This window comes from Isoptericola sediminis (assembly GCF_013085345.1).
In the GTDB taxonomy this organism is placed as follows: domain Bacteria; phylum Actinomycetota; class Actinomycetes; order Actinomycetales; family Cellulomonadaceae; genus Isoptericola; species Isoptericola sediminis.
Map to the genome: position 1 here is coordinate 1 of NZ_JABFAJ010000017.1, position 56,308 is coordinate 56,308.

56 protein-coding genes (1 of these 56 cut by a window edge) are annotated in these 56,308 nt (G+C 74.1%); 19 read left to right on the top strand and 37 right to left on the bottom strand.

From position 1 onward, the window contains the following. Nucleotides 1-227 precede the first annotated feature (227 nt). The 7 genes from nadD to rplU all read right to left on the bottom strand — a co-directional run bounded on the left by nadD (nt 228) and on the right by rplU (nt 5,870). Complete coding sequence (nadD, locus tag HLI28_RS08985; protein ID WP_304604354.1) at nt 228-833, bottom strand: nicotinate-nucleotide adenylyltransferase; 606 nt, start codon at nt 831-833, stop codon at nt 228-230. Between the two features lie 17 nt (nt 834-850). Continuing rightward, nucleotides 851-1,003, bottom strand: a complete 153-nt coding sequence (locus tag HLI28_RS08990) for a hypothetical protein (RefSeq protein ID WP_171247185.1) — start codon at nt 1,001-1,003, stop codon at nt 851-853. A 57-nt stretch (nt 1,004-1,060) separates the two neighbouring features. Next, nucleotides 1,061-2,392, bottom strand: a complete 1,332-nt coding sequence (locus HLI28_RS08995; RefSeq protein WP_171247186.1) for a glutamate-5-semialdehyde dehydrogenase — start codon at nt 2,390-2,392, stop codon at nt 1,061-1,063. A gap of 10 nt (nt 2,393-2,402) precedes the next feature. Then, nucleotides 2,403-3,557 (bottom strand): glutamate 5-kinase, encoded by a 1,155-nt coding sequence (gene proB, locus HLI28_RS09000; protein ID WP_171247187.1) that lies wholly within the window; start codon nt 3,555-3,557, stop codon nt 2,403-2,405. A gap of 25 nt (nt 3,558-3,582) precedes the next feature. Then, nucleotides 3,583-5,106 carry a GTPase ObgE gene (obgE, locus tag HLI28_RS09005; protein WP_171247188.1) on the bottom strand — a complete coding sequence of 508 codons (1,524 nt, stop codon included), beginning with the start codon at nt 5,104-5,106 and terminating at the stop codon, nt 3,583-3,585. Nucleotides 5,107-5,237: 131 nt separating this feature from the next. Continuing rightward, on the bottom strand, nt 5,238-5,495 hold the full coding sequence (gene rpmA / locus HLI28_RS09010; protein WP_171247189.1) for a 50S ribosomal protein L27: 258 nt from the start codon (nt 5,493-5,495) through the stop codon (nt 5,238-5,240). Nucleotides 5,496-5,561: 66 nt separating this feature from the next. Further along, nucleotides 5,562-5,870 (bottom strand): 50S ribosomal protein L21, encoded by a 309-nt coding sequence (gene rplU / locus HLI28_RS09015; protein WP_171247281.1) that lies wholly within the window; start codon nt 5,868-5,870, stop codon nt 5,562-5,564. A gap of 255 nt (nt 5,871-6,125) precedes the next feature. On the opposite strand from rplU, the gene HLI28_RS09020 reads away from it, so the two are divergent. Then, the gene (locus HLI28_RS09020; RefSeq protein WP_171247190.1) at nt 6,126-6,731 is read left to right on the top strand and encodes a protein-L-isoaspartate O-methyltransferase family protein; all 606 of its coding nucleotides are present in this window, start codon (nt 6,126-6,128) and stop codon (nt 6,729-6,731) included. Between the two features lie 15 nt (nt 6,732-6,746). Here the strand turns inward: HLI28_RS09020 and HLI28_RS09025 are convergent, their stop codons facing one another. The 3 genes from HLI28_RS09025 to HLI28_RS09035 form a co-directional block, all read right to left on the bottom strand. Then, nucleotides 6,747-7,310, bottom strand: a complete 564-nt coding sequence (locus HLI28_RS09025; protein WP_171247191.1) for a GNAT family N-acetyltransferase — start codon at nt 7,308-7,310, stop codon at nt 6,747-6,749. Nucleotides 7,311-7,388: 78 nt separating this feature from the next. Further along, a complete protein-coding gene (locus tag HLI28_RS09030; RefSeq protein WP_171247192.1) occupies nt 7,389-7,991 on the bottom strand; it encodes a thymidine kinase in 603 nt (200 codons plus the stop codon). A 34-nt stretch (nt 7,992-8,025) separates the two neighbouring features. Continuing rightward, complete coding sequence (locus tag HLI28_RS09035) at nt 8,026-11,478, bottom strand: Rne/Rng family ribonuclease (protein ID WP_171247193.1); 3,453 nt, start codon at nt 11,476-11,478, stop codon at nt 8,026-8,028. Nucleotides 11,479-11,950: 472 nt separating this feature from the next. On the opposite strand from HLI28_RS09035, the gene HLI28_RS09040 reads away from it, so the two are divergent. From HLI28_RS09040 to HLI28_RS09065, 6 genes are all read left to right on the top strand, one after another. Continuing rightward, nucleotides 11,951-13,450, top strand: a complete 1,500-nt coding sequence (locus HLI28_RS09040) for a cytochrome ubiquinol oxidase subunit I (RefSeq protein ID WP_171247194.1) — start codon at nt 11,951-11,953, stop codon at nt 13,448-13,450. Between the two features lie 32 nt (nt 13,451-13,482). After that, nucleotides 13,483-14,532, top strand: coding sequence for a cytochrome d ubiquinol oxidase subunit II (gene cydB, locus HLI28_RS09045; RefSeq protein WP_171247195.1), 1,050 nt, complete (start codon nt 13,483-13,485; stop codon nt 14,530-14,532). Nucleotide 14,533: 1 nt separating this feature from the next. Then, nucleotides 14,534-16,273 carry a thiol reductant ABC exporter subunit CydD gene (gene cydD, locus HLI28_RS09050; protein WP_171247196.1) on the top strand — a complete coding sequence of 580 codons (1,740 nt, stop codon included), beginning with the start codon at nt 14,534-14,536 and terminating at the stop codon, nt 16,271-16,273. Further along, nucleotides 16,266-18,008, top strand: a complete 1,743-nt coding sequence (gene cydC / locus HLI28_RS09055) for a thiol reductant ABC exporter subunit CydC (protein ID WP_343035751.1) — start codon at nt 16,266-16,268, stop codon at nt 18,006-18,008. The genes cydD and cydC overlap by 8 nt, the downstream gene beginning before the upstream one ends. Nucleotides 18,009-18,087: 79 nt before the next feature. Then, nucleotides 18,088-19,020, top strand: coding sequence for an ABC transporter ATP-binding protein (locus HLI28_RS09060; RefSeq protein ID WP_171247197.1), 933 nt, complete (start codon nt 18,088-18,090; stop codon nt 19,018-19,020). After that, nucleotides 19,017-19,817, top strand: coding sequence for a hypothetical protein (locus HLI28_RS09065; RefSeq protein WP_171247198.1), 801 nt, complete (start codon nt 19,017-19,019; stop codon nt 19,815-19,817). Before HLI28_RS09060 ends, HLI28_RS09065 begins: the two co-directional genes overlap by 4 nt. A gap of 21 nt (nt 19,818-19,838) precedes the next feature. Here the strand turns inward: HLI28_RS09065 and HLI28_RS09070 are convergent, their stop codons facing one another. Genes HLI28_RS09070 through HLI28_RS09080 form a run of 3 tightly spaced genes read right to left on the bottom strand, consistent with a single transcriptional unit; the run spans nt 19,839 to nt 22,651 of the window. Next, a complete protein-coding gene (locus tag HLI28_RS09070; protein ID WP_171247199.1) occupies nt 19,839-21,029 on the bottom strand; it encodes a hypothetical protein in 1,191 nt (396 codons plus the stop codon). After that, the gene (locus tag HLI28_RS09075; protein ID WP_171247200.1) at nt 21,026-21,889 is read right to left on the bottom strand and encodes a cytochrome c biogenesis CcdA family protein; all 864 of its coding nucleotides are present in this window, start codon (nt 21,887-21,889) and stop codon (nt 21,026-21,028) included. The genes HLI28_RS09070 and HLI28_RS09075 overlap by 4 nt, the downstream gene beginning before the upstream one ends. Before the next feature lie 3 nt (nt 21,890-21,892). After that, nucleotides 21,893-22,651 carry a DsbA family protein gene (locus HLI28_RS09080; protein WP_171247201.1) on the bottom strand — a complete coding sequence of 253 codons (759 nt, stop codon included), beginning with the start codon at nt 22,649-22,651 and terminating at the stop codon, nt 21,893-21,895. Between the two features lie 78 nt (nt 22,652-22,729). Between HLI28_RS09080 and HLI28_RS09085 the strand changes: the two genes are divergently transcribed. The 3 genes from HLI28_RS09085 to HLI28_RS09095 are packed head-to-tail and all read left to right on the top strand — an operon-like array spanning nt 22,730 to nt 24,614. Further along, nucleotides 22,730-23,269 (top strand): hypothetical protein, encoded by a 540-nt coding sequence (locus HLI28_RS09085; protein ID WP_343035752.1) that lies wholly within the window; start codon nt 22,730-22,732, stop codon nt 23,267-23,269. Further along, complete coding sequence (locus tag HLI28_RS09090; protein WP_171247202.1) at nt 23,266-23,649, top strand: BlaI/MecI/CopY family transcriptional regulator; 384 nt, start codon at nt 23,266-23,268, stop codon at nt 23,647-23,649. Before HLI28_RS09085 ends, HLI28_RS09090 begins: the two co-directional genes overlap by 4 nt. After that, nucleotides 23,646-24,614 carry a M56 family metallopeptidase gene (locus tag HLI28_RS09095; RefSeq protein ID WP_171247203.1) on the top strand — a complete coding sequence of 323 codons (969 nt, stop codon included), beginning with the start codon at nt 23,646-23,648 and terminating at the stop codon, nt 24,612-24,614. The genes HLI28_RS09090 and HLI28_RS09095 overlap by 4 nt, the downstream gene beginning before the upstream one ends. 7 nt (nt 24,615-24,621) lie before the next feature. Here HLI28_RS09095 and HLI28_RS09100 read toward each other — a convergent pair whose 3' ends face one another. Then, nucleotides 24,622-26,229, bottom strand: a complete 1,608-nt coding sequence (locus HLI28_RS09100; protein ID WP_171247204.1) for a phytoene desaturase family protein — start codon at nt 26,227-26,229, stop codon at nt 24,622-24,624. 36 nt (nt 26,230-26,265) lie between these two features. Between HLI28_RS09100 and HLI28_RS09105 the strand changes: the two genes are divergently transcribed. Beyond that, nucleotides 26,266-27,210, top strand: a complete 945-nt coding sequence (locus tag HLI28_RS09105) for an NAD(P)-dependent oxidoreductase (protein ID WP_171247205.1) — start codon at nt 26,266-26,268, stop codon at nt 27,208-27,210. A 22-nt stretch (nt 27,211-27,232) separates the two neighbouring features. Here the strand turns inward: HLI28_RS09105 and HLI28_RS09110 are convergent, their stop codons facing one another. The 13 genes from HLI28_RS09110 to HLI28_RS09170 form a co-directional block, all read right to left on the bottom strand. Further along, on the bottom strand, nt 27,233-27,565 hold the full coding sequence (locus HLI28_RS09110; RefSeq protein ID WP_171247206.1) for a hypothetical protein: 333 nt from the start codon (nt 27,563-27,565) through the stop codon (nt 27,233-27,235). A 67-nt stretch (nt 27,566-27,632) separates the two neighbouring features. Then, nucleotides 27,633-28,370, bottom strand: a complete 738-nt coding sequence (locus HLI28_RS09115) for a dienelactone hydrolase family protein (protein WP_171247207.1) — start codon at nt 28,368-28,370, stop codon at nt 27,633-27,635. Between the two features lie 67 nt (nt 28,371-28,437). Continuing rightward, nucleotides 28,438-28,803: a DUF488 domain-containing protein gene (locus HLI28_RS09120; protein ID WP_171247208.1), complete on the bottom strand. Its 366-nt coding sequence runs from the start codon at nt 28,801-28,803 to the stop codon at nt 28,438-28,440. A 9-nt stretch (nt 28,804-28,812) separates the two neighbouring features. Then, nucleotides 28,813-29,208, bottom strand: a complete 396-nt coding sequence (locus HLI28_RS09125) for a VOC family protein (protein WP_171247209.1) — start codon at nt 29,206-29,208, stop codon at nt 28,813-28,815. 51 nt (nt 29,209-29,259) lie between these two features. Then, a complete protein-coding gene (gene mutM, locus HLI28_RS09130) occupies nt 29,260-30,195 on the bottom strand; it encodes a bifunctional DNA-formamidopyrimidine glycosylase/DNA-(apurinic or apyrimidinic site) lyase (RefSeq protein ID WP_171247210.1) in 936 nt (311 codons plus the stop codon). Next, nucleotides 30,188-30,949, bottom strand: a complete 762-nt coding sequence (gene rnc, locus HLI28_RS09135; RefSeq protein WP_171247211.1) for a ribonuclease III — start codon at nt 30,947-30,949, stop codon at nt 30,188-30,190. The genes mutM and rnc overlap by 8 nt, the downstream gene beginning before the upstream one ends. A gap of 1 nt (nt 30,950) precedes the next feature. Then, nucleotides 30,951-31,145, bottom strand: a complete 195-nt coding sequence (gene rpmF / locus HLI28_RS09140) for a 50S ribosomal protein L32 (RefSeq protein WP_171247212.1) — start codon at nt 31,143-31,145, stop codon at nt 30,951-30,953. A 2-nt stretch (nt 31,146-31,147) separates the two neighbouring features. Next, nucleotides 31,148-31,699, bottom strand: a complete 552-nt coding sequence (locus HLI28_RS09145; RefSeq protein ID WP_343035759.1) for a YceD family protein — start codon at nt 31,697-31,699, stop codon at nt 31,148-31,150. Nucleotides 31,700-31,880: 181 nt separating this feature from the next. Then, nucleotides 31,881-32,438 (bottom strand): ATP synthase subunit B family protein, encoded by a 558-nt coding sequence (locus HLI28_RS09150; RefSeq protein ID WP_171247213.1) that lies wholly within the window; start codon nt 32,436-32,438, stop codon nt 31,881-31,883. 10 nt (nt 32,439-32,448) lie between these two features. Continuing rightward, entirely contained in the window at nt 32,449-32,940 is a 492-nt protein-coding gene (coaD, locus tag HLI28_RS09155; RefSeq protein WP_171247214.1) for a pantetheine-phosphate adenylyltransferase, read from the bottom strand. A gap of 23 nt (nt 32,941-32,963) precedes the next feature. Further along, nucleotides 32,964-33,563, bottom strand: coding sequence for a 16S rRNA (guanine(966)-N(2))-methyltransferase RsmD (gene rsmD, locus HLI28_RS09160; protein ID WP_171247215.1), 600 nt, complete (start codon nt 33,561-33,563; stop codon nt 32,964-32,966). Between the two features lie 51 nt (nt 33,564-33,614). Then, a complete protein-coding gene (locus tag HLI28_RS09165) occupies nt 33,615-35,876 on the bottom strand; it encodes an ATP-dependent DNA helicase RecG (protein WP_171247216.1) in 2,262 nt (753 codons plus the stop codon). Beyond that, complete coding sequence (locus tag HLI28_RS09170; RefSeq protein WP_343035753.1) at nt 35,873-37,579, bottom strand: DAK2 domain-containing protein; 1,707 nt, start codon at nt 37,577-37,579, stop codon at nt 35,873-35,875. The genes HLI28_RS09165 and HLI28_RS09170 overlap by 4 nt, the downstream gene beginning before the upstream one ends. A gap of 172 nt (nt 37,580-37,751) precedes the next feature. Between HLI28_RS09170 and rpmB the strand changes: the two genes are divergently transcribed. After that, the gene (rpmB, locus tag HLI28_RS09175; RefSeq protein ID WP_171247217.1) at nt 37,752-37,943 is read left to right on the top strand and encodes a 50S ribosomal protein L28; all 192 of its coding nucleotides are present in this window, start codon (nt 37,752-37,754) and stop codon (nt 37,941-37,943) included. Nucleotides 37,944-38,111: 168 nt separating this feature from the next. Further along, nucleotides 38,112-38,639, top strand: coding sequence for a GNAT family N-acetyltransferase (locus HLI28_RS09180; protein WP_246246596.1), 528 nt, complete (start codon nt 38,112-38,114; stop codon nt 38,637-38,639). 31 nt (nt 38,640-38,670) lie between these two features. On the opposite strand, the gene HLI28_RS09185 is transcribed toward HLI28_RS09180, so the two are convergent. Next, nucleotides 38,671-39,705 (bottom strand): thiamine-phosphate kinase, encoded by a 1,035-nt coding sequence (locus tag HLI28_RS09185; RefSeq protein ID WP_343035754.1) that lies wholly within the window; start codon nt 39,703-39,705, stop codon nt 38,671-38,673. 53 nt (nt 39,706-39,758) lie between these two features. Here HLI28_RS09185 and HLI28_RS09190 point away from each other — a divergent pair, with 53 nt between their 5' ends. Next, entirely contained in the window at nt 39,759-40,226 is a 468-nt protein-coding gene (locus HLI28_RS09190) for a DUF3515 family protein (protein ID WP_171247218.1), read from the top strand. A 70-nt stretch (nt 40,227-40,296) separates the two neighbouring features. Here HLI28_RS09190 and HLI28_RS09195 read toward each other — a convergent pair whose 3' ends face one another. Continuing rightward, nucleotides 40,297-41,433, bottom strand: coding sequence for a D-alanine--D-alanine ligase family protein (locus HLI28_RS09195; protein ID WP_171247219.1), 1,137 nt, complete (start codon nt 41,431-41,433; stop codon nt 40,297-40,299). A 48-nt stretch (nt 41,434-41,481) separates the two neighbouring features. Then, complete coding sequence (locus HLI28_RS09200; protein ID WP_171247220.1) at nt 41,482-43,062, bottom strand: AMP-binding protein; 1,581 nt, start codon at nt 43,060-43,062, stop codon at nt 41,482-41,484. Nucleotides 43,063-43,160: 98 nt separating this feature from the next. On the opposite strand from HLI28_RS09200, the gene HLI28_RS09205 reads away from it, so the two are divergent. After that, nucleotides 43,161-44,315, top strand: a complete 1,155-nt coding sequence (locus HLI28_RS09205; RefSeq protein WP_171247221.1) for an acyl-CoA dehydrogenase family protein — start codon at nt 43,161-43,163, stop codon at nt 44,313-44,315. A 28-nt stretch (nt 44,316-44,343) separates the two neighbouring features. Here the strand turns inward: HLI28_RS09205 and HLI28_RS09210 are convergent, their stop codons facing one another. Next, entirely contained in the window at nt 44,344-45,018 is a 675-nt protein-coding gene (locus tag HLI28_RS09210; RefSeq protein WP_171247222.1) for a TetR/AcrR family transcriptional regulator, read from the bottom strand. A 92-nt stretch (nt 45,019-45,110) separates the two neighbouring features. Between HLI28_RS09210 and HLI28_RS09215 the strand changes: the two genes are divergently transcribed. The 3 genes from HLI28_RS09215 to HLI28_RS09225 all read left to right on the top strand — a co-directional run bounded on the left by HLI28_RS09215 (nt 45,111) and on the right by HLI28_RS09225 (nt 47,762). After that, a complete protein-coding gene (locus HLI28_RS09215; protein WP_171247223.1) occupies nt 45,111-45,803 on the top strand; it encodes a DUF4386 domain-containing protein in 693 nt (230 codons plus the stop codon). A 23-nt stretch (nt 45,804-45,826) separates the two neighbouring features. Next, nucleotides 45,827-46,981: a trans-sulfuration enzyme family protein gene (locus tag HLI28_RS09220; protein ID WP_171247224.1), complete on the top strand. Its 1,155-nt coding sequence runs from the start codon at nt 45,827-45,829 to the stop codon at nt 46,979-46,981. Between the two features lie 88 nt (nt 46,982-47,069). Then, the gene (locus tag HLI28_RS09225; protein ID WP_171247225.1) at nt 47,070-47,762 is read left to right on the top strand and encodes an AMIN-like domain-containing (lipo)protein; all 693 of its coding nucleotides are present in this window, start codon (nt 47,070-47,072) and stop codon (nt 47,760-47,762) included. A 30-nt stretch (nt 47,763-47,792) separates the two neighbouring features. Here the strand turns inward: HLI28_RS09225 and HLI28_RS09230 are convergent, their stop codons facing one another. Genes HLI28_RS09230 through murA form a run of 3 tightly spaced genes read right to left on the bottom strand, consistent with a single transcriptional unit; the run spans nt 47,793 to nt 50,902 of the window. After that, a complete protein-coding gene (locus HLI28_RS09230; protein WP_343035755.1) occupies nt 47,793-48,803 on the bottom strand; it encodes an NAD(P)H-dependent glycerol-3-phosphate dehydrogenase in 1,011 nt (336 codons plus the stop codon). Then, a complete protein-coding gene (locus HLI28_RS09235) occupies nt 48,800-49,555 on the bottom strand; it encodes a lysophospholipid acyltransferase family protein (RefSeq protein WP_304604391.1) in 756 nt (251 codons plus the stop codon). Before HLI28_RS09235 ends, HLI28_RS09230 begins: the two co-directional genes overlap by 4 nt. 30 nt (nt 49,556-49,585) lie before the next feature. Then, entirely contained in the window at nt 49,586-50,902 is a 1,317-nt protein-coding gene (gene murA, locus HLI28_RS09240) for a UDP-N-acetylglucosamine 1-carboxyvinyltransferase (protein WP_171247226.1), read from the bottom strand. A 358-nt stretch (nt 50,903-51,260) separates the two neighbouring features. On the opposite strand from murA, the gene HLI28_RS09245 reads away from it, so the two are divergent. Then, a complete protein-coding gene (locus tag HLI28_RS09245) occupies nt 51,261-52,457 on the top strand; it encodes an NAD(P)/FAD-dependent oxidoreductase (protein ID WP_171247227.1) in 1,197 nt (398 codons plus the stop codon). 57 nt (nt 52,458-52,514) lie between these two features. Here the strand turns inward: HLI28_RS09245 and HLI28_RS09250 are convergent, their stop codons facing one another. The 3 genes from HLI28_RS09250 to HLI28_RS09260 all read right to left on the bottom strand — a co-directional run. Beyond that, a complete protein-coding gene (locus HLI28_RS09250) occupies nt 52,515-54,746 on the bottom strand; it encodes a TIM-barrel domain-containing protein (protein WP_171247228.1) in 2,232 nt (743 codons plus the stop codon). Continuing rightward, nucleotides 54,743-55,870, bottom strand: coding sequence for a glycoside hydrolase family 15 protein (locus tag HLI28_RS09255; RefSeq protein ID WP_171247229.1), 1,128 nt, complete (start codon nt 55,868-55,870; stop codon nt 54,743-54,745). The genes HLI28_RS09250 and HLI28_RS09255 overlap by 4 nt, the downstream gene beginning before the upstream one ends. A 79-nt stretch (nt 55,871-55,949) precedes the next feature. Further along, nucleotides 55,950-56,308, bottom strand: partial view of an ABC transporter substrate-binding protein gene (locus tag HLI28_RS09260; protein WP_216077559.1) — the 3' portion only. It continues 904 nt past the right edge of the window; the window shows 359 of its 1,263 coding nt (coding positions 905-1,263); the start codon falls outside the window, past its right edge; the stop codon is at nt 55,950-55,952.

The window sequence follows — 56,308 nt, forward strand, 5'->3', positions numbered from 1 at the left end:
TCGGCGCGTCGCCCGTGGCGGGGGCAGGCGCCGGCCCCGGCGACGGGGCGGGGGCCGGAGCGGGCGACGGGGCCGGCGTCGGGGCCGGGGACGCACCGCTGCCGAACGCGGCGGGACCCGCACCGGGGACCGGCGCCGAACCCGCGGACTGCGCGCTCTCCCGTGCGGCCGCGGCCGCACGCTCACGCTCTCTGATCTCCCGACGCGTCATCGGCCGGGACGTGTTGTCACTCATCGAGACCTCGATACAGACCGTGCTTGGCGATGTACTGGACGACGCCGTCCGGGACCAGGTACCAGACCGGCAGGCCCGCGGCGGCGCGGCGGCGGCAGTCGGTCGACGAGATCGCGAGGGCGGGGACCTCGAGCGTCGTCACGCCGTGGGTCGGCAGCTCGTCGACCGTGAGCGAGTGGCCCGGCCGCGTCACCGCGACGAAGTGCGCCATCTCCCACAGGTCCCCGGCGTCCTTCCACGTGAGGATCTGCTCGATGGCGTCCGCGCCGGTGATGAAGTGGAGATCGGCGTCGGGACGCGCCGCCTGCAGGTCGCGCAACGTGTCGACCGTGTAGGTCAGACCCGGCCGGTCGATGTCGGCCCGGCTGACGGTGAACCGGGGGTTGGACGCCGTCGCGATGACGGTCATCAGGTACCGGTGCTCGGCCGGTGAGACCTGGGCGTCCTGCTTGAAGCTGGGCTTGCCGGTGGGGACGAACACGACCTCGTCGAGGTCGAGCAGCGCCGCCGCCTCGCTCGCCGCGACGAGGTGGCCGTGATGGATCGGGTCGAACGTCCCGCCCATCACCCCGATCCGGGGTCTCGCCTGCTCGCTCACGTGCTGTCGCGGCGTCGTCAGTGCTTGTTGTGCGCGTTGCGGAAGGCGTACGTCGCCAGCAGCGCGACGACGAAACCACCGAACGCGAGCACACCGAACAGGACCGGCGGGATCTCGAACCCGGAGTGCTCAACGGCCTCTTCAGCGGCAAGGACGGCGATGTGCAGCACGAGTGCTCCTCAGTGATGGTCCGGACGGTTCGCAGCACAGTCTCTCACGACGCGGGGTCAGGGCCGCACGTGGCCGTCGCCGTGCACGACCCACTTGGTGGTGGTGAGCTCGGCGAGACCCATCGGGCCACGGGCGTGCAGCTTCTGCGTCGAGATCCCGAGCTCCGCACCCATGCCGAACTGGGCGCCGTCGGTGAACCGTGTCGACGCGTTCACCAGGACGGCCGCGGCGTCGACCTCCGCGACGAACCGTTCGGACGCCGCGAGGTCGTTCGTGACGATGGCCTCGGAGTGCCCCGAGCTCCACGTGCGGATGTGCTCGATCGCCTCGTCGAGCGAGTCGACGACGCGCACGGCGAGCTCCGCCGCGAGGTACTCCGTGGCCCAGTCCTCCTCGGTGGCCGCCAGCACCTCGACGCTCTCGGGCGCCTGGCCCGCGGTCCGGTCGTCGACGTGCAGCACGACCCCGGCACCGCCCAGCGCCGCGAGCGCGGCCGGCAGGAACCGGTCGGCGACGTCGGCGTGCACGAGCAGCGTCTCGGCCGCGTTGCACACACCGACGCGCTGGGTCTTGGCGTTCATGACGATCTCGACGGCCGAGGCGACGTCGGCGGCGGCGTCCACGTAGACGTGGACGTTGCCGGTGCCGGTCTCGATGACGGGCACGGTGGACTGCTCGACGACCGTCCGGATCAGGTCGGCGCCCCCGCGGGGGACGAGGAGGTCGACGAGACCGCGGGCCTGCATGAGCGCGACGCCGCCGGGTCGGCCGTGCGCGTCGATGGACTGCACGAGGTCGGCGGGCAGGCCCTGCGCCGTCAGACCCCGTCGCATCACGTCGACGATGACCGTGTTCGAGGACGCGGCGGCGCTGCCCCCGCGCAGGATGACCGCGTTGCCGGACTTCAGCGCGAGCCCGGCGGCGTCGACCGTGACGTTCGGCCGCGCCTCGTAGATCATGCCGACCACGCCCAGCGGCACGCGCAGCCGGCGCAGCCGCAGGCCGTTGGGGAGCGTCCGGCCCGTCACGACCTCGCCGACCGGGTCCGGGAGCCCGGCGACCTCACGCAGGGCCTCCGCGATGGCGGCGACCCGCTCGTCGGTCAGCGCCAGCCGGTCCAGGAGGCCGTCGCTCATGCCGTGCTCGCGACCGCGGCGCAGGTCCTCGGCGTTGGCGGCCACGATCTCGCCGGAGGCCGCGACGAGGGAGTCGGCCAGCGCGTGCAGCGCGGCGTCCTTGGTGGCACGGGTCGCGGTCGCCAGGGACCGGGCGGCGACCTGGGACCGCCGGGCGACGTCCTGCACCGCGGCGAGCACCTCGGCGTCCGGCTGCGGTCGCTGCGCGGGTCCGGGCGTCGTGCCGGCGGAGGGTTCGAACGTCGTGGTCATGCGTTCGAGACTACGACGACGACGGCGGTGAGGACAGGCCGTTCCGCCCTTCGAGCACGAGGTCGTCGCGATGGACCACCTCGCGGTCGTACCCCTCCCCCAGCTCCTCGCGCAGGGCGTAGGTGGACCGTCCCAGCAGGTCGGGAAGGTCGCCGGCGTCGTAGGCGACCAGGCCCCGGGCCACGACCGTCCCGTCGGGCCCGACCAGCTCCACCGGGTCGCCGGTCTCGAAGTGTCCCTCCACCCGGGTGATCCCGGCCGGCAGGAGGGAGGCCCGTCCGCCGAGCACCGCGCGGGTGGCGCCGTCGTCGAGGTGCAGCCGGCCCTCGGTGCGCGCGGCGTGCGCGATCCACAGCCGACGGGCCGTCGACCGTTTGCCGCCGGCGGCGAAGAAGGTGCCGACGTCCTCGCCCGCGAGGGCCCGCGCGACGTTGTCCGCGCAGGTCAGCACCACCGGCACCCCGTCCTGGGTGGCGATGCGGACCGACTCGAGCTTGGTGACCATCCCGCCGGTGCCGACCGCGCTCCCCCGGCCCGTGACCTCGACGCCGGCCACCTGCGCCAGGTCGGCGACGTGGCTGATCCGGCGGGCGCCGGGCCGGCTGGGCGGGGCGTCGTGCAGGCCGTCGACGTCGGTGAGCAGCACCATCGCGTCGGCACGCACCAGGTGCGAGACGAGGGCGGCGAGCCGGTCGTTGTCCCCGAAGCGCAGCTCGTCGACGGTGACCGCGTCGTTCTCGTTGACCACGGGCACGACGCGCAGGGCGAGCAGCTTCTCCAGGGACCGCTGGGCGTTGCGGTACCGGGCCCGACGCACCGTGTCCTCGGCCGTCAGCAGCGCCTGGCCGACCCGGATGTCGTGCGTGGCGAACGCCTCGCTGTACCGGGCCACGAGCTGCCCCTGGCCCAGCATGGCGCACGCCTGCATGGTGGCCAGGTCACGGGGGCGAGCGCTCAGTCCCGCCGGCCCGATCCCGGCGGCGATGGCCCCGGAGGTCACGAGGACGACCTCCTGACCCTCCCGGTGCCGTGCCGCGAGCACGTCGACCAGCGACCGCAGCGCACCGAGGTCGAGGTGGCCGTCGGCGCGCGTGAGCGACGACGAACCGATCTTGACGACGATCCGGCGGGCGGCCGGCAGAGCGGAGCGGGACTGGGCGTTCACGCCTCCATCATCCCCGACCCGGCGCTCAGTCGTCGGAGGGGTCCGCCCAGTGGCCGGCCTCGCGCTCGGTCCACAGCTCCTCGCGGGCGGCCGTCTTGGCGTCCATCCGCTCGACGAAGTCACGACGCTTCTCGGAGCGCGTCGGGCGGCGGCTCTCCTCGAGGCGGCGGTCCTGCCCGCGGGCGCCGAGCAGCTCCGCACCCGTGGACAGCGTCGGCTCCCAGTCGAAGACCACGGCGTCCTGGTCGGTGCCGATGCGGACCTCGTCGCCGGCCACGGCGCCGGCCTCGAGGAGCTTGTCCTCGACCCCGAGCTTGGCGAGGCGGTCGGCGAGGAACCCGACGGCCTCGTCGTTGTTGAAGTCGGTCTGCCGCACCCAGCGCTGCGGCTTGCTGCCCTGGACGAGGTAGTAGACGTCCCCGGTGGACCCGTCCGTGCGGCGCACGACGGTGAACCCGGAGTCGTCGACGGCCCGGGGCCGCAGCACGACGCGTGCGGGCTCCGGCGCCGGGGCGGCGGCCCGGGCCTGCTCCACGAGCTCGGCGAGGGCGAAGGTGAGGGCCTTCAGCCCCTCGTGCGAGGCCGTCGAGATCTCGAAGACGCGCAGCCCGCGGGCCTCGAGGTCGGGCCGGACGAACTCGGCCAGCTCCCGCGCCTCGGGCACGTCGATCTTGTTGAGCACGACGAGCTGGGGGCGCTCGGTGAGCGGCACGCGGCCGCCCTGGATGTCGAGGTCGCCGGCGTAGGCCGCCAGCTCCGCCTCGAGGACCTCCAGGTCGGTGATCGGGTCGCGGCCGGGTTCCAGCGTGGCGCAGTCCAGCACGTGCACGATCACGGCGGTGCGCTCGATGTGCCGCAGGAACTCCAGGCCGAGGCCCTTGCCCTCGCTCGCACCGGGCAGCAGCCCGGGCACGTCGGCGATGGTGTAGCGGGTCGACCCCGCCTGCACGACGCCGAGGTTCGGCACGAGGGTGGTGAACGGGTAGTCGGCGATCTTGGGCCGGGCCGCCGAGACCGCGGCGATCAGCGAGGACTTGCCGGCGCTGGGGAAGCCCACGAGGGCGACGTCCGCGATGGTCTTGACCTCGAGCGTGACGTCACGCTCCTCGCCGGGCTCGCCCAGCAGGGCGAAACCGGGGGCCTTGCGCTTCGGCGAGGCGAGCGCCCGGTTGCCCAGGCCGCCGCGCCCGCCCGCGGCCACGACGTACTCGGCACCGATCCCGACGAGGTCGGCCAGCACGGTGCCGTCGCGGTCCTTGACGACGGTGCCGTCGGGGACGCTGAGCACCAGGTCGTCGCCCTGGGCCCCGTGCCGGTCGCCGCCCATGCCCTGTCCGCCGTTGGCCGCCTTGCGGTGCGGCGAGTGGTGGTAGTCGAGCAGCGTCGTCGTCTGCCCGTCGACGACCAGCCGGACGCTGCCGCCGTCACCCCCGTTGCCGCCGTCGGGGCCGCCGAGCGGCTTGAACTTCTCGCGGTGCACGGAGGCGACCCCGTGCCCGCCGGACCCCCCGGCCGCGTGGAGCACGACTCGATCGACGAAGCTGGCCATGGGTAGATCCTCTCAGGTGAGCGTGCGCCACCACGACGGACGGGTGGCCGGACGCGCACGAGGGGCGCACCCCACTCGGTGGTGCGCCCCTCGTGACGGACGGTGCAGCGTGGCTGCGGTGCCGGGTCGGCTCAGACCTGGGCCGCGACGATGTCGACGACCTTGCGGCCGCGACGGGTGCCGAAGGCGACCTCGCCGGCCGACAGGGCGAACAGGGTGTCGTCGCCGCCACGGCCGACGTTCTCGCCGGGGTGGAAGTGGGTGCCGCGCTGGCGGACGATGATCTCGCCGGCGTTGACGACCTGGCCCGCGTAGCGCTTCACGCCGAGGGACTTGGCGTTCGAGTCACGACCGTTGCGCGAGGAGCTCGCGCCCTTCTTGTGTGCCATCTCAATCCTGCTTTCTCGTCAGTACGAAGAGTGTGGGGAACCGTGCGGGCCGGGGCCCGCCGGACATCACTTGATACCGGTGACCTTCAGGCGGGTCAGCTGCTGGCGGTGACCCTGGCGCTTCCGGTAGCCGGTCTTGTTCTTGTACTTGTGGATCGTGATCTTCGGACCCTTGGCGTCCTTCACGACCTCGGCGGTGACCTTGACCTTCGCCAGCTTCTCGGCGTCGGTGGTCACGGTGTCGCCGTCCACGAGCAGGATCGCGGTCAGCTCGACGGTGTCACCGGCCGAGCCCTGGACCCGGTCCGTGACGACGATGTCCCCGACGGACACCTTCTCCTGCCGGCCACCGGCCTTGACGATCGCGTACACCATGTTGATGCTCATCTCTCCTGGTCTTGGCGTGCTCACCCGACGTCGGTCACCGGCTTGGTCTGGAACTCGCACCGCCGCGGCGGTGGAGTGCGGTGCGCCGAGGGCACACGGGACAGGCGCGCTCACAACGCGCCGACGCAATACCTTACGCGACCGGCCCTCGGCGGATCAACCTGGCCCGACGGACCGGACCGTGAGGTGGGCCACGTCACGGGCAGGTCTGCGAGCGGGGCACGGCCGTCGGACCATGGTCGCATGAGCCCCGTCCGCGACGACGCCGTCCCCGTGGACGGGCACGACGCCGTGGCAGCCGCGATGCGCGCGGTGGACCGGCGCGGGTTCCTGCCGCGGGCGCAGCGGGCGTCGGCCGCCTTCGACCAGCCCCTGCCCATCGGCCACGGCCAGACGTGCTCCCAGCCGTCGACCGTGGCGGCGATGCTGCGGATGCTGCGGGTCCCGCGCGGCGCCGCCGTGCTGGACGTCGGCGCCGGGTCGGGGTGGACGACGGCGCTGCTCGCCCACCTCGTCGGCCCGGAGGGCGAGGTGCTGGGCGTGGAGCGGATCGCCGACATCGCGGCGTGGGGCGCGGCGAACGTCGCGCGCGCAGGGATGCCGTGGGCCCGGCTGGTGCCGGCGGCGCCCGGCGTCCTCGGCTCGCCCCGGCCCGGCGGGTGGTCCCGCGTCCTGGTCTCGGCGTCGGCCCGGTCCCTGCCGCAGGAGCTGGTCGACCAGGTCGCACCCCGCGGACGGATGGTCATCCCGGTGGGCCACCTGATGATCGTCCTCGACCGCGACGCCGACGGCACCGTCCGCACGACGCAGGAGGGCACCTACAGCTTCGTCCCGCTCGTGGAGGACTGAGAGCTCATCAGCGATTCAGAGCCGGGCCGCGCCGGCCTGCAGCACGTACCGACGTCCGGTGAGTCCGACGTGGGCCAGGTCGCCGTCGGCGGCAGCGCGCTCCACGGGCCCACTGTCCTCGAAGCCAAGCTTCTCCAGCACACGCACCGACGGCTGGTTCTCGACGGTGACGTCCGCGCGCACCGCAGTCACCTCGGGAAGCCCGAACAGGTAGTCCAGCAGCAGCCGGACGGCGCGGGTCGCCACACCGCGACCCTGCTCACCCGCGACGACCGTGTAGTAGATCTCGACGACCCCGTCGGTCTCCGTGACCGAACCCCCGGTCGAGCCCAGGTAGGAGTCGTCCGCCGCGTCGGCGATCGTCAGTGACAGCACCTCGTGCTCGGTTCCGTACGCGGAGATCACATAGTCGAGCATGTCCCGGGCGCCCTGCGCCGTGCGCTGGTCCTCCGTGAAGGCCATGTGGCGGGTGGCGTCCGGGTCGGTGAGGAAGGCCGCGAACGCCGCGTGGTCGGACGGACGGTGCCGCCGGAGGACGATTCCTTCGTCAGCAAGTCCTTCGGGGCAGGGCAGCAGCAAAGTGTCTCCAGGACGTGAGAGCGGCGGACGATGGGCAGTCGAGGTTACAGGGGCGCACCCACGTGGTCCAGCAAGGCCTCAACCGCGGTCCGGGGGGTGCACCGCCCGGTGCGCACGGCACCGCGCCTGGTAGCTCTCCGCTCCCCCGACGTACCCGGCCACGGTGGTCAGGGCGTCGGACGCGGCCTCGCGACCCGGCGCCCCGTGGAGCCGGACGTGGTAGGCGGCGTCGCGTCCGCACACCGTGCACACCGCGGTCAGCCGCGTGACCGACTCCGCCAGGGCCATGAGGGACGGCAGCGGCTCGAAGGGGCGGCCGTCGAACGTCACGGTCAGACCGGCCACGACGACGTCGACCCCGCCATCGGCGAGGTCCGTGACGACGTCCACGAGATCGAGGCCGAGGAACTGCGCCTCGTCGACCGCGACCAGGACCGTCCCGGGCCGCAGGTGCCCGGGGATCTCGGACGCGCGGGACACCGCCCGCGACGCCACCGCCAGCCCCGTGTGCGAGGCGATCCGCCCCGGACCGTGCCGCTCGTCCAGGGCGTGCGAGACCACCAGCACCTCGCGGCCGGCGATGCGTGCCCGGTCGACCCGGCGCACGAGCTCGGTGGTCTTGCCCGCGAACATGGGCCCACCGATGACCTCGAGACGGCCGGGGGCTCGACGGTCGTCCATGACGTCCAGTCAAGCACCCCGGCCGTACGGTCGCTCAGGGGGTGTCGGTCAGCGACGCAGCCGGCGTCGCAGCCTGCTCAGGAGCCTCTGCGGCTCCGGCTCCTTTGGGCGGCGCGTCGCCACCGGCCGGGTTGTCCTCCGAGGCCTCCTCGGCACCCGTGGCGGGCGACGGGTCACCTGCGGCGTCGGGGTCCGGGGCGGTCTCGGCCGGGGTCCCGGCACCCTGCTCGACGGCGGGCGCTCCGGCCACGTCGTCCGTGACGGTCGTGCCGGCACTCGTCGGCGCGGCCTCGTGCCCCTCCTCGTCCTCGTGCTCGTGGGCGTGCGCGGCCGCCGCAGCGATCGTCGCCAGGGTGGCCTTGACGGCCTGGCGCTTCTCGGACTCGTCGTCGGGAAGCTTCGGCACGTCGGCGTGCGCCGGCGCCTCCTCCTTCTTGGCACCGGAGCGCTTGCGGCGCGAACGCTTGGCCCCGCCGCCGTCGCCGTCGCCCGAGGACGCCGCGCTCTTCTCGACCGGGTGCTCGTGGACGATGAAGCCGCGGCCCTTGCAGTGCTCGCACGTCGAGCTGAAGGCCTCGACGAGACCCTGCCCGACGCGCTTGCGCGTCATCTGGACCAGTCCGAGCGAGGTCACCTCGGCGACCTGGTGCTTGGTGCGGTCCCGGCCCAGGCACTCCACGAGCCGGCGCAGGACCAGGTCGCGGTTGGACTCGAGGACCATGTCCACGAAGTCGATGACGATGATGCCGCCGATGTCGCGCAGCCGGAGCTGTCGCACGATCTCCTCGGCCGCCTCGAGGTTGTTGCGCGTCACCGTCTCCTCGAGCGTGCCGCCGCTGCCGGTGAACTTGCCCGTGTTGACGTCGATGACCGTCATGGCCTCGGTGCGGTCGATCACCAGCGAACCGCCGGAGGGCAGCCAGACCTTGCGGTCCATGCCCTTGGCGAGCTGCTCGTCGACGCGGTGCTGGGCGAAGACGTCCCCGGACCCGGTCCACCGGGTGACCCGCTCGCGCAGGTCGGGCGCCAGCTCGGCGACGTAGGAGGAGATCTCCGTCCACGCGTCCTCGCCCTGGACCACCAGCGAGGCGAAGTCGTCGTTGAAGATGTCGCGGACCACGCGGATGGCCATGTCCGCCTCGCCCTGCAGCAGGGCGGGCGCGTTCGTCGAGGACTTCTCCGCCTTGGCGGTGATGGCGTGCCACTGCGACTGCAGCCGCTCGACGTCCGCGCGCAGCTCCTCCTCCGAGGCACCCTCGGCGGCCGTGCGCACGATGACGCCGGCGCCGTCCGGGACGACGTCGCGCAGGATCTTCTTGAGGCGGTTGCGCTCGGTGTCGGGCAGCTTGCGGCTGATACCCGTCATGCCGCCACCGGGGACGAAGACCAGGTACCGGCCGGCCAGCGTGACCTGCGAGGTCAGCCGCGCACCCTTGTGCCCGATCGGGTCCTTGGTCACCTGCACCAGCACCGAGTCGCCGGACTTCAGCGCCTCCTCGATGCGCCGCGGCTGCCCCTCGATCCCGGCGGCGTCCCAGTTGACCTCACCGGCGTACAGCACGGCGTTGCGTCCCTTGCCGACGTCGACGAAGGCCGCCTCCATCGACGGCAGCACGTTCTGCACGCGGCCCAGGTAGACGTTGCCGACCATGGAGGCCTGCGCCTGCTGGGAGACGTAGTGCTCCACGAGCACGCCGTCCTCCAGCACCGCGATCTGCGTGCGGCCGTCGTGCTCGCGCACGATCATCGAGCGCTCCACCGACTCGCGCCGTGCCAGGAACTCCGCCTCGGTGATGACCTGGCGGCGGCGACCCGCGTCGCGGCCCTCGCGGCGACGCTGACGCTTCGCCTCCAGCCGGGTCGAACCCTTCAGCGCGGTGACCTCGTCCTCGGCCTTGCCCGAGCGGCCGGCCTCACGGTCGCCGCCCCGTCCCCGGCGGCGCCGGCGGCGGCGCCGGCTGCTGCCGGACGTCTGCTCCGAGTCGTCGGTGCCCTCGGACCGCTCCGCCTCGGTGGCGGAGTCGCCGGACGTCTCCGCGCCCTGCTCCTCGCCCTGCGCACCGTCCTGGTCCTCGCCGCCGTCCTGCTCGTGCTCGGCGGCGGACGACTCGGAACCGTCGCCCTCGGTCTCGTCCTCGGGACGACGGTCACCCTTGCGGCCACCGCGGCGACCGCGGCCCCCGCGCCGGCGCCGGCGGCGGGGACGGATGTCCGACTCGTCGCCGTCGTCGAGGAAGTCTGCAGGGCCGAACCCGACCAGCTCGACCCCCTCGTCGACGATCTCGGTCTCGATCAGCTCGAGCTCGTCGACGGCCGCCTCGTCCACGTCGCTCAGCTCGAGCGGGGCGGAGGTCGGCGCCTCGACGGGCTGCGCGGCCGAGGTCGCGGACGCCGCGTCCTGCGCTGCGGCCTCCGTGGTCTCCGCGGCGTCCTTCGCGGTGGCGTCCTCGGCGCGCCGCGACGTGGAGGGCTTCCCGGCCTTCTTCGTCGAGGACTTCTCGGCCGTGGCGGGCTTCTCGGACGCAGCGGACTCGTCCGCGGCAGCACTCTTGCGCTGCTGCCGTGCCGAGGTCGCCGGGGTCTCCTCCTCGCTGGGGCGCGGCGGGCCCGCCGGCGCCTGGGCGCGGCGCGCGGCCCGCTGACCCGACAGCTCCGGCGCCTGGAAAAGCAGCGCCGTCGTGGCCAGGCGGGGCGTGGCCGAGCCTCCGGCCGTCCCGGTGGTGGCCGGCCCGGCCGGGCGCTCCGCGCTCGGGGACTTCTCGGACGAGGCGGACTCCGGCGCGGCCGTCTTCGACGTCGCGGCCGCGGCCTTCTTCGACGCCGCCTTCCTGCCCGACGGCTTCTTCTCGTCCTCCGTGGCGGCGGACTTCTTCGTACCGGACTTCGTCGCACCGGACTTCTTGGCACCGGACTTCTTGGCACCGGACTTCTTCGTCGCCGCAGGCTTCTCGGCCTCGGCGGACTCGTCCCGGGGCTCGCCCCGTGCGGGGGCCTCGGACGTCGCCTGCTCACCGGACGCGGCGTCCCGGCCGGGAAGCACGATGTCGTCGAGGGACAGCGACGGGGTGGCGCTCGCCGGCGCCTCCTCCGCCTTCGCGGGCAGCGTGATCGGCTCAGCGGGGGGCGTCGCGTCGTCGGCGGCCGCCGGCTCGTCCGTCGCGGCCTGCTCCTCGGGGGCCGGCGCGGCCTCGGGCGTGGGCGTGGCCTCCACCGGGGCCGGGCCGCCGGCTCGGCGGCTGGCTCGCCGGGACCGGCGGGCCGGCGTGGACGAGGGCGCAGCCGTCGTGGACGACGCGGGCTGCGGCGCCGCGGTGGTCGTCGGCTCGGACGCCGCGGGCGTCGAGGCCGCGGTCGTGGCCGGCACGACGATGGGCGCGGGAGCGCTCGTGGTCGGTGCCGACGTCGCGCGGGTCACCCGGCGCCGCGTGCTGCGACGGGGCGTCTCCTCGGCGGGGGCCACGGGCTGGTCGGGGGTGTCGGATGTCACGGGGGTGCTCCTGCTCTGCGGCGGCCGACCCACACCTGCCGGCCACCCCGGCGGTCGTCGGCGACGGCGGCGCTGCGAAGCGCGCCGTCCGGACGGAAGTCTCGGTCGGCTGCAGCCCCACGACTTCGCGGACGCCAGGCGGCCGGGCCCTTCACCCCGGTCGCGGCACCGCGTGCGGACGCGGGAGCGGCGAGCTCGTCGATCCCCGGGGGATGTGGGCCCCGGAGGTCTCGATCCAGTATCGCACCCTTGGGCGCGCCCTCTCGCCCCGGTCCGTCCACCGGCGTGGCGACCGTCACGTCGCGCCCTGACGGCTTGACTTGCGGGGACCCTTCACGGGACAGTCGTGAAAGTCTTCACAAGTTGCGAGATGCCGCCTCTCCCCGTGCGGACCTGGGACGCCGGTCCTACCGTCGAAACAGCCCCGCACGAGGGGCGGCCTCTCCCCCTGGCCCGCATCGAAGGAGTCCACGTGGACGCTCTCGACCTGGCACGGTGGCAGTTCGCCATCACCACCGTGTACCACTTCATCTTCGTGCCTCTCACGATCGGTCTGGCTCCCCTCGTGGCCGCGATGCAGACGGCGTGGGTCGTCACGAAGAAGGAGCGCTGGCTCCGGCTGACGAAGTTCTTCGGCAAGCTGCTCCTCATCAACTTCGCCCTCGGTGTCGTGACGGGCATCTGGCAGGAGTTCCAGTTCGGGATGGCCTGGAGCGAGTACTCCCGGTTCGTCGGCGACGTCTTCGGGGCGCCGCTGGCCATGGAGGCCCTGGCCGCGTTCTTCGTCGAGTCCGTCTTCCTCGGCGTGTGGATCTTCGGCTGGGACCGCGTGTCCAAGAAGGTCCACCTGGCCTCGATCTGGCTCTTCGCCCTGGCCACCAACCTCTCGGCGTTCTTCATCCTGGCGGCGAACTCCTGGATGCAGCACCCCGTCGGCGTCGTCTACAACGAGGCGACCGGCCGCGCCGAGATGGAGTCCATCTGGGCCGTGCTGACCAACAACACGCTGCTCGCGGCCTTCCCGCACACGATCACCGCCGCCTTCCTCACGGCGGGCACCTTCGTCACGGGCGTCGCCGCCTGGTGGATGGTCCGCCTGGCCCGCACCAAGAAGGCCGAGAACCTGGAGACCGCCCGGGACGTCTACCGCCCCGCCGTGCGGCTGGGCGTGTGGGTGATGATCGTCGCCGGCCTCGGCGTGATCTGGTCCGGCGACGTCCAGGGCAAGCTGATGTACGAGCAGCAGCCCGGCAAGATGTCCTCGGCCGAGGCCCTCTGCGAGGGCACCGAGTCCGCGGAGTTCTCGATCCTCGCCGTCGGTCCGCTCTACGCGGGCTGCGAGGACGTGGCCCACCTCATCTCGATCCCCGGCGTCACCAGCTACCTGGGCACCGGGGAGTTCTCCGGCCCGGACTCCTACCTGCCGGGCGTCTACGACGTCCAGGAGGAGTACGCCGAGCGCTACGGCGAGACCACGGCCGACGGCCAGGAGGTCACCTACACCCCGCCGCTCGCGGTCACCTACTGGTCGTTCCGCCTGATGATGGGGTTCGCCGCGTTCTCCGTGGCCCTCGCCCTCGCGGCGCTGTGGCTGACCCGCAAGGGGCGGATCAGCGACAACGTCTGGCTCAGCCGGCTGGGGATCCTGGCCATCCCCATGCCCTTCGTCGCGAACTCGTTCGGCTGGATCTTCACCGAGGTCGGCCGTCAGCCGTGGGTCGTGGCCCCCAACCCCACCGGGATCGACCAGGTCCGGCTGCTCACCGAGCGCGGGGTCTCCACCGCCGTGCCACCGGGCGTCATCCTGACCTCGATGATCGTGCTCACGCTCATCTACGCCGTGCTCGCGGTGGTCTGGTACCGGCTCATGCACCGGTACGCGATCGAGGGCGTGCCCGACGCCGTCCGGGACGAGTCGCCGGAGGCGCAGGACCCCGACGACGCCGACCGCCCGCTGTCCTTCGCGTACTGAGCGCCCGAACCTGAAGAGACTGGAGACCTGACGTGGACCTCGCGATCCTCTGGTTCGTCATCATCGCCGTGCTGTGGACCGGCTACCTCGTGCTCGAGGGATTCGACTTCGGCGTGGGCATGCTGCTGTCGATCCTGCCCCGGGGCGACAAGGAGCACCGGGAGAAGGAACGGCGGGTGCTCGTCAACACCATCGGACCCGTCTGGGACGGCAACGAGGTGTGGCTGCTCACCGCCGGCGGCGCGACCTTCGCCGCCTTCCCCGAGTGGTACGCCACGATGTTCTCGGGCTTCTACATCCCGCTGCTCATCATCCTGGTCGGTCTCGTCGCCCGCGGCGTGGCCTTCGAGTACCGCGGCAAGATCGCCGACCCGGTCTGGGCCCGCCGGTGCGACCAGGCGATCCAGCTCGGCTCCTGGATCCCCGCGGTGCTGTGGGGCGTCGCCTTCGGCAACCTCGTGCGCGGTCTGCTGCTCGACGCCGACCACCAGTACGTCGGCGGCTTCTGGGCCCTGCTCAACCCGTTCGCCCTGGTCGGCGGCCTGACGACGCTCACGCTGTTCCTGCTCCACGGCGCCGTGTTCGTCGCCCTGAAGACCGACGGCGAGATCCGCGACCGCGCCCAGCGACTCGCGTCCGGCCTGGCCGTGGTCGCGCTGGTCGTCGCCGGCGGCTGGGCGATCTGGGCGCAGGTCGCCTACTCGGTGACCTGGACCTGGGGCGCCGTCGTGGTGGCGGCGCTCGCCCTGCTCGGTGTCGTGGCCGCGACCCGGGCCCGCAGGGAGGGCACGGCGTTCACGCTGTCGGCCGTGACGCTCGTGGCGGCCGTCGTGCTCATCTTCGGGTCGATGTACCCCGAGGTCATCCCCGCGGTCGACGGCGGCAACTCCCTGACGATCGCGGAGGCCTCCTCGACGGACTACACGCTGACGGTCATGACGTGGGTCGCCGTGTTCCTCACGCCGGTCGTCATCGCCTACCAGTCGTGGACCTACTGGGTCTTCCGCCGCCGGCTCTCGACGAAGGACATCCCCGCCCCCGCGGGTCTGAGCTGGCAGAAGATCAAGGACGCGGCGTTCTGAGGTGAGACCGCTCGACCCCCGGCTGCTGCGGCAGGCCCGGGCCGCACGCTCGTACGTCCTGCTCACCACCGCACTGGGCGTGGCCTCGGCCGCCCTGGTGGTGGTGCAGGCCTTCGCGATCGCGTTCGTGCTCGGGCCGGTCGTGATCGCCACGAGCCCGGGCGGCGACGGCGTGGTGGACCAGGGCGGGACGGCCCGGTGGCTCGCCGTCCTGGCCGCCGCCGCCGCGGGACGCGCCCTCGTCGCCTGGGCGCAGGAGCGGTTCGGCCGGCGGGCCGCCACGGCCGTCGTCGCGGACCTGCGCGAGCAGGTCGTCGACCACGCCGTCGCCCTGGGGCCACGCCCGCCCGCCGGGGCGACGCCGTCCGACGTCGCCACCCTGGCCACCCGCGGGCTGGACGACCTGCAGCCCTACCTGGTGCGGTTCCTGCCGCAGCTGCTGCTGACGGCGCTCGTCACCCCCGCCACGGTGCTCGTGGTGCTCGGTCTGGACTGGGTCTCCGCGCTCATCGCGGTGGTGACGCTGCCGCTCGTGCCGTTCTTCATGTGGCTCGTCGGCACCATGACCGCCGGGACCTCGGAACGGCGGCTGGCCACGGTCGAGCGGCTCGGGTCCCAGGTGCTCGACCTGATCGCGGGGCTGCCGACCCTGCGGGCGTTCGGCCGCGAGGTCGGCCCGGCCGCCCGGGTCCGGTCCCTGGGCGAGTCCTCGCGGCGCGCCACGATGGGCACGCTGCGGGTGGCGTTCCTGTCCGGGGCGGTGCTGGAGCTGCTGACCACCCTGTGCGTGGCGATCATCGCCGTCGGCGTGGGCCTGCGGCTCGTGCACGGGGGCATGGAGCTCGTCCCGGCGATCGCCGTGCTGGTGCTCGCGCCCGAGATCTTCCTGCCGCTGCGCCGCGTGGGCTCGGAGTTCCACGCCTCCACCGACGGGCTCGCCGCCACGCACCGGGCGTTCGCCGTCCTGGACCTGCCGGCGGACGACGGGTCGCGCCCCGGTGCCGACCGCGAGCCGGAGACCGCACCGGCGGTCGCGGGCGCGACGCTCGTGCTCGACGACGTCAGCGTGCGCGCACCGGGCCGGGACGTGGACGCCCCCGCGCACCTGTCGGCACGGCTGGCCCTCGGCACGGGCCTCGCCGGCGGCGGCCGCGTGGTCGCGCTCCGTGGTCCGAGCGGGGCCGGGAAGTCCACGCTCGTGCTGCTGCTGCTCGGTCTGCTGCGCCCCGACCGCGGGCGCGTCGTGGTCGAGCCGGCCGCGGACGGCCGGACCGACGTGGCCGACCGGGCCGGTCGCGGCTGGTGGGACCAGGTGGTCTGGGTCCCGCAGCGCCCGGCGATCGGTCCCGGCACGGTGCGCGAGGTCGTCACCGACGGTCACGACGTCGACGCCGCCGCCCTCGCGGAGGCCGCGCGCACGACCGGGCTGGACGCCGTGCTCGACGACCTGCCCCACGGCTGGGACACCGCCGTCGGGCTCGGCGGGGCCGGGCTCAGCGTCGGCCAGCGCCAGCGCGTCGCCCTGGCCCGTGCCCTGGTCGGGGCCGCGGACCGGCCCGTGGTAGTCCTCGACGAGCCGACCGCGCACCTGGACGCCCGGGGCGAGCAGGTCGTGCTCGACACCGTGCGCGCCTGGCGCGCGGCGGGCCGCACGGTGATCGTGGTCGCCCACCGCACGTCGCTGCTGGAGCTGGCCGACCAGGTCGTCGACGTCGAGGCGAAGGAGGCCGCCCGTGCCTGAGAGCCTGCGCCACCGGGCCGCCCGCGACCCGCTGCTGCGCCTCGCCCCCCTGCTCGAGATCCGCTGGGGCCGGGTCGCCCGCGCCGTCGGGCTGGGCACCGCCACGCTCGTGTGCGCGATCGGGCTGGCCGCGGCCGCGGCCTGGCTCATCGCCCGCGCCTCGCAGATGCCGCCGGTGCTCACCCTGTCGGTCGCGACCGTCGGCGTGCGGGCGTTCGGCACCGGCCGGGCGTTCTTCCGCTACCTGGAGCGGCTCGCCTCGCACGGCGTGGCGCTGCGGGGCATGGCGGCGCTGCGCGCCAACCTGTACGACCGGCTCGCCCGCGGCGGGGCCGACGTCGTGGCGCTGCGCCGCGGCGACCTGCTCGCCCGGGTCGGCAGCGACGTCGACGACGTCGGGGACGTCGTCGTGCGCGCGTTGATCCCCGCAGCCGTCGCGGTCGTGACGGGGCTGGGGTCGGTGCTGCTGGTCGGGATCTTCCTGCCCGCTGCCGGCGCGGTGCTGCTCGCCTGCCTGCTGCTCACGGGTGTCCTCGCCCCGTGGCTGGCCTCGCGGGCCTCGCGGTCCGTCGAGCAGCGGGGTGCCGCGGCCCGCGGCGAGGTCGCGGCCCGCACCCTCGAGCTGCTCGAGGACGGCCAGCAGCTGCGGGTGGCCGGCCGGCTCGACGAGCGCGCCGACGGGCTGCGGGCCGCCGACCGGCGCCTCGCGGCCGCGACCGACGACGGCGCCCGCGTCGCGGGACTCTCGGCCGCGATCGAGGCGGGAGCCCAGACCCTGGCCGTGCTCGGCTGCCTGCTGCTCGGGATCCCGGCCGCGCTGGCCGGCGACCTCGCGGCGACCGAGCTGGCGGTGGTCGTGCTCACCCCGCTGGCCGTGTTCGAGGTGACGACCGCACTGCCCGCCGCCGCGGTGCAGCTGCGCCGGTCGCGCGAGGCCGCGCGACGGCTGGTCGACCTGCTACCGGCGACCGACGGCGTGCCGGGCGGACCGCGCCCCGCCGCTACCGATGACGCGACCGGGCTCGAGCTGGAGGAGGTCTCCGCGGGGTGGCCCGAGGGTGGCCGCACCGTCCTGCGGGACGTCGACCTCACGCTGCGGCCCGGCGGGGTCGTGGCCCTGGCCGGCCCGTCGGGGGTCGGCAAGACGACGCTGCTGCTCACCGCGGCGGGGCTGCTCGCCCCGGTCGCCGGCCGGGTCCGCGGCGAGGGGCTGTTCGTCGCGGAGGACGGCCACGTGTTCGGCACCACCGTGCTGGAGAACCTGCGGGTCGCCCGCGCCGACGTCACCGAGGTGGACGCCCGCGAGGCGCTGGCGGCCGTCGGGCTCACCACCTGGCTGGAGGGTCTGCCCGCCGGGCTCGACACCCCGCTCGGCTCGGGCGGCACGGACGTGTCCGGCGGGGAGCGCCGCCGGCTGCTGGTGGCCCGGGCGCTGCTGGCGCCGCACCGGGTGCTGCTCGTGGACGAACCCGCCGAGCACCTCGACGCCGCCACCGCGGACGCCCTGGTGGAGATGCTGGCCGGGCTCGCCCGCACGACGGGGCGCGCCGTCGTCGTCGCCTCCCACCGGCTGACCCCGCTGGCGGCCGCCGACGAGGTGCTGCTGCTCGGCCCGGGCGAGGCCCCGGGCGACGCGGCCCGGGTCGTCGCGCGCGGCACGCACGACGCGCTGCTGCACGAGGTGCCGGACTACCGCTGGGCGACCGACCGGGAGGGCGCCACGCTCCGGCCCTGAGCGGGACGGACGGTTCTCAGGGCCGGAACCGGGGTGGTCCCCGATGTGCCGGGACCCGCGGCTCCGTAGCGTCCGAGACATGATCAGGATCGCATCCCTCACCCGACGGTACGGGGACCTCACGGCCGTCGACGACCTCACCTTCACCGCGTCCCCCGGACGCGTCACCGGCTTCCTCGGCCCGAACGGCGCCGGGAAGTCCACCACCCTGCGGCTCCTCACCGGACTGGCCACCCCGACCGCGGGGACGGCGACGGTGCTCGGCCGCCGGTACGCGGACCTGCCCAACCCTGGTCTGGACGTCGGGGTGCTGCTGGACGCCTCGGCCCAGCACGGCGGACGCACCGGGCGCGAGACCCTCGTGCTCGCCCAGCGCACGATGGGCCTGCCCGAGGCCCAGGTCGACGCGATGCTCGACCTCGTCGGCCTGACCCGCACCGAGTCGCGGCGGCGCGTGCGCGACTACTCCCTCGGCATGCGTCAGCGCCTCGGCATCGCCACGGCGCTGCTCGGCGACCCGCGCGTCCTGATCCTCGACGAGCCGGCGAACGGGCTGGACCCCGCCGGCATCCGCTGGATGCGCGACCTGCTGCGGTCGTTCGCCGACGACGGCGGCACCGTGCTGCTCTCCAGCCACCTGCTGGCAGAGATCGAGGCGATCGCCGACGACATCGTCGTCATCGGCCACGGCCGCGTGGTGGCAGCCGGCTCGACGGCCGAGCTGCTGGACGGGGCGGGGACCCTGGTCCGGGCGCACGACGCGGCCGCGCTGTCGGCGGCCCTGACGTCGGCGGGCTACCGCGCCACGGCCGGTGCCGACGGAGCCGTCGTCACCGACGCCGGGACCGTGGACGCCGGGCTGGTGGCCTTCGCCGCCGGCCTGCCCGTCACCGAGCTGCGGTGCGCCGACGGCACCGCGCTGGAGGAGATGTTCCTCGACCTGACCGCCGACGACCGGCGCGACCGCCCGTCCGTCGGTGCCGTCCCGATCCCGAGCGGAGCCCTCGCATGACCACCCTCGCCCCGGACACCGTCCCGCCCCTCGCACCGGCGGCACGCCGACCGGTCCCCCTGACCCGGCTCGTGGACGTCGAGCTGCGCAAGCTCGTCGACACCCGGGCGAGCCGGTGGCTGCTCGCCGCCGTCCCCCTGATCACGCTGCTCGCGGCCGTCGCCGTCGCGGTCTGGGGCCCGGACACCGAGGTGACGTTCGGCGCGTACACGGCGACCAGCCTCATGCCGCTGGAGCTGCTGCTGCCGCTGGTCGCCGTGCTGTCCGTGGCCGGGGAGTGGAGCCAGCGCTCGGCCCTGACGACCTTCGCGCTGCTCCCCCGCCGAGGACGGGTGATGGCCGCGAAGGCCGTCGCCCTGCTGCTGGTCACGCTCGCCGCGGCCGCGTCGGTGGTCCTGCTCAGCGCCGTCGCCACGGTGGTGGCCGCCCAGGCCCGCGGGCTCGACGCCGTCTGGGACCTGTCGACGACCCTGACCCTGCGCTCCGTGCTCGCCTACGCGGCAGCCGTCGCGTTCGGGTTCACGACCGCCGTGGTGCTCCGGAGCACCGCGCCGGCGATGGTGGCCTGCCTGGGGTTCCTCTTCGTCGTGCCGATGGTCTCCTCCGTGGTGGCGGGGGTCTCCGGCTGGTGGGCCGAGCACGGCGCCTGGGTCGACCTGAGCTGGTCCCTGAGCTTCCTGACGCTGCCCGGCATCACCGGGGAGCAGTGGGCGCAGGTCGGCACCGGGGGGCTGCTGTGGATCGCCCTGCCCCTGGTCCTGGGCCTGCGCCGGCTGCACCGGGTCGAGATCCGCTGAGCCACGGCGCGACCGACCCGGCTACGGCGCCGGGGGCGGCGTCGCCTCCGTGGTGGCCAGGTAGTGGTGCTCGTAGTCGGACAGGACGATGCCGCCGTCCTCGGTGACGAGGACGGGGACCACCAGGTCCCCGGTGCCCTCGGGGTCGTAGGCCTCGGCGACGTTCCCGGTGACGACGTTGTGCGCGCGCAGGGAGTCCCCCACCCGCAGGTACACGAGCGCCCCGCTGACTCCCTCGACGGTGGTCTCCTGCCCCGAGGAGGACGTCCACAGCTCGGCCCCCTCGGCGTCCAGGCCCCGCACCTCGTCGACGTCCACGGTGATCACGGTGCCCGTCGTGGGGTCGACGCCGACGTCGGTGAACCCGTCGGCCAGGACGGTCCCGTCGGCGAGGTCGACGAGGGCCTCGGACGCGTCGTCGGTGCGCACCCGCACGACGCCGGGACCGGGTGCCGGCTCGGTGGCCGCCACGAGCGCCTCCGGGTCCCAGCCCTGCGCGGCCGCGTCCAGGCGCCAGCTCTCGGCGCCGGCCGTGTCGCTGGCGACGAGGTCGTCACCCTGCCGGGTCACGACGGTGCCCCGGTACTCCCCCAGCACCGTGGCACCGTCGTCCTGCCCGAGCACCTGCCCCGTGCCGGCGTCGAGCACCACGCGTGCGTCGCCGGTGCCTATCGGCTCCGTCGGCTCCGCGCTGAACACCAGCCCGGGGCCGACCAGCGGTCCGGGGACGTCGACGGGTCCCCAGACCTGCTCGCCGGTGCTCAGGTCGTAGGCCGTGGCGCTGGTCGCGACCCCGGCCTCGCCGTCGTCGGCTGCGGGGCTGTCCGTGAGCACCGCGAGCGCCCGGCCGTCGGGGGTGGTCGTCACGGCGTAGCCGGTACGGCTGACGGGCCGGTCCGCGCTCCACAACGCCTCGCCGTCGGCGGCCACGGCCGTGAACCGCAGCAGTCCGTCCCGTTCGCCGGCGCCCAGGGTGATGCCGTCGGCCGACTGCGGGACGGCGTCCCACCCGGGGTCGACGATCCGCACGGTGTCGACCTGCAGCGGCAGGCGCAGGCCGTCCGGGTCGACCTCGGCCGGCGCCCCGACGGCGCTGGTCGGCGTGCGGTCGATCTCGACCGGGGGCGGTCCGGGCTGGTCCGCGCACCCGGCCAGCAGCAGGGCGCCCGTCAGCACGAGGGCCGGCGGGCCGGTCCGGCGGGTCCGCGTCATCGGGGGGCCTCCTCGGTCTCGGCGGCGACGGCACGCTGGCGGCGCGCCCGGTGGCGGGTCCAGACGACGACCACGACGGCGGCGACGACGAGGAGCAGCCCGACGTCGAGGACGGGGTTCGCTAGCAGGGCGCCCTGGCCCTGCAGCCACGCCTGGGTGCTCACGGGCACCAGCTCCGGCATCCCGACCAGTCCGTTGGTGGCCCAGAACAGGGCGCCGGCCGCGACGAGCAGCAGGCCGGTGACGATCGAGGTGGTGTGCAGCTCACGCCCCACCACGGTGACCGTCCGCCCCCGCAGCGCCGCACGACGGCGGTCGTCCAGCCGTCCCCAGAGCGTGGCGAGGACGAGCAGCGGCAGGACCATGCCGACGCCGTAGACGGCCAGCAGCAGCCCGGCGCCGACGACGTCGCCCTGGGCGGCGGCGAGGGTCAGGACGGCGCCGAGGATCGGGCCGGCGCAGAACCCGGCGACGCCTCCGGCCGCGCCGAGCAGGAACGTCTTGACCCACCCCGTGCGGGTCGCCGACGAACGCTGCAAGGCCCGGGCGCCGGGCAGGACCCGGGCCGGGTCGAACCCGAGCCCGAGGAGCTGGACGACGCCGAGCACGACCAGCAGGACGGCGGCGACGGTGACGACCAGGTCCCGCTGCGTGACGAACAGGGTGCCGAGCGCGCCCGCACCGACACCGAGCGGGACCAGCACGACGAGCAGCCCGGTGAGGAACACCCCGCCGTGCGCCCACAGCCGGGGGCCGGCGCCGACGGTGGAGGCGAAGAACGCGGGCAGCAGCAGCGCGCCGCAGGGGCTGAGGAGCGCGAGCGCACCACCGAGGAACGCGGTGAGGAGGCCGACCTCCATCGCTCAGCCCGCGCTCGCGGCGAGCGCCGCGTCGTAGGCGTCGCGGAACACCTGGGTCGGCTGGGCGCCGACGATCGGCTCGCCCCCGAGCAGGAACGCGGGGGTCGAGTAGGCGCCGAGGTCGAGGCCGAGCTTCTCGTTGGCGGCGACGGCCTCGGCCGTCTCGGACGAGGCCATGTCGGCGGTGAACCGCTCGACGTCCAGGCCCAGCTCGGCGGCCAGGTCGGTCAGCGCCTGCTCGGACAGCTCGGCCTCGGACCGCTTCTCCCCCTCGGGGTAGAGGGCGTCGTGGTAGGCCCAGAACTCGTCCTGGAGCCCGGCGGCGTAGGCGGCACGCGCCGCACGCTCGGAGGCCTCGCCGAAGACGTTGACGTCCCGGTACTCGATGCGCAGGTCGCCGTCCTCGGCGTGCTGCATCATCTCCGGCAGCGTCTCGTGGCTCCACTGCGCGCAGAACGGGCACTGGTAGTCGGAGAAGACGACGAGCACGACGGGGGCGTCGACCGGGCCCGCGGCGAGCGGGTCCTCGGGGTCACGGCGCTCGACGGCGGCGGGGTCGAGCTCGGCGGGCCCCTGCACGTCGGTCGGGGCGTCACCCTGCCCGGGGGCGGTCGCCGCACCGGGGGCCGCTGCCGGGCCGGCCGGTGCGTCGTCGCCGGACGACCAGAGCACGGCCGCCGCCAGCACCAGGGCCAGCACGGTGACGACGACGGCGGGCAGGACCCACGGCCGGGACGCGGTCGGGGTACGGGGGTCGGCCACGGGTTCCTCCGGGAGGTCGGCTTACTATCTGGCGTAGTCGACTATGCACCATAGTCGACGATGGGTCATCATGGCACCGTGACTCCCGTGACACCGACCCGCGCCTCCTGGCGCGACACCGCCGGCCTCGCGCTGGTCGGCCTGCGCACCTGGACACCTCGTCAGCGCGTCGTCGCCGTCGGCGCGGCGCTCGCCGTCGGCCTGCTCATCGGGTGGGCGACCGTGCTGATCCCCAACCCCGTCTTCTCCCGGGAGATCCCCCCGGTGTGGTGGAACTACCCGGTGTGGATCCTCACCTCGGCGCTGTCCGGGATGCTCGTGGCCACCTACGTCCGCTCGGCGGCGCCGGACCCGGACGAGGCCCGGTCCAGCCGGCTCGGCATGGCCGGCGGCGTGCTGGCCTGGTTCGCCGTCGGCTGCCCCGTGTGCAACAAGCTCGCCCTGCTGGCCCTCGGCTACAGCGGTGCGATCACCTGGTTCGCCCCCGTCCAGCCGTTCCTCGGCCTGGCCGCTCTCGCGCTCACCGCCGTCGCGCTCGTGTGGCGGCTGCGCGGCCAGGTGGCCTGCCCGGCACCCCCGGCGGCGCCGGCACCCGCGCCCGAGGGGGCTGCTCGATGACGGCGCGCGAGCACGACGAACCGGCCCGCCTGGGCACCCTCGAGGCCCAGGTCATGGACGTCCTGTGGGACTGCGGCGGCTGCACCGTCCGGCACGTCATCGACCGGCTCGGCGGCCGCCCCGCCTACACGACCATCGCCACGGTGCTCGGCAACCTCGAGCGCAAGGGCTTCGTGGAGCACGTGCGCGAGGGCCGCAGCGCCCGCTACCTGCCGGCCTCCAGCCGGTCCGAGCACGCCGCCGAGATCATGGAGCACGCGCTGGCGAGCAGCGGCGACCGCGCGGCCTCGATCCTGCACTTCGTCGAGGCCATGCCGGAGAGCGACCGCGCTCTGCTGCGCGACTACCTCGCGGGGCAGGACGCGACGGGGTCCGCATGACGACCGGAGTCGCCGCCCTCGCCGGACTGGGCATCGTCCTCGCGGCGCTGAGCGGTCCGTGGCTCGTCCGCCGTGCCGCGCCCGCCCTGGTCCGGGCACCGCTGACCGCGGCCGTCGTGCTCACCGGGGGTGTCCTGCTCTGGCTGGCCGCCGTGCTCGCCGTCGGTCCGATGCTCGCCTGGACCCTCTCCGGTCCCGCCGTGCTGCCCGGGGCGGCCGGTGACGTGTGCCGGCGGTGCCTGGCCGCGGCCGACCCGTTCGCCGGCACCCCGCTCGACACCGCCGTGCCCGTGGTGCTGCTGCTGGCGGTGCCCGCCGTCGTCGCCGGGGTGCTGGCCACCGTGCTCGGCCGCGACCTGCTGCGGCGCCGACGCGAGACCGCCCGGACGGCCGCCGTCCTGCGGTCCACCGGTGCGCCGCGGGTCGTCGGCGGGCACCGGGTGCTGGTCGTGCCCGACGACGCGGCGGCCGCGTTCGCCCTGCCGGCCCGGCACGGCGGCGTCGTGGTGACGACCGGCGCGCTCGAGGCCCTCGACGAGACGGGGCTCGCTGCTGTCCTCGCCCACGAGGACGCCCACCTGCGCCAGCGCCACCACGTCGTGGCGGCGGTCGTCGAGGCCCTGGCGACCCACCTGCGCTGGATCCCCGTGGTGGCCGCCGTCGCGGACGCCGTGCCCACCTACCTGGAGATCGCCGCCGACGACGTCGCCCGGCACCGCGTCGGCACGACCGCGCTCGCCGGGGCGCTGCTCACGCTCGGCGACGCCCCTGACCGCGCCCCGGTCGCCGTCGGTGCCCTGCACGCCGGCGGACCGGACCGGATCCGGCACCTCGTCGCTCCCGGCACGGCGTCCGCCGGCACCTGGCCGGCCGTCGCCGTCGGGGCGCACCTCGGGGTGCTCGCCGCCGTGGCCCTGGCCGTCCACGTGCCGTACGCGGGCGCCCTGCTCTCGGGGTGCGCCTAGTCACGCCTCAGTCGAGCAGCGCCATGGCGGCCGCCCGGCCCGGGATGCCGCTCACTCCCCCGCCGCGGCGCGCACCGGCCCCGGCGAGCAGGACCTGGGGGTGCAGCGTCTCCACGCCCCAGGTCCCCGGGGCGTCGAGGCCCTCGGGGTCGGCATCCTCGTCCGCCCACGGCCACGACAGGTCACGGTGGAAGATGTGCCCGCCGGGCAGCCCGACGCTGCGCTCCAGGTCCACCGGCGTGCGCGCCTCGAGGCAGGGCTCGCCGTCCGGGCCCCGCCACAGCACGTCCTCGATCGGCTCGGCCAGCACGGAGTCCAGGGAACGCAGGGTGGCCGCGAGCGCCGCCTCGCGGGCGGTGTCGTGGTCCTCCCGGAACAGCCGGGCGGGCATGTGCAGCCCGAACAGCGTCAGCGTCTGCGCCCCGGCCGCCCGCAGGTCGGGACCCAGGATCGTGTCGTCCGTCAGGGAGTGGCAGTAGATCTCGCACGGCGGCGTCTCGGGGATCCGGCCGGCCGCGGCCTGGGCGTGGGCGGTCTGCAGCTCGTCGAAGGACTCGTGCACGTGGAAGGTCCCGCTGAACGCGGCGACCGGGTCGACGTCCTCGCGCAGCCGCGGCAGCCGGCGCAGCAGCATGTTGACCTTGAGCTGGGCACCCTCGGGCGCCGCGTCCGTGGCCCGGCCCGACGGCGTCGCGCCGGCGGCGTCGAGCAACGCGTCCAGCACGCTGGGGGCCGCCCCGCTGACGACCGCCCCGGCCCGCACCCCGCGGGTCCGCCCGCCGTCCGCGGTCCACGCGACCTCGGCGTCCCCGCCGGTCGGCCCGGGGTCGACCGCCGTCACCTCGGCACCGGTGACGATCGTCGCCCCGGCGGCGAGCGCCGCGTCGCGCAGCGCACCGGAGACCGCCCCCATCCCGCCGACGGGCACGTCCCAGTCCCCCGTGCCGCCGCCGATCACGTGGTAGAGGAAGCAGCGGTTCTGGATCAGCGAGGCCTCGTCCAGGTCGGCGAAGGTCCCGATGAGACCGTCCGTGGCCGCCACGCCGCGCACGACGTCGGCGTCGAACCGCTCGCGCAGCGTCCGGCCGAGCGGCTGCTCGACGACGGCCCGCCACAGCGCGTCGTCGCCCACCCGGGCGCGTGCCTCGGCCGCGGACAGCAGCGGCTCGGTGACCGTGGGGAAGACCCGACCCGCCAGCCGCTCCAGGTCGGCGGACAGCTCCTGCCAGCGGGTGTGGTCGCGCCCCGCCCCGATCGCCTCGAACGAGGCCCGGGTGGCGTCGTCGGACCCGGTGTCCACCAGCAGGCCGCGGTCGCCCACGGGCGTGTAGGAGGAGTAGCGGCGCCGCGCCAGACGCAGCGACAGCCCGAGCTCGTCGACGACCTGGCGCGGCATGAGCGAGACCAGGTAGGAGTAGCGCGACAGCCGCGCGTCCACACCGTCGAACACCGGGGCCGACACGGACGCCCCGCCGACGTGGTCGAGCCGTTCGAGCAGCAGCACCGACCGGCCGGCCCGGGCGAGGTAGGCGGCGGCCGTCAGGCCGTTGTGCCCTCCCCCGACGACCACGACGTCGTAGCGGGCGGCGGTGCGGGGCGGAGGCGCAGGTTCCATGCGGGTCATCGTGGCACGGCGGGTAACGTCACCGCCGTGAAGATCCTCGTGCCGAGCAACGTGCCCTTCGACCTGACCGTCGACGTCGAGGGGGTGGACGCCGTCGGCTACGTCATGCGTGAGGAGATCCCCGCCGCGCACGTGGACGCCGAGGCGATCGTCACCTGGGCGAGCCCGCAGCGGGTCATGGACGACGCCGCGCGCCGGCTGACGAACCTGCGCTGGGTGCAGACCCTCAACGCGGGCCCCGACCAGGCGCTCGCCACCGGCTTCGCCCCCGAGGTGGTCATCTCCTCCGGGCGCAGCCTGCACGACGCGACCGTGGCCGAGCACACCCTCGCCCTGCTGCTCGCCTCCGTCCGGCGGATCGACCGCACGCTGGAGGCGCAGCGCCGGCACGCGTGGGACCGGGACCTCGGTCGCGAGCAGGCCCGCGACGAGCAGGCGTTCACGCTGCACGGCGCGCACGTCGTGATCTGGGGCTTCGGGTCGATCGCTGCTCGGCTCACCCCGCTGCTCGAGGCCCTGGGCGCCCACGTCACGGGCGTGGCGTCGTCGGGCGGTGAGCGGTACGGCCGTCCGGTGGTCGGCCAGGACCGCCTGGGCGAGCTGCTGCCGACGACGGACGTGCTGATCTCCCTGCTGCCCGCGACCGCGGCCACCCACCACGCGCTGGACGCGTCGGTCCTCGCGCTGCTGCCGGCCCGCGCCCGGTTCGTCAACGCCGGACGCGGCACCACGGTCGACGAGGCGGCCCTGGCCGAGGCGCTGCGCTCGGGATCGATCGCCGGGGCCGCCCTCGACGTCACGGAGACCGAGCCGCTGCCCGCCGACTCCGCGCTCTGGGACACCCCGCACCTGATCCTCACCCCGCACGTCGCCGGTGGGCGTCCGCAGGGGGCGTCCGCGTTCGTCACCGCGCAGGTGCGGCGGTGGCGCGAGGGCGGGGCCGCAGCGCTGGAGAACGTCGTCGCGCGCTGACCGGCCACCGGGGCGGGGAGGCTCAGGACCCGGCGGTCTCGGGAGCGGCGGGCATCCGCTGCTGACGTCGGTACCGGCGCTCCTGGACGAGGGTCGCGACGATGGTCACGCCGAAGAACAGCCCGACCGCGCGCAGCCGGTCCTCCACCGTGGACGTCGCCAGCACGGCCACGAGCAGGACGAGCACGGCCCCGAGGTAGAGCGCGAACCACCCGTGCTGCCGCGGGTCCCGCAGGTCTCGGGCCTCCCAGTAGCGTCCGGTGAGGAACGACGCCGCCATCGGCCCCGCGAGCGTCGTCAGCGAGCCGATCATCTGGGCGTCGTCCACGCGGTCTCCTTCGACGGTGCTGGTCACGGCGGTCCGAGCCTAGGGCCTCCGCCGGATGCGCGGTAGGGGACGCGGCGATGCGACCGGTGCCGGGTCACGAGCGGTGCCCGTCGTCGCTCGACCCGAGGTGCTCGTCGAAGAAGGCCACGATGCGCCGGCGCGCGGCGTCGGCGGAGTCGGCGTGGTAGCCGGACCGGACGAACCGCCCCGGGACGAACGCCCACAGCGGCATCTCCTCGCGGGGGTGGTCGTTGAGGAACGAGTGCCCGGCACCCTCGTAGACGGTGACCTGGTGCGGGACCTCGGCGCGGGTCAGGGCCCGCTCGAGCCGGGCGGGGGCATCGGCCAGGCTGCGGTCCAGCGCCCCGTAGCTGCCGAGGACCGGGCAGGCGTCGGCGAGGAGCTCGTCCGCGTCCTCGGGGACACCGCCGTAGTTGACGCTCGCCGCCTGGTACCGGCCGCCGCCCGCGAGCAGCACCGCGAAACCGCCGCCGAGGCAGAAGCCGATGACGCCCACCCGCCCGGTGCAGTCCTCGTGGGCGGCCAGCCAGGACCGGGTCGCCTCGAGCTCGTCGAACCCGCGGCCCCGACGGCGCACGAGGGAGCGCATCGCCGACACCACGCACCACAGCCGCGGCCCGCGGTGCAGCAGGTCGGGCGCGACGGCGAGGAACCCGTGGTCGGCGAGCCACTCGCACTGGCGACGCAGGTCGGTCGTCATGCCCAGGGCGTCGTGGATCACCACCACGCCCGGCCACGGCGGTCTGTCGGCAGGACGCGCGAGGTAGACCGGCAGCGGGCCGTCGTCCGTCTCCACGGTCGTCAGGGCCATGGGCTCAGCCACCCTCCATGAAGCGGTTCCGCTCCAGCGTAGTGACGCGGACGGGCCACGCCCGCTGTCAGCGCCCGGGATCGTCGGCGAGCAGCTCGGCCAGCACCGGCAGGTGGCTGCCGTCGACCTCGCGGGTGGAGGTCACCAGCGTGACCGTTCCCCGTCGCGCGATGTCGCGCAGCTCGGCGAGGGCGTCCGCCCCCGGCCCCGGCGTCTCCAGCTCGGACCGGTACCGGTCACGGAACTCGGCGGCACGGTCCGGGTCGTGGGCGTACCAGCGACGCAGCTCGGTCGAGGGCGCGACGTCCCGGAGCCAGACGCCGACCCGTGGGTCGCCCTCGCGCACGCCCCGCGGCCAGAGCCGGTCGGCCAGCACCCGACGGCCGTCGTCGGGACCGGGCTCGGTGTACACACGCGCGAGGTGCACCGTCATGGTCCGAGCCTAGGGCGCGGCGTCCACCGGCAGCGGGTCGAGCCGCCGACGCAGCAGGCAGAACTCGTTGCCCTCGGGGTCGGCGAGCACGTGCCACGGCTCGTCTCCCGTCTGGCCGACGTCGGCCGGGCGTGCACCCAGCGCCAGGAGCCGCTCGAGCTCGGCGTCCTGGTCACGGTCGGTCGGGTTGACGTCGAGGTGCAGCCGCGGCTTCGCCGGCTCGGGGTCCGGGTGCGGACTGAGGATGATCGTCGGCTGCGGGCCCCCGAACCCGGACCGCGGACCGATCTCCAGGGCGCCGTGGTCCTCGTCGAGCACCACGTAGTCGAGGACCTCGCACCAGAACCTCGCCAACGCCGCGGGGTCCCTGCACTCGAGCACCAGCTCGCTGAGTCGACATGCCATGGTCGCGACCCTAGGGGTGCCCGTCGGCGGACGCGAGGGAATTCCGCGCGGTCACCAGCGGCCGTGGCGGGGGCGCGGCTGGCAGCGCGGGCAGGTGTACGACGACCGGTTCATGAACTCGTCCCGGCGCACGGGCGTCCCGCAGCGCGGGCAGGCCTCGCCGAGGCGGCCGTAGACGGCCAGCGCCCGCGAGAAGTAGCCGGACTCGCCGTTGACGTTGACGTACAGGGCGTCGAAGCTCGTGCCGCCCTGCGTCAGCGCCTCGGCCATGACCTCCGTGGCGGCGTCGAGCACGCGCCGCACGACGGGGCGCGTCATCGTGTCGGTGGCGCGAGCGTAGTGCACGCGGGCGCGCCACAGCGCCTCGTCGGCGTAGATGTTGCCCACCCCGGACACGACGGTCTGGTCCAGCAGCGCCCGCTTGATCCCGGTCCGACGACGGCGGACGCGCTCGACCAGGGCGTCACGGTCGAGCGCGGGGTCGAGCAGGTCGCGGCCGATGTGCGCCACGGGTTCCGGCACCGCGGCCAGCGGGCTGCCGTGCCCGCCGGGCGCGCCGTCCGACGTCGGGGCGAGGTCGGTGACGGAGAGGTGCCCGAAGGTGCGCTGGTCGACGAAGTCCAGGTGGTGCGCCCCCGACGGCGCCTCGTCCAGGTGGATCCGGACGCGCAGGTGGGGGTGCGCCCACTCCCCCGCGACAGCCGGGTCGCGCACCAGGAGCTGACCGGACATGCCCAGGTGCGCCAGCAGGGCGGCCGCCGGTTCGCCCGCGGCGGCGGGGTCGGTCAGCGGGAGCCAGAGATACTTGCCCCGCCGCGCGGCCCCGGCCAGCCGGCGGCCGCGGAGCTGGTCGGCGAACCCGGTCGGTCCGCCCTCGTGCCGACGCACCGAGTAGTCGCGGAACACCTCCACGTCCTGGACGACGGCACCGGTCACGAGCCGGTCGAGGCCGTCGCGGACGGTCTCGACCTCGGGGAGCTCAGGCACCGGCCGGCTGCTCCCCCGGACCGGCGCCCGCGTCCTGCGCCTGGCCCGGCAGGGGCAGGGCGACCACGGCGCGGTAGGCCTGCTCGGCGGCGGCCTGCTCGGCGTGCTTCTTCGCGGTGCCCTCGCCGAGCCCCGTCACGGGGCCCGCGGTGACCTGCGCCGAGAAGCGGCGCGCGTGCTCAGGACCCTCGCCGGTGACCTCGTAGACCGGGGCGTCGAACCCCCGCTCGGCCACCGCCTCCTGCAGCGAGGTCTTCCAGTCCAGCCCGGCGCCCAGGTCGGCCGCGGCCTCCATCGTGTCGTCGACGAGCCGGAGCACCAGGTCGCGGGCGACCTCGAGACCGTGCGAGAGGTACGTGGCGCCGAGCAGCGCCTCGACGGTGTCCGACAGGATCGAGTCCTTGTCGAACCCGCGGGTGCGCTTCTCGCCCTTGCCCAGCAGGACGTAGCGGCCCAGCTCGAGCCGGCGGGCCACCGCCGCGAGGGACCGCTGCGACACCGTCGCCGCCCGCATCTTCGCGAGCTCGCCCTCGGGCTTGTCCGGGTGACGCCGGTACAGCGCCTCGGTCACCACCAGCCCGAGCACCGTGTCCCCGAGGAACTCCAGGCGCTCGTTGGTGGGGATCCCGCCGGCCTCGTGCGCGAACGACCGGTGGGTCAGGGCAAGCACGAGAAGCTCGGGATCCAGATGGACCCCGAGCTTCTCGAGAAGTGCTGACGGCTCCGGACGTTCTCCGTTGCCGCGTGCAGGCATGTCAGCCCGCGTGCTCGGTGCGCAGCGCCTCGGCGTACTGACGGCCCTTGTAGGAGCCGCAGGTCGGGCACGCGGCGTGCGACAGCTTCTGGCCCTTGCACTGGGGGCAGGTCGCGAGCGGCGCTGCGGTGGTCTTCCACTGCGAGCGGCGCGCGCGGGTGTTGCTGCGCGACATCTTGCGCTTGGGAACAGCCACGGTCAGCTCTCTTTCGTCTCGTCGGACACGCTCGACTCCTCGAGCATGGTCTGCAGCGCCGCCCATCGGGGGTCGACGATGTCATGGTGGTGCTCGGGGTCGTCCTCCAGCCGTGCTCCGCACTCGGAGCACAGACCGGGGCAGTCCGGCCGGCACAGCGGTTGAAATGGTAGTGCAGTGACCAGCGAATCCCGAACCACGGGCTCGATGTCCGCCTGGTCGTCGATCAGCAGGGCCTCGTCCTCGGCCTCCTCGTCCCCGGCTTCCTCGGCGGCCTCGGCACGCTCGGGGTAGACGAAGAGCTCCTGGACACGGACGGTGACCTCCTGGGAGATCGGGTCCAGGCACCGCGCGCACTCACCGACCGCGGTGCCGCGCACGACGCCGGAGACGAGCACGCCCTCCATGACGGCCTCGAGGCGCAGCCCGAGGGTCAGGTCGGCGCCCTCGGGCACACCGATGACCGCCGTGCCCAGGTCTGCGGGCGCGGCGACGACGGTCGCGACCTCCCGCATGGTCCCGGGACGCCGCGAGAGCTCGTGCGTGTCGAGCACGAGCGGCGAGCGCTTGGCGGTGGTGATGGTGATGCTCCAGACGACGGCGCCGAGCACGGCGCGGTGTGCAGGTGGGACGGTCCTCACGGACCAGCGGTTCAGTCTACGCGATCGCCCCGCGCGGGCCAACGCACCCACGACGTGACGTACGCAACGGCACCGGCCCCGTCGCCCGCCGATGTCAGGCGCTGCGGCGGTCGCCCGAGTCGTCCTCGTCGGGCCACTCGGGGTCGGAGACCGCGTCCCAGCGCACGCGCGGGGACCCCGTGCCGAGACGCTCGGCCAGCTTCGACCGGCCCGCCCGGACCTGGGTGGTCAGCCGCCCCAGGTCGGCCTCGAAGTCGGCCAGCCGCCCGTCGCAGTACTCGTCGGCGTCGGCGCGCAGCGCCGCGGCCCTGCGCTCCGCCTCGGCGACGATGTCCGCCGCGCGGGACTCCGCCTGCACGACGACCTGCTCGTCCTGCACCAGCTCGATGGCGCGCGCCCGCGCCGTGGCCACGATCTCCTCGGCACGGCGGTGGGCGTCCTCGAGGGTGCGTTCGGCGTCCGCCAGCACCTCGTCCGCCCGGGCGACCTGGGTGGGCAGGTTGTCGCGCAGCTCGGCCACGAGCCCCAGCGCCTGGTCGCGGTCGATCTTGATGTTGGTCGACAGCGGCGACGTGCGCGCCTCCTCCACGAGCGCGGCCAGGTCGTCGATGATCTCCAGCAGTCCGGCGGTCGGGTTCGGGGTGTCGGTCATGTCGTGCTCCTCACGCACGGTGCGCCATGGCGGAGCGCACCGCCTCGGCCGCGGCGGACGGGACGAGGTCGTCGATCGGTCCGCCGTGCCGGGCGATGTCCTTGACCAGCGACGACGCCACGTGGGCGTACCGCTGCTCCGCCGGCAGGAAGATGGTCTCCACCCCGCTCAGGTGGCGGTTCATCAGGGCCATGGGGTGCTCGCCGTCGAAGTCGGCGCCGCCGCGCAGCCCCTTGACGACGGCCGCCGCCCCGGCCTCCCGGCAGAAGTCGACCAGCAGGCCCGGGACCACGTCGACGCGGACGTCGGCGGTCTCCGGGTCGTCCGCGACGGCGGCGCGCACCAGGTCGACCCGCTGGTCGGCGGTCAGCAGGGCGTTCTTGGCGGCGTTGCGGGCGACCCCCACCACGACGACGTCGAACAGGCGGTTCGCCCGACGCACGATGTCGAGGTGCCCGAGCGTGATCGGGTCGAAGGACCCGGGACAGACGGCGATGCTCACGTCGCCCACGGTAGGTCGGGCGGTCACGTTTCCGTGGGACCTTCCTCGGCCTGCCGCCGTTCGGCGTAGTGCACGACCGTGTCCCCGTACCGCTTGGCCGACAGCTCGACGAGCGCGTCCGGCCAGACGAAAGGTGCGCCCCGCCGGGCCTGCTCGAGGACGACGACGGCGTCGGGCGCCAGCACGCCGGGGACGGCCAGATCGGCGAGCACCCGGTTGAGCACGTCCGGGTCCAGGTCGTAGGGCGGGTCGATGAGCACGAGGTCGTACCCGTCGCCCGGCCCGCCGTCGGCCGCGATCCGGGCCGCGGTCCGCTCCGCCGGTTCGGCGAGCACGCGCACGACGCGGTCGAGGCCGAGGTCGGCGGCGTTGCGGCGGGCGATGTCGGCGGCCTGCCGCGCCGCGTCGACGAGCAGGACCTCGGCAGCGCCGCGGCTGGCGGCCTCGAGGCCGAGCGCGCCCGACCCCGCGAAGAGGTCCAGCACACGGGCGCCGTCGACGACGCCGAGGTGCTCGAGCCGCGAGAACATCGCCTCCCGGACGCGTTCGCTGGTGGGGCGGGTGCCCGACGGCGGCACGGTCAACGCCCGCCCACCGACGGTTCCGGCGACGATCCTGGTCATGGCCCGGACTCTACCTGCGCCCACGACGGCGTCGGGAGCGGATCGGCACGCTCAGGCGCGCTCGAGGAACTCCTCCTGCTCGGCGTCGAGCTGGACGGCGATCGCCGCGGCCAGCACGGGGTGCTGACCGAGGCCGGGGTCGGCGTCGACGACCCCGGTGGCCTCGGTGCGCGCCGAGTCGATGAGGTCGGCGTCCTGGACCACGCGGAGCAGGCGCAGGGAGCTGGTGCGTCCGGACTGCGCGGCGCCGAGCACGTCACCCTCGGAGCGCAGCTCGAGGTCGAGGGTGGCGAGCTCGAACCCGTCGGTGGTGGCGGCCAGCGCCTCGACGCGGGCGGCAGCCGGGGTGCCGGGCCGCGCGGTCGACACCAGCAGGCACAGACCCGGGTCGGACCCGCGACCGATGCGGCCCCGCAGCTGGTGGAGCTGGGAGATGCCGAACCGGTCGGCGTCGAAGACCACCATGACGGTGGCCTCGGGCACGTCGACACCGACCTCGACGACGGTCGTGGACACCAGGACGGGCGCCTGGCCGGCGGCGAACCGCGCCATCGCGGACTCCTTGTCGGCGGGTGCCATCTGGCCGTGCAGCACCCCGACCTCGACGCCCGCGAGCCGCGGCTCGGCGCGCAGCGCCTCCGCGACCTCGAGCACGGCACGCAGCGGGGCACGGTCGGAGCCACCGCCGTCGGGCTCGGTGAGCTCGAGGAACTCCGGGACCTCGTCGAAGTCCTGTCCCGGCCCCGCCCGCCGTGCCGAGGTGTCGCCGTCGTCGTCGGGATGGATGCGCGGGCACACCACGTAGGCCCGCCGGCCGGCGTCGACCTCCTCGCGGACCTTCTCCCACACCCGTTGCATCCACCGGGGGTTGTCCGCGGGGACCACGTGGGAGGTGATGCCGGAGCGGCCCGCCGGGATCTCGGTGAGGGTCGAGGTGGTGAGGTCGCCGAACACCGTCATCGCCACGGTGCGCGGGATGGGTGTGGCGGTCATGACCAGCAGGTGCGGGGCCACCCGGGCCTTGGCCCGCAGGGCGTCCCGCTGCTCGACGCCGAACCGGTGCTGCTCGTCGACGACGACCAGCCCCAGGTCGGCGAACTGCACCTGGTCACCCAGCAGCGCGTGCGTGCCCACGACGATTCCCGCCTCGCCGCCGGCGGCCTCCAGCAGCGCCTCCTTGCGGGCGGCCGCGTTCAGCGAGCCGGTGAGCAGGGCGACGCGGGTGCCGTGGGCCGCTCCGCCGAGCAGACCACCCTCGGCGAGCGGGCCCAGCATCGCGCGCAGCGTGCGGGCGTGCTGCGCGGCGAGCACCTCGGTGGGGGCGAGCAGCGCCGCCTGCCCACCGGCATCGATGACCTGCAGCATCGCCCGCAGCGCCACGACCGTCTTGCCGGATCCCACCTCGCCCTGCAGCAGGCGCTGCATCGGGCGCGGGCGGGCGAGCTCGCCGGCGATCTCGTCCCCCACCGCGCGCTGGCCCCCGGTGAGCGTGAACGGCAGGGCGGCGTCGAAGTCGGCGAGCAGACCGCCCTCGCCGTCGGGGCGGGGCGGCCGCGCGGTGGCCTCCTGCTCGGCGACGGCGGATCGACGCTGGGCGAGCGCCGCCTGCAGCACGAAGGCCTCCTCGAACCGCAGCCGGCGCCGTCCCGCCTGCCAGTCCTGCGCCGCCTCCGGCACGTGCACGGCACGCAGGGCGTCCAGCCGGGTCGGCAGCCCCAGCCGGGAGCGGACCTCGTCCGGGACGGGGTCGGGCACCTCGTCCTCCGTGAGCGGGTCCAGGACGGTCCGCACGGCCCGCTGGATGCGCCACGTCGGCACCGCGGCGGTGGCCGGGTAGATCGGGATCGGGCGCGAGGCCTCGCTCAGGGCGGACTCGTCGTCGTCGGCGTCGACCCCAACCAGCACGTAGTCCGGGTGGGTGAGCTGGCGGGTGCCGCGGTACTCGGAGACCACACCGGTGAACAGCCCCGACCGCCCCGGACGCAGCTTGTCCTCGTGCGGGCGCAGCGCGCCGGGACGCTTGGCGAAGAAGGTCAGGGCCAGCTCGTGCCGTCCGTCGGTCACCGTCGCCTGCAGCAGGGCGCCGCCGCGGCTGCGCATCGGGCGCACCGTGGCGCTCGCGACGCGTGCCATCACGGTGACGTGCTCCCCGAGCTGCAGGCGGTCCATGTCGGTGAGGGTGCCGGGTTCGCCGTAACGGCGCGGGTAGTGCCGGAGCAGGTCGTCGATCGTGACCAGACCCATCTTCTCGAGCGGCCCCGCGGCCCGCTTGCCCAGGGTGGCGGTCAGCGGCTCGGACAGCCGCGGGGTCATCGCCCGCCCCCGTCGCGCAGGGGCAGCAGCGCGTCGTTGACGACGTCCTCGACCGGCTCGACGCCGATCCCGACCCGGTCACCCGGGCGTCCGGTGGCGAGCACGACGACGTCGGCCCCGGGCGCGCACGCGGCGGCCCGGTCCACGACCTGCCCCAGCACGACGGCTCCGACGTCGGCGTCGGGCAGCACGGCGACGATCCCGGGGTCCTCGCACTCCTCGACCAACCGGACGACGGCGGTCGCGGCGTCGGCGGCGGCCACCCGGTCGGCCCGCAGACGCCGGTGCGCCGACAGCACCACGCCCGGCACGTCGAGGGCGTCCCCGCCGGCCCGCACCGCGTCCAGCGCACCGGCGAGCGCCGACACCGCGGTGACGAGGTGGACGTCGTCGGGGGCCGGTACGGCCGCGAGCCGGGGCTGGTCGCCCGGACCCCCGTGGGCGACGTCCCGGGCGACCAGGTCGTCGATCGCGTCGTCCAGCCCCTCCAGCAGCTCCGGCGAGGCCATGACGAGCACGTTCGGGGTCCCGGCAGCGACCGCCGCCTGCGCCAGGTCGTCGACGGCGGGAGCGGTGTCGAGGTCCAGCAGCACGACCGCACCGCCGGTGGCGAGCTCGGCGGCCAGCGCCGGTGCCGAGGTCGTCACCACCACGGCCCAGTCGGTGGGGGGCACCGCGAGGTGGCGCACGTGGACGTGGGAGATGGTGCCCCGCTCGGCCCAGCGGCGGGGCACCGCCAGGGCGGCGTCGAGGTCCGGTGCGTGCACGTGCGCCTGCCAGAGCGAGTCCACGTCGTCGGCGCTGCCGCCGACCACGACGACGGAGTTGCCGACCCGGTCGAGGTCGGCGCGCAGGGCGTCGGCCACGGCCCCCGGGACGAACCCGTCCGCGTCGGCGGAGCGGTGCAGCACGAACATCAGCTCGACCTCGTCGAGGCCGCCGGACTCCGGTTCGGCGACGTCGGCGGGCACCTCCGCCGCCATGTCGTCGCCGACGGGGGCGTGGCCGCGCAGGTCCATGTCGAGCAGCACGGGCGCCGTGGCGCCGGGCACCGGCGAGACCCCCGCCTCTCCCGCCGCCTGCTGGGCGGCGGCCAGGGACGCGAGCACCAGGACCAGGCCGCAGGCCCCGGCGTCGAGCACCCCGGCGTCGCGCAGGGGAGCCAGCGACCCGACGCTGCGCAGGGCCGCCTCCCGCGCCCCTCGCCGGGCGGCGTCGAGGACGCTGAGCCGTCGCGGCGCCCCGAGCGGCCCCACCATGCCGCCGGCCTCGGCGTGCCGGGCAGCGGCCGCCGCGGCGTCGGCGGCCGTGAGGATCGTGCCGGGCATCGGGTGCGCCACGGCGCGGCGGGCCGACCGTGCCGCGACGTCCAGACCGACGCCCAAGGTGTCCTGCCGGCTCGCGGCGACCGCGAACCCGCGCAGCCACTCGCTGAGGATGACCCCGGAGTTGCCGCGGGCGCCGAGCAGGGCGGCCCGGGCGGCGACCCGCAGCAGCTTGGCCCCGCCGCTGGCGGCATCCGCGTCGTGGACGGCCCCGGCGGCCTCGCGGACGGTCAGGTACATGTTGGTCCCCGTGTCGCCGTCGGCGACGGGGAACACGTTGACCCCGTCGAGCTCCGGTCGGGCGATGTCGAGGGCCTCGACCACCGTGTGCGCCCAGGTGCGCACCACGACGGCGTCCAGGAGCTCGGGCTGATCCACGCTGCCCACCGTAGCGGTGACGGAGGGCACGTCGCGGGAGCGTTGAGGGTTTCCGCGGCGATCCGCTATCATCATGTGGTTGCCTGGAATCCGGGCACCCCCCAAGACCACCGACCTTCACGTCCTGCTGCCCTGCTGGCGCGCGACGTGACACGACGATTCAGGAGACACCGTGGCTGCCAACTGCGACGTCTGCGGCAAGGGCCCGGGCTTCGGGCACAGCGTTTCGCACTCCCACATCCGGACCAAGCGCCGCTGGAACCCGAACATCCAGCGCGTGCGCGCCGTCGTCGCGGGCACCCCCAAGCGCGTGAACGTGTGCACCTCGTGCCTCAAGGCCGGCAAGGTGCAGCGCCAGGCCTGAGCCTCCGCCGCACGGCGACATCATCGACGAACGCCCGTCGGGTCCGACCCGGCGGGCGTCTGTCGTGCGATCACGGCCCGTGAACCGCGACCCATGAACTGCAAAGAGTTCGTGAACCGTTCACCAATACCTCTTGGCGTGCCCGGCGGACCGTGGCAGTCTGAATCCATGATGGTCGAGACCGACAACGACGTGGTGATCCGTTCGGCGAACCCCTCGGACGCCGGTGCCATCGCCCGGGTGCACCTGACCTCGTGGCGCAGCGCGTACGCCCACGTCCTGCCGTCCGACTACCTCGACTCCCTCGACGTGGACGAGCAGACCCGGACCTGGGAGAAGTCCCTCGGCCAGGAGAACAGCACGACCGTCGTCGCCGAGGCCGACGGGCGCACGCTCGGGTTCGCGAGCTGGGGGCCGTCCCGCGACGAGGACGCCGAGGACGGCTGCCTGGAGCTCTACGCGATCTACCTCGACCCGGAGTCCTGGGGTCGCGGCGTGGCCCGTGACCTGATGCGCACGATGCTCGGCGAGGTCGGCCCGCGGGCCCGGATCACCCTGTGGGTGCTGTCCGAGAACGCCCGGGCCCACCACTTCTACCGGCGGCACGGCTTCCAGCCCGACGGGATCGAGCGCATGGAGGACTACGCCGACGTGCCCGTGACCGAGGTCCGCTTCGTCCGGGAGCCCGAGCGCTGACCCGGAGCGCAGCCGACGGTACGCGCCAGGATCAGGGACGGAAGTGGTCCCACCCGGTCGCGACGTGCGGGACCTCGCCGTTGAGCAGCACGCGCGGCGCGTCGTCCGCCGGCGCCCTGACGTCGCCGACCAGCCGGAAGCCGTTCGGCAGCCCCCGGTCGGCCACCTCCGCGGGGAAGGTCGCGAGCAGCCCGTGGTCCTCTCCCCCGGACAGCACCCAGGTCCGTGCCCGGTCGGCCCCGTCGGGGTCCTCGGTCGCCACGGCGACCTCGACGGCCGCCGGGACGAGCGCGGTCACGTCGCGCATCAACGCACCCTCGGCGAGGTCGACGTCCACACCGCTGGCGCGGGCGAGCCGGCCCGCGTCCCGCAGCAACCCGTCCGAGACGTCGAGCATCGCCGTCGCCCCCGCGAGCGCCGCCGCGGGCCCGGCCTCGAGCGGCGCCTCCGGGCGCAGGTACGCGGCGACGTAGGGCGTGCGTGACGTCGCGGCGCCGGGCGCACCGTCGTCGGGGGTCGCCGCTCCGCTGGTGAGCAGGTCGAACCCGGCGGCCGAGGCGCCGAGCACGCCGGCGTGCGCGACGACGTCGCCCGGACGCGCACCCGATCGCAGCACCGGCGCCCGCCCGGCGAGGTCGCCGTGGACCGTGACGGACACCACCACCGCGTCACCGCCGGACAGGTCGCCGCCGACGACCGTCGCCGGGCCGGAGGCGTCGGCCAGACCACGCGCGAGGTCGGTCACCCACTGCACCGGCAGGTCGGCAGGCATCACCAGGGAGACCACCATGGACGTCGCGCGCGCTCCCATGGCGGCGACGTCGGCGAGGTTCTGGACCGCCGCCCGGTACCCGACGTCGTACCCGCCCGACCACTCGCGGCGGAAGTGGCGGCCCTCGACGAGGACGTCCGTGGTCACGACGAAACGTCCGTCGGCGGCGCGCACCACCGCCGCGTCGTCGCCCGGCCCGACGTCGACCCCCTCGCCGACGGGCAGGAGCGGGAAGATACGTGCCAGGAGCGCGGTCTCGTCGAGGTCGCGCACGCGCAGGATGGGGTCGGTCACGACCGAACCCTAACCGGACGCCGGGCCGTGACGGGGACGGTTACCGTAGGCACGTGCTCGTCCGTCGACTCGCCGCCCTGCTCGCCCCGCCGTGCCTCCTGCTGCTCGCCGGCTGCACCCCGACGATCGGGGTCGAGCCGGGCGAGGACGCCGCGAACCCCGACTGCGCACCCGTGATGCTGGCGCTGCCGGACGTCGTCGCCGGGGACCTGGAGCGCGCCGACGTCAACGCCCAGTCGACGGCCGCCTGGGGCTCACCGGGCGCCGCGGTCACGCTGCGGTGCGGGGTCGAGGAGCCGGGCCCCTCCTCGGACTGCCAGCGGATCGACACGGCCAACGGTTCCGTGGACTGGGTCGTGGAGACCAACGACAGCGGCACCTGGCGTTTCACGACCTACGGCCGGACGCCCGCGATCGACGTGACCGTGCCGCCGTCGGTGACGACGGACCACTCGACGTCGTTCATCGCCGACCTGACGTCCGCCGTCTCCCTGATCCCGGCGACCAGGACCTGCACCTGAGCCCAGGCGTCGGTGACGTGACCCACCGCGCGGCGCAGTTCGTCCGTCCGGTCACCCGGTGACGAGCAGGTCAGCGCAGCCCGGTCGGCCTCTCGAGGGCGAGCTGGATGAGCTCGTCGACCAGCGCCGGGTAGCTCATCCCGGTCGCCTCCCACATGCGCGGGTACATCGAGAACGGGGTGAACCCCGGCATGGTGTTGATCTCGTTGACGACGACCTGCTGCTCGGGCGTGACGAACACGTCGACGCGCGACAGCCCCTCGGCCTCCACGGCCTCGAAGGTGCGGACGGCGAGGTCGCGGACCTCGGCGATCACCGGCTCGGGGAGGTCGGCGGGGCACGACAGCTCGACGTGCGCCTCGTCGAGGTACTTGGCCTCGAAGTCGTAGAAGGCGTGCGTGCCGTCCACGACGATCTCCCCGGGCAGCGACGCCCGCGCGCGGTCTCCGCCGCGGCCGCCGAGCACCGCGCACTCGATCTCGCGGCCCTCGATCCCGGCCTCCACGATCACCTTCGGGTCGTGCTCGCGGGCCTCCTCCACGGCGGCCGGCAGGTCCTCGAGCACGTCCACCCGGGTGATGCCGAGCGACGACCCCGCCCGGGCGGGCTTGACGAAGACGGGCAGCCCGAGCCGCTCGACGCGGGCGACGCAGGCCTCGGGGTCGGCGTCCCAGTCGTGGGGCTTGATGACCTCGTAGGGCCCGACGGGGATGCCGTGCCCGGCCAGGACGAGCTTCATGAAGTGCTTGTCCATCCCGACCGCGGACGCCAGCACCCCGGCGCCGACGTACCGCACGTCGGCGAGCTCCAGCAGCCCCTGGACCGTGCCGTCCTCGCCGAACGGCCCGTGCAGCAGCGGGAAGACGACGTCGACCTGACCGAGCACGTCGGGGACCTGCCCGGGCTCCAGCGTGCGCAGGGTGCGCTCGCCCGCCGTCAGGGACAGGACCACCTCGGCACCCTCGTCGGAGGTCACCTCGGGCAGCCGGCCCGCCGTGATCCTCCAGCGCTCGGCGTCGTCCTCGGCGACCACCCAGCGCCCGGCGCGGGTGATCCCGATCGGGACGACGTCGTAGGCGTCACGGTCGATCGCGCCGAGCACCCCGGCGGCGGTGGCGGCGGAGATCGCGTGCTCGCCGGAACGGCCTCCGAACAGGAGGGCGACGCGCGGCTTGCGCGGGGGCGCGGAGGGCTGGGTCTCGGGCATCGGCCCGACCCTACCGGACCGCTCACCCGCTCCGGCACGCGGTCGCCGTCACGCCGCGCGCAGCTCCTTGCGCAGGATCTTGCCCGACGCCGACTTGGGGACGGCGTGGGTGAACTGCACGGCACGGACCTTCTTGTAGGGCGCGACCCGGGCGGCCACGTACTCCATCACGTCCTCCGCGCTGAGCTCCGCACCCTCGGCCCGCACGACGAACGCCTTGGGGATCTCCTCGCCGTCGTCGTCGACCACCCCGATGACGGCGGCGTCGGCGATCTGCGGGTGTGACAGCAGCAACGCCTCGAGCTCGGCGGGCGGCACCTGGTACCCCTTGTACTTGATGAGCTCCTTGAGCCGGTCGACGACGTGGAACACGCCCTCGGCGTCGACGGTGACCACGTCCCCGGTGTGCAGGAACCCGTCGGCGTCGATGGTGTCGCGCGTCTCGGCCTCGTTGCCCAGGTAGCCGACCATCACGTTCGGGCCGGCGCAGAGCAGCTCGCCGGGAGCACTCGTGCCCTCGGCCGGCTGCTCGATCTCCTCACCGGTGGCGGGGTCCACGACCTTGGCCACCATGTTGGCCACCAGCAGCCCGATCGAGCCGGGGTCGATGTCGTCCCGGTCGAACGGCACGACGTGGGAGACGGGTGACATCTCGCTCATGCCGTAGCCCTGCATGACACGGGCCCGGGGCAGCCGTTCGCCGACGGCGGCCGCGAGCTGGGCGTCGAACGGTGCGGCGCCGGACATCATGATCCGCACGCTGGACAGGTCGGCCTCGAGCGCGAGCGGGTGCTTGGCCAGCGCCAGCGCGATGGGCGGGGCGACGAACAGCACGGTCGCCCGGTGCTCGGTGATGACGCGCAGGTACTCCGGCAGGTCGAACCGGGGCATCGTCACCACGGTGGACCCCTGCTGCAGGGCGCAGTTCATGAGCACGGTCATGCCGTAGATGTGGAAGAACGGCAGGACCGCCGGGACCACGTCGTCGCGCACCAGCGGGATGTAGGGCTCGGACTGCAGGACGTTGGCCACGAGGTTGCGGTGCGTCAGCATCACACCCTTGGGCAGGCCGGTCGTGCCCGAGGAGTACGGCAGCACCGCCAGGTGGGTGGCGGGGTCGAAGGACACCTCCGGGGCGGGGGCGCCGGCCGCGAGGAGGTCGCGCAGGTTCGAGTACCCCTCGGCGCCGTCCATGACGACGACGTCGTCGCGCGAGAGCCCGGCGGCCTCGGCGCCCTCCGTGGCCTGCGCCAGCAGGGGCGACACGGTGATCAGCGCCTTCGACCCGGAGGCGGTGAGCTGCTTGCCCACCTCGGGCCCGGAGGCGAGCGCGTTGAGCGTGGTGACGGTGACACCGGCCCGCAGCAGTCCGTGGAAGACGCTGATGAAGGCCGGGACGTTCGGGCTGTGCAGGGCGACCACGTCACCGACGCCGAGGCCGCGGGCCGCGACGGCCCCGGCGACGGCGTCCACCTGGGCGCGCAGGGCACCGAAGGTCGTGGCCTCGCCGGTCGGGCCGTCGACGACGGCGGTCCTGCCGAGGTCCTCCTCGGTCAGGGAACCGAACAGGAAGTCGTACAGGCTGAGGTCGGGGATCTCGACATCCGGGTGCGGGCTTCGGACGACCAACGGTGGCTCCTCTCTCCGACGCGGTCCTCGGCGACCGCTGCTGGCGCCACCCTAGCCCGGCGTCGGCCGGCAGCCCGCACCGATGTTTGAATCGGGGCATGACGACGCTGCTCTCCGACGACCTGCTGGCCACCATCCGTGGGCGGGCCGCGATCCACGACCGGGAGAACTCGTTCTTCGCCGACGACCTGGACGACCTGCGGGCCGCCGGATACCTCGGAGCCCTCGTGCCGACGTCGCTGGGCGGTTCGGGGCTCTCCCTGCGCGAGCTGTGCCACGAGCAGTCCCGGCTGGCCGGGGCGGCACCGGCCACGGCGCTGGCCGTCAACATGCACCACGTGTGGACGGGCGTCGCCCGCTACCTGCACGAGCGGGGCGACGACACGCTCGACTGGCTCCTCGCCGAGGCGGCGGCCGGGGAGGTCTTCGGGTTCGGGTACTCCGAGGCCGGCAACGACCTCGTGCTGCTGGGGTCGCGCACCGAGGCCCGGCCCGACGGCGAGGGTGGCTACACCTTCCACGGCCGCAAGATCTTCACGTCGAACTCCCCGGGGTGGACCCGGCTGGGCGTCATGGGGCTGGACAGCACGACCGACCCGGACGACCCGCGCATCGTGCACGCCTTCATCACGCGCGACGGCGGCGGGTTCGAGATCCTCGACGACTGGGACACGATCGGCATGCGGGCGTCGCAGTCGTGCACCACGGTGCTCGACGGTGCGCACGCCCCCGCCGAACGGGTCATGCGTCGGATCGCGCCGGGTCCGAGCCTGGACCCCTACGTGCTGGGGATCTTCACCAGCTTCGAGATCCTGCTCGCCGCCGTGTACGCGGGCATCGCCGACCGCGCGCTCGAGCTGGCGGTGTCCACGGTGGAGCGGCGCACCTCGATGAAGACCGGCAAGGCGTACTCCCAGGACCCGGACATCCGCCGGCGCATCGCCGCCGCGGCGCTGGCCCAGGACGGGATCTGGCCCCAGATCGACCAGATCGCCGGCGGGATCGACGCCCTCGAGGACCGCGGAGCCGGGTGGTTCCGCGCGACGTCCGGCCTGAAGATCCGCGCGACCGAGACCGCCTGCGACGTGGTCGACGAGGCCATCCGCTGCTCGGGCGGCTCGACGTACTTCCACCGCTCGGAGCTGGGGCGCCTCTACCGGGACGTGCTGGCGGGCATCTTCCAGCCCAGCGACGACGAGTCGGCGCACGCCCAGGTGGCCCAGTCGCTGCTCGGTCCGCTCCGGCAGGACTGAGTCCGGGCCGGCGGCCCCGCCGCGACGGTCAGACGCCGTCGCGGCGGGCCCGCTCGATCCCGTCGAGGAGCAGGCCGAGCGTGAACTCGAACTCGGTCTGGCTGTCGCACCAGCCGAGGGTCGGGTCGGCCGGGTCGTGCAGCTCGGCGGCGACCATCGCCGTGAGATGGGGCAGGGACTCGGCCATGGCCGCCAGTTCTTCCTCGGCGACGTCGTCGTCGCCGGCCTGGGGGTCGAACACCTCGGGGGTGAACCCCAGCACCATGCCGCCCAGGGCGTGCATCGCGCGGTGCGCCAGCCGGTAGGAGCACCCGCCGCGCACCATCGCGCCGAGCGCCTCGTCGTAGAGCTGATAGACCCCTGGCCGGAGGTTCGGTCGTGACCCGAGCAGCCGGGGCAGCCACGGGTGGCGCACCACGACGTCGCGCGCGACGAGGCAGCGCGACCTCACGTCCGCCACCCAGTCGTCCCCGGGATCCTCCCGCTCGGCCAGCCCGGCATGGATCTGGGCGGCCACGACGTCGACCAGGCCGTCGAGCAGCTCGTCCTTCTTGCCGGGCAGGTAGTGGTACAGGGACATCGCCTCGACGCCGAGCCGCGTCGCCACGCCCCGCATGGTCACCGCGGCGAGACCGTCCGCGTCCGCGAGCGCGACCCCGGCACCGAGCACGCGGTCGCGGCTCAACGGTCCGTCGGAACCCATCTGCGTCCCCCTCTTCCCTCACTCGACCTTACGCCGTATGGTTGCCTTACGCCGTAAGGACGCGGCCCTCCGCCTCTCGGAAGGAACCCATCATGGACCAGCGCATCTCCCGGCCGGTCGCCCGCACCACCGGACTGCTCTACCTCGCCCTCGGGATCACCGGCATGGCGGGCTTCCTGCTCGTGCGCCCGCTGGTCTTCGACCCGACCGACGCCGCGACCACCGCGACCCTGCTCGTCGAGCACGAGCTCCTGGCGCGCATCGGGATCGCTCTCGAGCTCGCCCTGGTGGTCAGCCAGGCGCTCGCCGCCCTCTGGTTCGTCCGGCTCTTCCGCCCGGTCGAACCCTTCGCCGCGGCCGCGGTCGGCGTGCTGGGCATGATGAACGCCGTCGCGATCCTCGGCAGCACGGCCGCTCTCGGCACGGCCCTGGGCACCGCGCTCGCCGGGGACCCCGCCGGACCGCAGCAGATGTTCCTGCTCTCGGAGAACCTGTGGCTCGCCGGTGCGGCGTTCTTCGGACTCTGGCTGATCCCGATGGGTCGTCTCGTGCTGCTCTCCGGCCTGCCCCGCGCGCTCGGCTGGTTCCTGCTCGTCGGGGGTGTCGGCTACCTGCTGCAGTCCTTCCTGCTCGTCCTCGCCCCCGACGCCGGCCTGGTCGCCGACGTCCTCGTGCTGCCCGCCACCGTCGGCGAGCTGTGGATGATCGGCCTGCTGCTCTGGATCGGGTTCCGGCGCGACCGCTCGCGCACCGACGTCGCCGAGGAACCGGCCCTGCGTCCCTGACGAGGACCGTAGGCTGGGCTGCCATGACGCCCGACCCGCACGCCCACGCCGTCCCGAGCCTCGCACCCGCCACCGTCGCCGTGACGGCCGGCCGCCCGTCCCGCGTGCAGGGCGGCCCGGTCAACCCGCCGGTCGTGCTGTCCTCGACCTACGTCTCGCGCGGCATCCCGGGCGACGAACCGCTCTACGCCCGCGGTGGCACCGAGACCTGGGAGTCGTTCGAGCAGGCCCTCGCCGCCCTCGAGGGCGGCGAGCACGGCATCGTCCTGGGGTCAGGCATGGCCGCCATCGCCGCCGCGATCGGGGACCTGCCCCCGGGCAGCACCGTCGTGGTGCCACGGCACGCCTACCAGGTCACGCTGGGCTACCTCGACGACCGTGCCGCCCGGTACGACGTCGAGGTCCGCCGCGTCGACGTCGCGGACACCGAGGCCGTGGTGGCGGCCCTCGACGGCGCGGACCTCCTCGTGGTCGAGTCGCCCACGAACCCGATGCTGGAGATCGCCGACCTGCCCGCCCTCCTGGCCGCCGCCCGCGACCGGGGCGTGCGGTCCGTGGTCGACAACACCTTCGCCACCCCGCTGGGACAGCAGCCGCTCGCCCTCGGGGCCGACGTCGTCGTGCACTCGGTGACGAAGTACCTGTCCGGGCACACCGACATCGTCCTGGGCGCGGTGGTGACGAACGACGACCGGATCGCCGCCGACGTGCGCTCCTACCGGACCCTGCACGGGGCGATCGCCGGGCCGATGGAGGTCTTCCTGGCGCTGCGCGGGCTGCGCACCCTGCACCTGCGCGTCGAACGGGCCGCGGCCAACGCCGTCGAGCTCGCCCGCCGCCTGCACGACCACCCGGCCGTGGCCGAGGTGCGTCACCCCTCGCTGCCCGACGACCCGGGGCACGGACGGGCCGCGGCACAGATGGCGCACTTCGGCGCCGTGGTCGGGGTGCGCCCGGTCGGCGGCCGGGGCGCCGCGGACGCGCTGGTCGACGCCGTGCGGCTGTGGGTTCCCGCCACCTCCCTGGGTGGCGTCGAGTCGCTGCTGGAACGGCGTCGTCGCCTGGCGACCGAGTCGCCCACGGTGCCGGAGGACCTCGTGCGGCTCTCCGTCGGCGTCGAGGACGTCGAGGACCTCTGGGCGGACCTCGCGCAGGCCCTGGAGCGGGCGACCGCCTGAGCTGCCGACGCGCCACGTCCCTGCGCGGTGCCGGGAACCGCCGGCGGGCCTAGGCTCGTCGGAGGGACCCGTCCACCAGGGAGGCACCGTGCACCCTTCATCGCACCGCCGCCGGGCTGCGGGGACCTGTGCCCTCCTGGCCCTCGGTGCCCTGCTGGCCGCCTGCGGCGACGGCGAGGGGACGTCGGGCTACGGCGGCGGCGTGTCGACGGCGGACGCCTCGCCGACGACCACCGCCGCGACGCCCACGGCGTCGGCCACCGACGACGCCGGCACCGCGGCGCCCACGGACACCCCCGACGAACCGTCACCCGACGCGGCGAGCGCGACGGAACCCGTCACGCCGTTCGCGGGCGGGACCGCCCTGGACGAGGGCGAGCCGAGCGCCGACGCGATGCTGACCGTCACCGGAATCCGCGTCGGCGCGCACGAGGAGTACGACCGTGTCGTGTTCGACCTGGACGGCACCGGCACCCCCGGCTACCGCGTCCAGTACGTCGAGGAGGCCGTCGAGCCGGGCAGCGGCGAGACGGTCGACGTCGCCGGTGACGCCGTGCTGCAGGTGGAGATCACCGGGTCGGCGATGCCGACGGACTCGGGCGTGACCGAGTACGGCGGCGACCCGGTCGCCGGTCCGGGCGGGTCGATCGAGCAGGTCGTCTACCGCTTCGTCTTCGAGGGCACCACGACGGCGTTCGTCGGGGTCGACGGCGAACCGCGCCCGTTCCAGGCGTTCACCCTGGAGGACCCGGTGCGCCTGGTGGTCGACGTCGGGAACTGAGCGTCGGGCCGGCCGCTGCCGGCCGGCCGCTCAGTCGGCGATGCTCTCGGACTTCTGCGGGCGAGACAGCAGCGCGCGCGCCATCTCGTCCACCGAGAGCCCCTCGTGCAGCACGGCCACGACACCGGCCGTGATGGGCATGTCGACACCGTGCTGCTGGGCCAGCTCGAGGACGGAGCGGGAGGACTTCACGCCCTCCGCCGTCGTGCCGGTGGCCTCCAGCGCCTCCTCCAGGCTCATGCCCTGGCCGACGTACTTGCCCAGCGAGTGGTTGCGCGACAGCGGCGAGGCGCAGGTGGCGACGAGGTCGCCCATGCCCGCCAGGCCGGCGAACGTCTCCTGCTCGGCGCCCAGAGCCCGCCCCAGGCGGGTGATCTCGACGAGCCCCCGGGTGATGACGGTCGCCGTCGTGTTCCAGCCGAACCCGCTGCCCTGTGCCATGCCGACGGCCAGCGCGATGATGTTCTTCACCGCGCCGCACAGCTCGACACCGACGACGTCGGAGTTGGTGTAGGGCCGGAAGTAGGAGTTCGAGCAGGCCTCGGCCACGACCCGCGCGTTCTCGGCGTCGGAGCACGCCACCACCGTCGCCGTGGGCTGCCGGGCGGCGATCTCCTTGGCCAGGTTGGGCCCGGACACGACGGCCACGCGCTCGTCCGGGACGTCGAGGGCCTCGGCCACGACCTGGCTCATGCGCTTGTCGGTGCTGAGCTCGACGCCCTTCATCAGGGAGACGACGATCGCGTCGGGCTCGAGGTGCTCGCGCAGCGGCTCCAGGGTGCGTCGGGCCACCTGGGAGGGGATGGCGACGACGACGATCCTCGCCCCGGCGAGCGCGGCGGCGGCGTCGGTCGTGGCGGCCATCGCCGGGAGCTCGACGTCGGGCAGGTACTTGCTGTTGCGTCGCTCCTCGGCCACCTGGCGGACCAGGGCCTCGTCCCGGCCCCACAGGGTGACGTCGCAGCCGGCGTCGGCCATGACCATCGCGAACGTGGTGCCCCAGGAGCCGGAGCCCAGGACCGCTGTCGTCGGGCCCCTCACGGGCGCTCCACCGGCGGGTAGTGCATCTGTCTCACCTCGTAGTCAGGGTGCTTGCGCAGGTCGAACCGTCGCGCCGGCGGCTCCTCGCCCCGGAGCGTGGCGAGCTGGGCGGTGATGGCGTCCATCACGCGGTCCATCGCCTCGCGCAGGGTGGCGGAGTCGAGCGGTCGGTCGTACAGGTCGCTCAGGTCGACCGGCGGGCCCGCCGTGACCTGGACCCGCTTGCGCGGGAAGAGCCGCGGCAGCTTGCCGTAGCGGGGCAGGATGTCCGTCGCGCCCCACTGCGCCACGGGGACGACCGGCAGCTTCGACGCCAGCGCGATCCGGGCCAGACCCGTCTTCGGCTCCATCGGCCACAGGTCGGGGTCGCGCGTCAGCGTCCCCTCCGGGAACACCGCCACGCAGGCGCCCTCCCCGAGCTCGCGACCCGCGCGCTCCAGCGAGGCGGCGGCCGCCTGGCTGCCCCGGTCGACGGGGATCATGTTCGTCGCACGCAGCGCACCCCCGACGACCGGCACGTCGAACAGCCCGCGCTTGGCCAGCACGCGCGGCTCGACACCCTGGTCGAACAGGTAGTGCACGAACGTCAGGGCGTCGAGCTCGGTCGCATGGTTGGCGGCCGCGATGAATCCGCCGTCCGTGGGGAGGTTCTCGCTGCCGCTCCACTCGTAGCGGCACATCGAGAACAGCACGGGCCGGACGATCTTCGCGATGACGCGGTAGAGCCGCGACTCAGGTCTGGCGATGGGCACGGCCGGAAGCCTACCTGCCGACCGCAGGCGTCAGCCCCGGGCGACGTCGGCGCCCAGCGCCGCCAGCTTGTCCTGGAAGGACTCGTACCCGCGGTCGATGAGGCTGATGCCGCGCACCGTCGAGGTGCCCTTGGCCGCCAGCGCCGCGATGAGGTGGGAGAACCCGCCGCGCAGGTCCGGCACCTCGATGTCGGCCGCCTCGAGGGGGGTCGGCCCGGACACCACGGCGGAGTGCTGGAAGTTGCGGCGGCCGAAACGGCAGGCCGCGCCGCCGAGGCACTCCTTGTAGACCTGGATCGTGGCGCCCATCTGGCGCAGCGCCTCGGTGAACCCGAACCGGTTCTCGTACACGGTCTCGTGCACGATCGACAGACCCGTGGCCTGCGTGAGCGCGACGACCAGCGGCTGCTGCCAGTCGGTCATGAAACCGGGGTGGACGTCCGTCTCGAGCACGATGGAGCGCAGCTCCCCGCCCGGGTGCCAGAACCGGATGCCGTCGTCCTGGACGTCGAACTGGCCGCCGACCTTGCGGTAGGTGTTGAGGAACGTCATCATCTCGGGCTGGGTGGCGCCCTTGATGGTCACGTCACCGCCGGTCGCCAGCGCGGCCGAGGCCCAGGACGCGGCCTCGATGCGGTCGCCGAGGGCGTTGTGGACGTAGCCGTCGAGCCGGTCGACGCCCTCGATGCGGATCACCCGGTCGGTGTCGACCGAGATGATCGCGCCCATCTTCTGCAGCACCGCGATGAGGTCCATGATCTCGGGCTCGATCGCCGCACCGGTCAGCTCGGTGATGCCCTCGGCCCGCACGGCCGTCAGCAGCAGCTGCTCGGTGGCCCCCACGGACGGGTAGGGCAGCTCGATCCGGGTGCCCTGCAGGCGCCGCGGCGCACGCAGGTGGATGCCGTTGGGCCGCTTGTCGACGACGGCACCGAACTGGCGCAGGATGTCGAGGTGGTAGTTGATCGGCCGGTCGCCGATCCGGCAGCCGCCCAGGTCCGGGATGAAGGCCTCGCCGAGACGGTGCAGCAGGGGGCCGCAGAACAGGATCGGGATGCGGCTGGACCCGGCGTGCGCGTCGATGTCCGCGACGTGCGCCGACTCGACGTTCGACGGGTCGAGGTCGAGGATGCCGGCCTCCGGGTCGTACTTGACGTTGACCCCGTGCAGCTCGAGCAGGCCGGAGACGACCGCGACGTCACGGATCTGCGGGACGTTGCGCAGCACGCTCGCCGACTCTCCCAGCAGGGAGGCCACCATCGCCTTGGACACGAAGTTCTTCGCTCCACGCACCTCGATGGTGCCCTGCAGCGGCGTGCCGCCGTTGACGTACAGCAGATCAGTCATAGGTCGTCGTTCGTCCTGTCGTCGCGGAATCCGCAGCACGGTGGTGCTGCTCGTCGGTGCGGGCCCCCGGCTCGCAGTGGCGCGGTCGTGCGCAGCGCGCACGATCCTCCCCCCGGAGGCCCTCGGGTGCCAACACCCGGCACCGCCACAGTATTCACGTTCACCACACCTTCACTCCGCGGGCGCGGACTCGCGCGGGGGCACGGCACGGTTGGCCGGATCGTGATGCGGAGCAGGCCGGATCGTGACCCGGACGCACCCTTCTGACACGCGGGTGAAGTCCGTCACAAACATATACCCCCCAGGGTGTGAGGAGTAGCCTGGGAACAACGGTAGGTCCGCGATGAAGGAGTCGATCATGACCGCTCGTGTCCTGGTTCTCGGCGGCAGCTTCGCAGGGATGACGGCCGCCCTGTCCATCAAGTCCGACCTGGGCGACGAGGTCGACGTCACCGTCGTCTCGGCCTCGGACCGGTTCGTGTTCAACCCCTCCCTGATCTGGCTGCCGTTCGGCCGCCGCGGCCGCACCGACATCACGTTCCCCCTGGAGCCGACGTTCACCAAGCAGGGTGTGCGGTTCGTCCACGGCGAGGCGAGCTACGTCGACCCCGACCACCACCGGGTCGAGACCACCGAGGGCACGTTCGACTACGACTACCTGGTGATCGCCACCGGGTACCGCAACGACCTCGACGTCGTCCCCGGGATGCGCGACACGCCCACCATCACCACGCTCCACGACGCCGAGCGCACCTACGACGCCTGGCGCCGGTTCCTCGACGAACCCGGTGACGTGGTCATCGGCGCCACGCAGCGCGCGAGCTGCTTCGGGGCGGCGTACGAGTTCCTGTTCAACACGTCGTACCAGCTGCGTCGTGCCGGCCTGCACGGCAAGGTCAAGCTGACCTACGTCACCTCCGAGCCCTTCGCGGGCCACTTCGGCATCGACGGCATGCCGGGCGCCAAGCCGCTGATGCGGATGTTCGCCAAGAAGGAGGGCATCACCGTCGAGCCGAACCAGTCGATCCAGGAGATCAAGCCCGACACGGTCGTGCTGTCCGACGGGCGCGAGCTGCCGTACAAGTTCGCCATGATCGTCCCCCCGTTCCGCGGGCAGGACTTCCTCGCCAAGACCCCGGACCTGGTCGACGCCGGGAACTACGTCAAGGTCCGCCCGACCTACCAGTCCGAGAAGTGGGACGACGTCTACGCCGTCGGCATCGCCGCCGCCGTGCCCGTGCCCTGGACGACCCAGGTCGCGACCGGCATCCCCAAGACCGGGTTCCCGAGCGAGCAGCAGGCGCACATCGCCGCCGAGAACATCGTCGCCCAGGTCCGCGGCGAGGAGCCGACGTCCGCCAAGGAGTTCGGCAAGATCCCGGCCCTGTGCGTGATGGACGCCGGGAACAACGGCGTGGCGATGGTCGCCGACCACATGCTCCCGCCGCGCAAGGCCGCCGTCATGGTCCCCGGACCGCAGAACCACGCGTTCAAGATCGGCTTCGAGAAGTACTCCCTGGCCAAGATGAAGGCCGGCAAGGTCAAGCTGCCCTGACCTCGCGCCGCGTCGCCGCCGTGGTCCCGGGCCGGACGGTCCGGGACCACGGTGCGCTCAGTCGCGGAACACTCCTCCGAGCTCGTCCCACCGGTCGGCACGGACGAAGACGGGGACTCGGCACCGCGGCGTGCTCGTCGCCACGACCTGGCCGCCGCGCACGGCCTCGCCGCTCCAGGCGTCGACCCACTCGCCGGCCGGCAGGTACACGGGCCACCGGTCGCTCCCCGGCTCGAGGACCGGTGCGACCAGCAGGGCGTCGCCGAGCGTCCACTGCACCGGGTGGTTCCAGACCTCCGGGTCGTCCGGGTGGTCGAAGTAGAGCGGCCGCATGAGCGGCGCGCTCGTGTCGATGGTGCGGGCCGCCTCCCGGCGGAGGTAGGGCACCAGGCGTTCGCGCAGGTGGACCAGCTCACGCACTTCGTCGACCACGGCCCCGTCACCGGTGAGCTCGGCGACGTTCCAGGGGGTGCGGTCCCGCGACGGCGTCCGGTGGTGGTTGAACTCCGAGTGGTACTGCATGATCGGGACGAACACGCTGGCGGCCATGGCCCGGACGTACAGCTCGGCGTCGGGAACGGGGCCCGAGAACCCGGCGATGTCCCAGCCCCAGTAGACGATCCCGCACGCCGCGGCCGACAGGCCCGCCAGCATCGACCAGCGGAACGCCTCCCAGGTCGAGTTCTCGTCGCCCGCCCAGAACGCGCCGTGCGCCTGCGACCCCGTGAACCCCGCCCGGCTGAACGTCACCGGCGCCTTGCCGCACGACTCGAGCAGCCGACCGTAGGCCGCCGGGTATGCGACCGGGAACAGGTTGTTGCCCTCGTCGCCCCGCGTGCCGTCCAGGTAGGACAGGTCGGCGCCCCAGGCGTGCTCCCCGCCGTCGGTCTTGAAGCCGTCGACGCCGATCTCCTCGACGAGGTACCGGCGCTTCGCGGTCCACCAGTCGGCCGCACGGTCGTCCGTCAGGTCGGGCATGAGGCCGAGCGGGAACCACCAGCCCCGGTTCCGGTAGGGACGCAGGGTCCCGTCCGGGGCCTCCTCGCGCACGAGCAGGCCCTCCGCGACGGCCGCCCGGGCGTCCGCCTTGGCCTGCCCGGACGGGTGTGGGCGCATCTTGATCAGCGGGATCTGCCACAGATGGACCTTGACGTCATGGTCGTGCAGGGCGTCGACCATGCCCTTGGGGTCAGGCCACGCGCCGTCCGCAGGGAACTCGAAGTCGGACAGCCGCAGCGGCCCGCCGTCCGGGCGGACGGTGTACCTCGCGTCGCGGAAGGCCACGAAGGTCGACTCGTCGCTCCAGGCCTCGATCACGACGTTGCCCACGGGGACGTCGTGCTCACGGTGCAGGGCCATCTGCCGCTCGACCTCCGCCTGGGTGTTCCACTCGTTCCCCGACGCCCACAGCCGGAAGACCCAGTCCGGCAGCTCCGTCGGGCGCCCGACCTCCGCCAGGAACGCGTCGAGCACCGCGCGGGGGTCGCCGTCGTAGAGAGCGACGGACAGGGCACCCTCGGCCCCCGACGGCGCCGACACCTCGGCCTCGACGACGAGACGGTCCGACGCGGCCGCTCCCAGGTCGAACCAGACCCGGCGCGAGGTGCGCACGTGGAATCCCCATCCCGAGTCGCCCACGACGTGCGCGAACGGCATGGGCAGGTAGGTGCGCCGGTGGGCCCCCTGGGACTTGTACTGCTCGAACACCACGGAGTCGAGCGTCGCGCCGCGGTGGTCCAGGGCGTCGAAGCGTTCCCCGAAACCGGCCACGTGCTCGGCACCGGTCAACGGCAGGGCGAAGCGCACGCGGTGCAGGCGTTCGCCGTCGTCGAGGACCTCGACGGACCCGGGCAGCACCGCGACGGCGTCGCCGTCGACGGCCAGGACGGAGTCGTCGGCCGGGCGCCACGACGCCGGTCGGGTCCCGAACCACCGCGTCGAGCGGGTCGTACCGTCCGCCGACGTCGCGACGAAGCGGTAACGGAACGCCTCCCGCGGGGCCGGGAGCTCTACCTGCCAGCCGCCCGCGCGACGTGCCTGGCGCGCCTGCGCCGAGGCGAGGTGCCCGCCGTCGACGGCCTGGCCCCGCGAGGAGCGTGGCACGGTCGCCAGGGGTACCCGCCGCGTCTCGTCGTCGCCCACGACCAGCTCGAGGTCGACGGACGCGACCTCTCCGGAGGTCCTGACCCCCAGCCGGAGGGGCTCGCCGGCCACGGGGCGGACGGGCGAGCGCTGCTCGGTGTCGGGCGAGTAGGGATGGCCGGAGCCGGCCGGGCGGTGGCGGATCACGAGGTCTCCTCGGTGTCGATGAGGTCGATGGCCGCGGCGAGCCGCAGCAGCATGGCGTGGCTCCACAGCAGGGGCGTGGCGACGGTGCCCCAACGGTCGACCCACTCCTGACGCATCGACGGGTCGAGCAACGACCCGTCGACCTGCTCGGGCAGCAGGAGGTCGTCCGTGGCGGTCGAGGCCGCCCAGTCGAACGCGGCCCGGGCCTGCTCCAGCTCGCCCCGGGCCGCCCGGGCGAGACCGTAGAAGCAGGTGAGCAGGGGCCAGCGCCCCCCGCCGTAGAAGGTGTCCGCCCGGAACCGGTAGATGCCGCCGTCCGTGGAGAGCTCGCGCTCGATGACGTCCAGGGTGCGGCCCGCGAGCTCGCTGCCGGGGTCGACGAGGCCCAGCGGCGCGACGAGAGCGCTGAGCGACCCGTCAGGCTCCCGCGTGCCCAGCCACTTCGTCAGGTGCCCGTCGACGGTACCCCGGGACGCCAGGACGTCGTCGACCCGGGCCACGACGTCGCGCGCGCGGTCGGCCCGCTCCCCCACGACCATCTCGTGCTCGACAGCGGCACGCAGACCAGCTGCCACGCACCCGAGGGTCGAGACGTGGACGTGCTCGTCGTGCTCCTCCCACCAGTCGTAGCAGGGGCGGTCCCACGAGCTGACGAGGTAGTCGACGGTCAGGACCGCGGCGGGCCGCCACCGGTCGGGGTCCAGGCCGTGGCGGTTCGCGTGCTCCGTCATCGCCCACAGCCAGGTGCCGTAGCCGTCGAGCTGGAAGTCCCACCACTGGTCGTGCCCGAGCTCGCCGCCCATGGTGAAGCGTGCCGGCAGCATGCGGTCGTCCGGCAGCGGCGCCCCCGCGGCGGCCGCTCCGACGATCTCAGCGATCGCGTCGGCGTGACGCAGCACCACGGCGGAGCACCAGTCGAAGAACCGCCCGGCGGACTCCGGCTCGCCGGCGGCGGACATGCCGTCGGCGATGAACGAGCCGTCGCGGAACCAGCAGTAGCCGCGGTACGCGGAGAAGGTCGGGCTCGCAGGGTAGGCGCCGTTGTCGGCCTGCTGCGCGGCGATGACCTCCCGCGACCTCGTGAGCAGCGCGGCAAGGTCGGGGTGCGGGTGGTGAGGCGTCATGCGCGTCTCTCTCCAGAAGGCGTCGTCGGGCCCGGGGCGGACGCGGGGTCGCGCCCGTCCCGGGCGGGGAACATGCTCGTCAGCCGAGCAGGGCGTTGACTCGTTCCTCGGCCGAGGCCAGGGCCTCCTCGACGGACTGGCGTCCGGCGGCGGCCTCGGTGAGCTCCTCCGTCACGATGTCCTGCATCTCGGCCTGCTTCTCGCCGATCGACGGCGCGAGAGCGACCGACTCGAGCGAGTCGAACACGGCCTGACGGTTCTCGGGGTCCCCCTGCTCGAGGTACGGCGCGAGCCGGTCCTCGTCCGCGACCGGCGGCAGCTCCCAGCCGGACTCCAGCCGGGTGTCGACCATGACCTCGGACGAGGTGAGGAACTCCGCCCACCGCTGCGCGGCCTCGACGTTCTCGCTGCCCGCGGAGACGGCCACGCCGTTGGAGA

Coding starts and splice junctions, on each gene's coding strand:
- HLI28_RS08995 (WP_171247186.1), bottom strand. CDS start 2,392: ATGACCACGACGTTCGAACCCTCCGCCGGCACGACGCCCGGACCCGCG.
- obgE (WP_171247188.1), bottom strand. CDS start 5,106: ATGGCCAGCTTCGTCGATCGAGTCGTGCTCCACGCGGCCGGGGGGTCC.
- rpmA (WP_171247189.1), bottom strand. CDS start 5,495: ATGGCACACAAGAAGGGCGCGAGCTCCTCGCGCAACGGTCGTGACTCG.
- rplU (WP_171247281.1), bottom strand. CDS start 5,870: ATGGTGTACGCGATCGTCAAGGCCGGTGGCCGGCAGGAGAAGGTGTCC.
- HLI28_RS09020 (WP_171247190.1), top strand. CDS start 6,126: ATGAGCCCCGTCCGCGACGACGCCGTCCCCGTGGACGGGCACGACGCC.
- HLI28_RS09030 (WP_171247192.1), bottom strand. CDS start 7,991: ATGGACGACCGTCGAGCCCCCGGCCGTCTCGAGGTCATCGGTGGGCCC.
- HLI28_RS09060 (WP_171247197.1), top strand. CDS start 18,088: ATGATCAGGATCGCATCCCTCACCCGACGGTACGGGGACCTCACGGCC.
- HLI28_RS09065 (WP_171247198.1), top strand. CDS start 19,017: ATGACCACCCTCGCCCCGGACACCGTCCCGCCCCTCGCACCGGCGGCA.
- HLI28_RS09070 (WP_171247199.1), bottom strand. CDS start 21,029: ATGACGCGGACCCGCCGGACCGGCCCGCCGGCCCTCGTGCTGACGGGC.
- HLI28_RS09075 (WP_171247200.1), bottom strand. CDS start 21,889: ATGGAGGTCGGCCTCCTCACCGCGTTCCTCGGTGGTGCGCTCGCGCTC.
- HLI28_RS09090 (WP_171247202.1), top strand. CDS start 23,266: ATGACGGCGCGCGAGCACGACGAACCGGCCCGCCTGGGCACCCTCGAG.
- HLI28_RS09095 (WP_171247203.1), top strand. CDS start 23,646: ATGACGACCGGAGTCGCCGCCCTCGCCGGACTGGGCATCGTCCTCGCG.
- HLI28_RS09100 (WP_171247204.1), bottom strand. CDS start 26,229: ATGGAACCTGCGCCTCCGCCCCGCACCGCCGCCCGCTACGACGTCGTG.
- HLI28_RS09115 (WP_171247207.1), bottom strand. CDS start 28,370: ATGGCCCTGACGACCGTGGAGACGGACGACGGCCCGCTGCCGGTCTAC.
- HLI28_RS09120 (WP_171247208.1), bottom strand. CDS start 28,803: ATGACGGTGCACCTCGCGCGTGTGTACACCGAGCCCGGTCCCGACGAC.
- HLI28_RS09125 (WP_171247209.1), bottom strand. CDS start 29,208: ATGGCATGTCGACTCAGCGAGCTGGTGCTCGAGTGCAGGGACCCCGCG.
- rnc (WP_171247211.1), bottom strand. CDS start 30,949: ATGCCTGCACGCGGCAACGGAGAACGTCCGGAGCCGTCAGCACTTCTC.
- HLI28_RS09150 (WP_171247213.1), bottom strand. CDS start 32,438: ATGACCGACACCCCGAACCCGACCGCCGGACTGCTGGAGATCATCGAC.
- rsmD (WP_171247215.1), bottom strand. CDS start 33,563: ATGACCAGGATCGTCGCCGGAACCGTCGGTGGGCGGGCGTTGACCGTG.
- HLI28_RS09165 (WP_171247216.1), bottom strand. CDS start 35,876: ATGACCCCGCGGCTGTCCGAGCCGCTGACCGCCACCCTGGGCAAGCGG.
- HLI28_RS09180 (WP_246246596.1), top strand. CDS start 38,112: ATGATGGTCGAGACCGACAACGACGTGGTGATCCGTTCGGCGAACCCC.
- HLI28_RS09195 (WP_171247219.1), bottom strand. CDS start 41,433: ATGCCCGAGACCCAGCCCTCCGCGCCCCCGCGCAAGCCGCGCGTCGCC.
- HLI28_RS09205 (WP_171247221.1), top strand. CDS start 43,161: ATGACGACGCTGCTCTCCGACGACCTGCTGGCCACCATCCGTGGGCGG.
- HLI28_RS09210 (WP_171247222.1), bottom strand. CDS start 45,018: ATGGGTTCCGACGGACCGTTGAGCCGCGACCGCGTGCTCGGTGCCGGG.
- HLI28_RS09215 (WP_171247223.1), top strand. CDS start 45,111: ATGGACCAGCGCATCTCCCGGCCGGTCGCCCGCACCACCGGACTGCTC.
- HLI28_RS09220 (WP_171247224.1), top strand. CDS start 45,827: ATGACGCCCGACCCGCACGCCCACGCCGTCCCGAGCCTCGCACCCGCC.
- murA (WP_171247226.1), bottom strand. CDS start 50,902: ATGACTGATCTGCTGTACGTCAACGGCGGCACGCCGCTGCAGGGCACC.
- HLI28_RS09245 (WP_171247227.1), top strand. CDS start 51,261: ATGACCGCTCGTGTCCTGGTTCTCGGCGGCAGCTTCGCAGGGATGACG.
- HLI28_RS09255 (WP_171247229.1), bottom strand. CDS start 55,870: ATGACGCCTCACCACCCGCACCCCGACCTTGCCGCGCTGCTCACGAGG.